Source organism: Duganella sp. 1411 (assembly GCF_017833525.1).
Lineage (GTDB): Bacteria > Pseudomonadota > Gammaproteobacteria > Burkholderiales > Burkholderiaceae_D > Rugamonas.
Map to the genome: position 1 here is coordinate 1,093,970 of NZ_JAFICD010000001.1, position 57,671 is coordinate 1,151,640.

The window sequence follows — 57,671 nt, forward strand, 5'->3', positions numbered from 1 at the left end:
GGTGGCCGCGCCGCAGCCGTCCGGGCCGCCTGGGACGATCCAGACGCGCGCGCAGGCGCTGGCGCAGTTGCGGGCGGTGGCGGCGTTCTTCCGGCGCACCGAGCCGCATAGCCCGGTATCGTATTTCGCCGACAAGGCCGCCGACGCCGGCGAGCAGTCGTTGCACGATTGGTTGCGTTCGGTGGTCAAGGACCCGAATTCGATGGCGCACATCGAGGAGTTGCTGGGCGTGAAGCCGGCGGAGTAAGCCACAACGCCAACCCGCAAGGCCAAGCGGGGTCGGACCCATCGGGTCCGACCCCATTTCGCCGCCGTGCGGGTTGAACGACACCCGCACGCTTCACATTACTTGATGGTGTACTTGAACTGTCCCTTCTTGTCGGCGCTGACCTTGATCTTGGAGATCGTGCTGCCCTCCGCCATCTTCGCCAACACCGATTCTGCGATCTCCGGCAACAGACTGCCGTTCAAGATATTGTCGACATTGCGCGCGCCCGAATCGACCTCGGTGCAACGCGCCAGCACCGCCTCCACCAGCGCCTCGTCATACGTCAACTCCGCCTTGTGGTTCTCGGCGATCCTCCGCGCGATCTTGTTCATCTTTAGCCCGATGATCTGGACCAGCACATCATCGGCGATCGGATAGTACGGAATCACCTTCAAGCGCCCCAGGAACGCCGGCTTGAACACCTTCATCAAGTGCGGACGGATCGCCTGCTCCAGCTGCTCCGGCGTCGGCATGTCCTTCGGCTCCTTGTTCAAACAAGCCTGCATCATCGCGCTCGACGCCACGTTCGACGTCAAAATGATGATGGTGTTCTTGAAGTCGATCTCGCGCCCTTCGGCGTCGTCCATCACGCCCTTGTCGAACACCTGGAAGAACAACTCCATCACATCCGGATGCGCCTTCTCGACCTCGTCGAGCAGCACCACGCTGTACGGATTGCGCCGCACCGCCTCGGTCAGCACGCCGCCCTCGCCGTAGCCGACATAGCCCGGCGGCGAACCCTTGAGGCCCGAGACGCTGTGCGCCTCCTGGTACTCGCTCATGTTGATCGTGATCAGCTTGCGCTCGCCGCCGTACAGCACATCGGCCAGCGCCAGCGCCGTCTCGGTCTTGCCGATGCCCGAAGGCCCGACAAACAGGAACACGCCCTTAGGCTTGTTCGGATCATCCAGGTTGGCGCGCGACGTGCGCACCCGCTGCGCCACCGCCTCGATCGCGTGCGACTGCCCCAGCACGCGCTCCTCCAGCATGTCCTTGAGCTTGAGCACGGTCTTGATCTCGTCCTTGACCATCTTGCCCAGCGGGATGCCGGTCCAGCCGGCGACGATCTCGGCCACCACATGGCCGTCGACCTGCACCGGCACCATCGGCGCCTCGCCCTGCAGCTCCTTCAATTCCTTGATCAGCGCCTGCACGCCGGCCGCCGCGTTCTTGGCCGGGGCCTTGTCGGCGCCGGCCGTCTCCAGTTCCAGGCGCGCGGCCTTGATTTTCTCGGTCAGGCCCTTTTCCACCTCCCAGCGCGCGGCCAGCGTGCCGTGTTCGTCGCTGGCCTTGGCGCGCTCCGAGCGCAGCTCCGCCAGGCGCGCCGCGTGGCTGCCGCCGCCGCTTTCCTCGCGCGCCAGCGAGGCGATCTCGGCGTCGATGCGGTCCAGCTTTTTGACCAGGTTCTCGATCAGCGCCGGCGTCGCGTTCTGGCCCAGCGCGACTTTCGCGCAGGCGGTGTCGAGCACGCTGATGGCCTTGTCCGGCAGCTGGCGGCCCATGATGTAGCGGTGCGACAGGCGCACCGCCTCGGTGATGGCCTCGTCGTAGACGCGCACGTTGAAGTGCTTTTCCATCAGCGGCGCCATGCCGCGCAACATGGCGCAGGCCAGTTCCTCGCTCGGCTCCTCGATCTTGACGACCTGGAAGCGGCGCGCCAGGGCGGCGTCCTTTTCGAAGTATTTCTTGTACTCGCCCCAGGTGGTGGCGGCGATCGTGCGCAGCTCGCCGCGCGCCAGCGCCGGTTTCAGCAGGTTGGCGGCGTCGTTCTGGCCGGCCGTGCCGCCGGCGCCGATCATCGTGTGCGCCTCGTCGATGAACAGGATGATGGCGTGCGGGCTTTTCTTGACCTCGTCGATGACGTTCTTCAGGCGGTTCTCGAATTCGCCCTTGACGCTGGCGCCGGCCTGCAGCAGGCCCATGTCAAGCGTGTGGATCTCCACGCCCTTCAAGATGTCGGGCACGTCGTCCTGCGCAATGCGCAGCGCCAGGCCCTCGACCACGGCGGTCTTGCCGACGCCGGCCTCGCCGGTCAGGATCGGATTGTTCTGGCGGCGGCGCATCAGGATGTCGATCGCCTGGCGGATTTCCATGTCGCGCCCGATCACCGGGTCGACCTTGCCGTCGCGCGCGCGCTGCGTCAGGTTGGTCGTGAACTGGTCCAGCGCCGGGGTTTTCGACGCGGCCTGGCCCGCCAGCTCGCCGACCGGATCGCCGCCGGCGTCCTGTTCGCCTGCCGGCGCGCCGTCGGCCGCCGCCACGGCTTCCTGCGAGCCCTCGGTCAGCTGGTCGAACTTGTGCTTGATCTCGTCGACGTTGAATTTGTTGAACAGCTTGGAGCCGCGATAGGCCAGCTGGGCCAGTTCGCTGTCGGTCAGCAGCGCCTGCAGCAGGTGGCCGCTGCGGATGCTGCTCTGGCGCCCGGCCTGGATGTCGAGCGAGGCGATCAGCCAGGCGTTCTCGAACAGCTTCGGCAGGCGCGCCGAGAACACCGGCGTGCGCGTGTTGCCGGCCTTCAGGCGCGCCACCTCGGCCTGCAGGTCCGCCTCCAGCATCGGGATGCTGATGCCGCTCTTGCGGGCGATGACGGCGAAGTCGCTCTTCGGCTGCTCGAGCAGCGCCAGGAAGATGTGTTCGAGGTCGACCTCGAATTGGCCGAGGCCGACGCAGATGCTGGCCGCGCGCGTGGCGGCGGTGCGGCTGGTCTCGTTGAGCTTGCCGATCAGCGTCTTCAGGTTAATGCTCATAGCGCGGTTTTCCTTGTTCGATTAGAGTGTTTCAGTTGGTGTTACAGCGTATGGATTTCGTAGCGCACGTCGGCGCGGTCGCGCGGCTCGCCGGCGGTGATCAGGAAACTGTCCCAGCCCAGGCGGCCGCCGGCGCGCTCGTCGCTCAAGGTCACGCCCTCGACGTCGGCGGCGCGCAGCACCAGTTGCACCTCGTATTCCAGCGACAGGCCGGTCAACATGGTCAACATCTTTTCCAGCGCCTTGGCCGCCTTGCCGCCGGGCAGGAAGGCGTCGAAGCTGGCGCGCGGCAGCGGACCGACCGTCAGCAGCATGCGCAGGTCGCGCTGCCAGACCCGCTGGCCGACCAGCGCGCTGGTGCCCAGTTGCGCGTTGGCGCCGCCCAGCGCGCTCTGCTGGTCGGGCGGCACGTCGTACCAGGCGCCGATGAATTGCGTCACCGTCACGCGCTGGCCGAAGTATTCGCTCAGCACGTGGCCGATCGCCACCGACGACGCCGGCCGGTGCCGCATGGCGGCGGCGAAATAGCCGATCGACTCGTCGAGCACGCCCTCGCCGCCGTCGGACAGGCGGTGCTTGAGCGACTCGTTGCCCACGCCGGCCAAGGACAGCAGCAGCGGCAGGAAGCGGTCCTTGCCGTCGATCTGGTACTTCAGCTCCAGCCGGTACTTGCGCCACGATTCGTAGAACAGCGCCAGCGCGCGGTTGGAGAAGGTGTCGAGGAAGGCGCGCGGCCCCTCGTCCTTTTCGTACAGCGCGTGCGCGGCGACGCGCTCGGTGTAGTGCGCCGGCAGCGCGCCGGCCGTGCCGAGAAAGCCCATGAAGGCCGGCGTGATGCGGATGTATTTGAGTTCGCCGTTGCGCAGCGCCTCGCCCAGCGCCGCGCTGTCGCGCCCGATCTCGCGCGGCTCGGGCTGCATCGCCTCGAGCTGGCTGGCCGGGAAGTTGAGCGACAGCGTGTTCTGGAAGCGCAGGAAGCTGGCCACCGCCTGGTCGTGCGGCAGGCCGTTGCGCTTGAGCCAGAGCTCGAGCATGCGCACCGCCTGGAAGAACTGGAAGCGGTACGGCTGCGCGAACAGGCGCTCGATTACACTAGGTTCAAATCGCCGCTTCGTGGTGTGCATCGCAACAGCTCCTCCCCTGATTTCTTCGATACGACCACCAACCGCGTGAAGCTGTTGGCGTGCACGTACAAGCCGAGGAAGCGCTCGACGATGTGGGTGAAGGCGTGGATGCCGCTGCCGACGAAGGCTTCCTCGTCGATGGTGAGGGTGACCTCGGTGCCGCGCACCAGGCAGGCGAACGGATTGCCCGGCAGCCAGTGGTTGGCGGCCTTGCTGGCGATCGCGTGGATGCCACGGATCTGGCGCTGCGAGGTCGGCGAACGCGGCAGGTCGTACAAGGTCAGCATCTCCTGGAAGGCCTCGACGCCGCTGCCGGCCAGCGACAGGTGGTTGAGCGACAGGTGCGAGATCAGGCGCCAGTGGGCGCCACGGCCGCGCTCGAAGCGGTGCGAGTCGGTCGGCCGCCGCAGGAAGGTGATGCTGCGCACGCTCGAGCCGCCCTCGAGGAACAGGTCGCCGCCGCGCATGCCGTAGGTCAGCGAGGCCGGCAGGTCGCGGTTGGTGCAGGTCAGCTCCAGGCTCAGCGTGTCGGTCTCGATCGCGGCCGGGTCGAAGTCGATGTCGACGATCGAGATCTCGGTCTCGTAGCCTGGACTCTTGCGGGCGATCACCTCGTCGCGCCGCATGACCCAGTAGTGGCCGTTCTTTTCCGGCGTCTCCCCGTGGCGCAGCGAATAAAACGGCCGGAACTCGATGACCGACTCGCCCTGCGGCGTCTGCCGCACCAGCTTGACCGAGTCGATCGATTGCACCTCGAAGGCGTAGGCGCGCCGGGCGTCGGCCAGCACCGGATAGCTGGCGGTGGTGTGGGTCACGCGGATCGGCTCGCCACGCTGGCGGAACAGGTTGACCACCGGCGTGCAGCCCAGCAGCAGGTTGTTGGTCGACATCGTGCCCAGCATGCGCGCCGTGTTCGAATCGGTGCGCAGCCCGCTCATGCCCAGGTGCAAGGTGAAGCGCTTGCAGCCGGCCGGCAGCGCCGCGCCGATCGCGGCCAGGTCGATGTCGATGAAGTTGAATTTTTCCGGGAAGCAGAAATACTCGGTCAGCAGCCGGTAGGCCGGGTGCGAGCGGGCCGAGAACGGGATCAGCGACTCGTCTTCGCCGAAGCCGGCCGGCCACACCGGCACCGCCGCCAGCGGCGTCCAGCGGCCGTTCTGTTCCGGCTCGACCCAGGCCTTGACGGTGCGCAGGAACAGCGCGTCGCGCAGCGCAGCGCAGAACGACGGCTCGCCGTCGATGAACACGCGCAGCATCTTGACGCCCAGCTGCGACAGCGTGACCTGGGCGGCGGTGGCCTCGATGGTGATGCTGACGCCGGAGCTGACGTTGGGCGGCAGCATGACCGCCTCGGGCGCGTCGATGATGGCGGCGAACGCTGCGTGCGACAGCGCGATCGGCGCCACCGTGACCGGATAGGTGGTGCGGAAGGTGCAGGCGACGCCCTTGACGGGGCGCGTGTCGAGCTCGGTGCCGCGGGCGATCTCGGTGGCCGTGGTCAGCTGTGCGGCGGCGGCGCTGTAGTCCATGCGCGCGATCGAGCACGAAGGGAACGGCCGCAGGTAGTGCGGGTACAGCACCTCGAACAGCGCCTCGGTGAATTCCGGGTAGTCGTCGTCGAGGCGCTTGGAGACGCGCGAGTTGAGTAGCGCGAACGACTGGATCATGCGCTCGATGTGCGGGTCTTCGCAGACCTCGCCGCCCATCAGCAGGCGGCCGGCGATTTTCGGGTAGCGCTCGGAGAATTCGCGCGAATAGCGGCGCAGAAATCCCAGCTCCCGTTCGTAGTACGGTAACAGTTCTTCCAAGTCAGACTCCCGGCGACGCCAGACGGCGCGCCTTGCTAATGGTGTAATGCAGGCTGGACGGCTGCAGCACGGCGTCGAAGTTGACCGGCTCCTGCGCCGCGTGCACCACCAGCAGCGCGGTGATGGCGAAATTGAGGCGGTTGATCGTGCCCTCCTGGATCTCGAGCGAGGCGCGCACGTTGCGCAGGCGCGGCTCGTGGCGGGCGATGGCCTTTTCCAGGCAGGCGCAGATGTAGGCGCGGTCGTCGGCGCTCGACAGGCTGAGGCCGGCAAAATCGTTCAAGCCGTAGGTCAGGATCGAGCGGCCGCACTCGGGGTATTTTTTCATCAGCTCCTCGCTGATGACGGTGCGCGTGTTGAGCAGCGCTTCGAGGTCGCGGGCGACGGTGTCCTTCAAATCCTCGATCGACATCCTGGACACGGTGGCACTGGTGGCGCCGTGGACGGGCGCGTCCATCAGGCGGTCGAACAGTCCCGGTGAAAAACCCTTCATGTGCATCCTGAATCTCGGTGGTGTGTCGGAAATACGGCAAAAAATGGCGGCCGCCGCCGCGTCGGGCGGCGGCGGTTGCCACAATAATCCAGCGTCGCGCCGGTCCCCTACCCGTTCGCGGCGGCACGGGGCCGCCACAAGGGAACCGGGCGCGATGGCGGCCGGGGCGCGGCGGGCGTCATGGCGCGCGCGCGTCGTCCCGGTCGCCGGCGTCGACTCCGCGGCGCCCCGACGCCGCCACGGAATCCACGGTGTATGGTTAGGCCGTCTTGTTGGCCGACAGATCCCAACCGCCCGAGGTGTTGCCGCCCGAACCGCCGCCGACTTTTTGCTGGGTGTACTTCCACTTCACTTTCGAGTACTTGATCGACACGCTTTCGGACAGGATGTCGCCTGGTTGCACTTGTGGTGCGACGCTGCTGATCAGGACGTTTTCCAGTTCGATTTCGAAGTACTTGATGCGCTCGCCCTGGCCATCGGCGCGCAGGAACTCGAACTTCGCCTTCGGAATGGTTTTGCCCGAGGAGCAGGTCTGCAGCAGCAGCGGGGTCGACAGGTCGGCCAGCTTGCTGATCACGATGTCCTTGTGCTCGGTGCGCTCGGCGGTGTGGCCACCGGCCGACGACGCGGTCGCCGACTTAGGTTGCAACACTTCCCACTGGACCGACTTGCACTCGATCCAATCTTTGTGAACGCTGTCGGCGGACTCGCCTTTGATGCCGTCGATTTGCAGATATACGTCGATTGCCATGGTATTCCTTTCGGTTTTGGATTAAAAAATTTTAAGACTTGGTCGATTGAGGCAGCTCCGCGACCAGACGGAGTGAAACGGACAGCTCGTCGAGCTGGAAATGCGGGCGCAGGAACGACACGGCGCGGTACACGCCGGGGCGTCCCGGCACTTCGGATACCTGCACCGACGCCTCGCGCAGCGGGAACTGGGCCTTCTGTTCCTGACTGGCGTTGTCGTCGAGTAGCACGTATTGGGTCAGCCAACGGTTGAGGAAGTCCTCGACGTTGGAGGCGGCGGCGAAGCTGCCGATCTTGTCGCGCATCATCGCCTTCATGTAGTGGGCGATGCGCGAGACGGCGAAGATGTATTGCAGCTGGGCCGACAGCACGGCGTTGGCGTTGGCCGCCTCGGTGTTGTACTTCTTGGCCTTCTGGGTCGACTGCGCGCCGAAGAAGGCGGCGTAGTCGGTGTTCTTGCAGTGCACCAGCGAGATGAAGCCGAGGTCGCTCAACTCCTTCTCGCGGCGGTCGGTGATGGCGATCTCGGTCGGGCACTTGAGCGCCACTTCGCCCTCGTCGGTCTTGAAGGTGTGGGTCGGCAGGTCCTCGACCAGGCCGCCGCCTTCGACGCCGCGGATGGCGGCGCACCAGCCGTAGTCCTCGAAGGCATTGGTCAGCTTGGTGCCGAAGGCGTAGGCGGCGTTGCACCACAAGTACTTCTGGTGGTCGGTGCCGTCGACGTCCTCGACGAAGTTGAAGCCCTCGACGGTGGTGCCGTCGGCCGGGTTGAACGGCTGGCGGCCCAGGAAGCGCGGCAACGTCAGGCCGACGTAGCGCGAATCCTCGGACTCGCGGAACGATTTCCACTTGGCGTACTCGACGGTGTCGAACACCTTGGACAGGTCGCGCGGCTTGCCCAGGTCGCTATACGTCTCGAGGCCGAACAGCTCCGGCGAGGCGGCCGAGATGAACGGCGCGTGCGAGGCGGCGGCCACGTGCGACATCTGCTCGATGAAGTACATGTCCTCGGGCTGGCGGGTGATCTCGTAGTCGCCGATCAGCGCGCCGAACGGGGCGCCGCCGAACGTGCCGAACTCCTCCTCGTAGACCTTCTTGAACATGGTCGACTGGTCGAACTCGAGCGCGCTCTGGAAATCCTTGACCAATTCCTTCTTGGTCGCGTTGAGCATCTTGATCTTGAGGTTGGTGCCGGTGGAGGAATTCTTCACCAGGTAGTTCAGGCCGGTCCAGCTGGACTCGAGCTTCTGGAACTCGGGCGCGTGCATGATGGCGCTGAGCTGGCGCGAGATCATGCTGTCGAGCTCGGCCACGCGGGCGTCGATGGTGGCGGCCAGGTTGTCCGACACCACGACGGTGCCTTCCATGACTTGGGACACCAGCTCGGAGATGATGTCCTTGGCGCGCGCGTGCTCGACGCTGGACTTGGCGACCTTGCTCTGCTCAACGATCTGATCGAGCAGGGCCAGCTCGGTGGTGGCCGCGCCGGCGGCCTGGGTGGAGGTTTGGACGGACATGGCTCAATCTTTCTTGGCGGTGGTTTGCTGGCCCAATTCGGCCAGCTTCTCGGTGCTGTGCAGGACGTCGTTGAGGATGTCTTCGAGCTTGTCGTTGCCGGCCAGCTTGTTGCGCAGGTCGGCCAGCTTGGTGCGCGCCTCGAGCAGCTTGCGCAGCGGCTCGACCTGCTCGACCACGGATTCGGGACGGAAATCGTCCATCGACTTGAACTTCAGGTCGACGGCGAACTCGCCGCCGCCCTCGCCGAGCTCGTTGGCGACGCGGAAGTTGGCGCGCGGCTCGACACCCTTGAGCACCTCGTCGAAGTTGTCACGGTCGATGCCGACGAACTTGCGCTCCTTCAAGCGCTTCTGTTCGACCTCGGAGTTGCCGCCGAAGTCGCCCACGACGCCCATCACGAACGGAAGCTCTTTATTTTCGATCGCGTCGCCGATTTCGACGTCGTAGGTCATCTGGACCCGTGGCGGGCGCACCTTCTGCAGGCGCTTCTGAACACTCTCTTTTTTCGACATGACATCCCCATTTCAAAATAAACGGCGGCGTCGCGGCGACGCCACCGGGTGGAATTGCTGAATTACTGACCTTGGACCATTACTTGAGCGCGTCGAACGGATCGGCCTTCGGCTCGCGCGCCGGCTGCTTGCCGCCCTTTTTAGTTGCCGTCGTATTGCGCTGCGTCGGCTGCACCACCTTCTCGCGCGCCGGCGGCACCAGCACCTGCTCGCCGAGGCTCTCGCGCAGCAGCTTGGCCAGGTCCTGCGACTCGGTGCGCAGCGAACCGGACAGGTTGTTTTGACGGCTCAGGTCCGACAGCGCGCGGGTCGACAGGCGCAGGCCGCTGATGGCGATGATGCTGTTGGCCAGTTGGTCGTTGGGGTCGCGCACCAGGATTTCCTGGGCGTTGACGATGGCCTCGCCGTACTGGCCGGCCTCGTATTTGGTTTGCGCCATGCGGGTCCACGGATCCTTGTCGGCCGGGTAGGCGGCGGCGGCTTGCTTCCACAGCGCGATCGCCGCTTCCTTCTGGCCGGCGCTGTCGGCGGCGGCGGCCTTGCCCATGACTTCGGCGATGGTCGGCACCGCCTCTGGCACTTTGACCACCGGCGCGGTGGTACAGGCGCTCAGGGCCAGGATGCAGGCGGCACCGCCCAACAGGCGGCGAAGGTGGATGGATGTACTCATGTGTTCCTCAAAAGTCAGATGTATTAATAGCGGGAACAGTTGCCATAAACTGTTGCCAATTTCTCATTTTTCGGCAGAATATCATAAATTTAATAATTTACCTCGTACAATACGAACTCAACCGTGCGGGGTTAGCGAAAAGAAAGATTATAAAGCTTAGCACGTTACGTAGAAGAAACACTCACGGTGCGCCAGAAAATGTTATTGTTCTGGCAGTTGTGATTGGGCACTAATTTTTTCGGTCCGCCGGCAAGGGCGATAAGGCATTCGATGAGCATCACGGGAAAACTTTTATGGGGCGAGGGGCTGTTCCTGCGCCCCCAGCATTTTCAGCAACAGGACCGCTACCACGAGCAGCGGCTGCACGACAGCGTCAAGGCGCTGCACCCCTACGCCTGGGGCGTGGGCCAGTTGCAGCTCGACCGCGACGCGCTGCACAACAACACCTTGCGCCTGCTGGACCTGGCGCTGGTGTTCCAGGACGGCGAAATCTATCACGCACCCGGCGCCGACGAGCTGCCGCCCGAAATCGACCTGAGCAACATCCCGCAGTCGCAGCAGACGCTGACGTACTACGCCGCCCTGCCCGCCTTCAAGCATTTCGGCGGCAACTTCGCCCCCGAGGGCCAGCCCAGCAACGCCGCCCGCTACGCCCAGAACAACCTCGACACGCCCGACCTGTACACCCAGGCCGCGCACGCCCAGCTGACCTACCTGAAGAAAACGCTGCGCCTGGTGTCCGAATCGGAACCGCGCGACTCCTACGTCAGCCTGCCGCTGCTGCGCCTGCGCCGGCTGTCGACCGGCGGCTTCGAGCAGGACCCGGCGTTCATCCCGCCGAGCCTGTCGATCCGCAGCGCGCCGTTGCTGTTCCTGCAACTGCGCCGGCTGCTCGACGCGCTGCAGGCCAAGGTCAACGCGCTGTACGGCCACCACCGCGAGCCGAGCAAGCACGTCATCGAATTCCGCTCCGGCGACATGTCCTCGTTCTGGCTGCTGCACACGGCCAGCTCCGCGTACGCCTCGCTGAGCCACTATTTCCACCATCCGACCTTGCACCCGGAACGGCTCTATGAGGCACTGCTGGGCCTGTCCGGCGCGCTGATGACCTTTTCCAAGGGCGTCTCGCTGAGCGACCTGCCGCAGTACGACCACCTCGACCCCGGTCCCGGCTTCGCCCGCCTGCACGGCATCATCCGCGAGCTGCTCGACACGGTCATCTCGTCGAAATACTTCGCCATCGCGCTCAACGAGGTCAAGCCGTCGTACCACCACGGCATGCTCGACTCGGGCAAGATCGACGCCCAGACCACCTTCTACCTGGGCGTGTCGGCCGACCTGCCGGGCGTCGAACTGGTCGACGTGGTGCCGCTGCGCTTCAAGATCGGCGCGCCCGACGACGTCGAAAAATTCGTCCTCTCGGCCATGCCCGGCGTGCGCCTGGCGCACGCGCCGCAAGTGCCGGCGGCGGTGCCGGTGCGGCCCGACACCTATTATTTCGCCCTCGAAGCCAAAGGTCAGATGTACGAGCGCATGCTGCAGGCGCAATCGATCTCGATCTACGTTCCGTCCGGCATGCGCGACCTGAAACTGGACCTGGTCGCCGTTACCTCCTGAAGACAACCCCATGACACCTAGCGCCCCTTCCCTGATTCCCGGCGGCCAGCCGGCCTTTTCGCCCAACATCGCCGCCGGCCCCGGCACCGAGCACACGCTGATGGACTTGATGTACGACGGCTTTTACGCGCTGTTCATGCTCAAGAACGGCAACGGCCCGCAAGCCAACGCCGACTTCATCAACAAGATGACGCAGTTCCTCGACGACTTCAGCCGCGGCGCCAAGAAGCAAGGCGCCTCGGCCGACGACATCGACAACGCCAAGTACGCGTTCTGCGCGGCGGTCGACGAGATCATCCTGCGCTCGCCGTACGGCATCCGCGACGCCTGGGAGCGGCGCCCGCTGCAACTGGTATTGTTCGGCGACCAGCTGGCCGGCGAGAACTTCTTCAACCGCCTCGAGAACCTGCGGGCGCGCGGCAGCGCCCACCTGCAGGCGCTCGAGGTGTTCCACATGTGCCTGCTGCTGGGCTTCCAGGGCCGCTACATCATCGAAGGCTCGGAAAAGCTGGCCTACCTGACGGCGCGCCTGGGCGACGAGATCGCCCACATGAAGGGCAAGAAATCGGGCTTCGCGCCGCACGCCGAGCGCCCCGACCAGATCATCCACAAGCTGCGCAACGACGTCCCGCTGTGGGTGCTGTGCTCGGTGTTCGCGCTGATCGCCGGGCTCGGCTACATCGGCCTGCGCAGCATGCTCGGCCACAGCACCGAGACCAGCATGAGCGCCTACAACGACGTGGTCAAGCTCGCGCCCAAGCAAGCCAACCTGACCATCACGCTGCCGTGATGGCGCTGTCCGACCTGCCGGGCTCGTCCTTGCTGGACGGGCTGTTCGGAACCGGCCTGAGCCAACACGCGCGGCTGGTCACGCTGGCCAGCGCGCAGGACTCGACCTTGCCCGAGGCGCTGCTGCCGGAGCGCTTCACGGGCCGCGAAGCCGTCAACGAACTGTTCCGCTTCGACATCGACGCCCTCAGCACCTCGACCGACCTCGAGCTGGTCAGCTTCATCGGCGAGGAGATCACGCTCAAGCTGCTGCAGGCCGACGGCACGCGCCGCGCCTGGCACGGCATCTGCACCGACGCCGCCTGGCTGGGCGCCGACGGCGGCATGGCGCGCTACCGGCTGCGGCTCGAACCGGGCCTGGCCCTGCTCGGCCTGCGCCGCGACAGCTACATCTTTCAGGACAAGAACGCCCAAGAGCTGATCACCGAACTGCTGGCCGACTATAAACAGGTGCGGTTCGAATTCGACATCACGCAGGAACTGGCGGCGCGGCCGATCTGGACCCAATACCGCGAAAGCGACCTCGAATTCCTGCAGCGCGTGCTGGCCGCCGAAGGCCTGAGCTGGCGCTTCGAGCACGACCAGGACGAGCAGGAAGGCAGCGCCGCGCCCGAAGGCGGCCAAAAGCAGGCCAGGCACAAGGTGGTGTTCTTCGACAGCAAGGCCGTCGCCCCGAACACGGAGGGCGGCGCCGCGCTGCGCTTCCACGGCGTGCGCGCCACCGACAGCGACGACGCCATCGACGAATTCAACGCGCTGCGCCGCGTGCAAGCGAACGCGGTGACCATCAGCAGCTGGGACCCGGCGCAACTGGTGGCCCCGGCCGCCGAGCAGACGACCAGCCTCGACATCGGCGAACTGCCGGCGCTGTCGATCTACGACGGCAGCGCCGAGCGGCGCCACGCCGACAGCGCCGCCGCCGACCCGCACAGCCGGCTGATGCTGCAGGCGCTCGAGCTCGACAACAAACTGTTCGAAGGCCAGGGCTCGGTGCGGCGCCTGGCCGCCGGCCACGGCTTCGAGCTGACGCAGCACGAGCACTACGCCGACGGCGCCAACAAGTTCACCGCGCTGTGGGTCGAGCATGAGGCGCGCAACAACATCGAACCGGCGCTGGGCGGCCTCTCCAAGCTGGTCGGGGCGGCCAAGGCCGGGCTCGCCACATTGGCCAAGTTCGCCGGCTCGCAGCTGGAGGCGGGCACCTACCGCAACCGCTTCGCCTGCGTGCGCGACACGGTCGCCATCGTCCCGCGCGCGGCCGCCGAGCGCTTCAGCGGCGCCGCGCTGGGCCCGCAGACGGCATTGGTGGTCGGCCTGCCGGACGCCATCAACACCACCACCCGCGAGCACCAGGTGCGCATCCAGTTCGCCTGGCAACGCGGCGCCGGCGCCAACCCGGGCGGCCTCCAGCACAACACCGATGAAAAGGGCAACGCCCCCGGCAACGACGGCTCGGGCACCTGGGTGCGCGTGGCCGAGGCGCTGGCCGGCCCCAACTGGGGCTCGCAGTTCACGCCGCGCATCGGCACCGAGGTGCTGGTCGACTTCATCGAAGGCGACATGGACCGGCCGCTGGTGGTCGCGCAGCTGTACACCGGCGCCGACACGCCGCCCTACGCGGCCGGCGTCGACAGCGACGTCAACCACGCCGGCGTCATCTCCGGCATGCACAGCAACAACTTCGACGGTGGCGGCTACAACCAGTGGGTGGTCGACGACACGCCCGGCCAGCTGCGCACGCGCCTGGCCACGTCGAGCGCCGCCACGCAACTGAACCTGGGCTACCTGGTGCAGCAAACGCCGGGCTCGGCGCAACGCGGCAACTACCGCGGCCAGGGCTTCGAACTGCGCACCGACGCCTGGGGCGTGCTGCGCTCGGGTGAAGGCATGCTGATCTCGGCCACGGCCCGCGCGCAACAAGGCGCCGGCGTGACGTCTACACAGCTCGACAGCGCCGAAGCCACCGGGCTGTTGCGCGCCGCCTCGGAGCTGAGCAAGAACCTGGCGGACGCCGCCACGCAGCAAAACGCGCTCGTCAGCAAGGACGCCAACCAGGCGCAGCTCGACTTCATCACGCAGATCGACCCGGAGCAAAAGGGTAAATTTGAAGGCGCGGTCGGCGGCCACGATCCGTTGAAGGCCACGGCCGGCGCGCGCGACCTCGACAGCGGCGCGCCGGTGGAGAAATTCGGCGAGCCGGTGGTGCTGATGGAAGCGCCGGCCAGCATCAACTGGGCCACGCCGGCCTCCACCGTGCTGTTCGCCGGCGGGCAGCTGCAGTGGACCACGCAGTCCGACATGCACATGGCGGCCGCGTTCACGGTGGCGTCGGTCTCGGCCAACGCGACGGGCTTGTTCACGCACGCCGGCGGGATTCAGGCGATCGCCGCCAACGGGCCGGTGTCGCTGCAGGCGCATACGGATCAGCTGGAAATTCTGGCGGACAAGGCGATCACCATCGTGTCGGTCAACGATGTCATTGAAGTCAAGGCGAATCAGAAGATCGTGCTGCAGGCGGGGCAATCGTCGGTGACCTTGGAGGGTGGGAATATTACTTTCGCCTGCCCGGGCAATTTCACCGTCAAGGGTGGACAGCATGTCTTCCAGGGTGGTGGCAAAGGATCGGCGACACTTCCGTCCCTGCCGACGGGCAGCGCCATTTGCATCGAATGCTTGAAGAACGCGGCGGCCAAGGCCAGCAGCTTCTTAGTACGCTAACAGAATCAGTACATGGAAACGCAAACTTACACCTATGCCTTGCTGGATTGCTCAGCGCACGACCACGCCCTGCGCGATCTGAAAACGCGTTTCGCGGACATCCGCTGGCAATCGCTTTTTGACGGCACTCCCGAAGAGCATCTGGAGGCCGCAGCGCCGTTGCTCATCGCCACACCACGTGACAACAAAGAGCTGCTCGCATGGCTCGAGCAATTGGAGCAGGCGGCCCCAAGCGTTAGCTGGATCGGCAGCCCGTATGCACTTCCCGTTCTCGCCCAGATGCTTACCCGACGCATGGAGTGCGAGATCAACGATGGCCAACAAGTGGTCCTGCGATTTTACGATCCACGAATTTTGCTTGGGTTGCCGTCGGCTCTGACCGCGCAACAAAAACGTTATTTTTTCGCACCGGTGACCAGCTGGATCGCATGGGAACCACGTCGTCAGGAACGATACGCTATCACTGTAGAGCCGGCCACGCCAGCAGACATCTCGCGCTTCGCCTTCACCCCGATCAGCCTCACGCTGGCGCAACGCGATCAGCTCATGTACTTCGACAAGGAAAATCTCTACGACAGCATTGTTCAGCAATGGCGCGACACCTGTCCCGATGACATCGCCGGAATCAAGCCCAACATGCTACGCGAAATCGCCATCACGGCCGTCGCGCGCGCCAACAGCTACGGCATCACCGACGCAACAGCGCAGCATCTGTTCGCCGGACTGATGATGACCGTATCACCCTCATTCGACGACAACGCCATTGTGAAATCCTACCTCAAGGCCGAAGATGTGCCGCCGGGCGACCGGCTCAGCAATATGATAAACAGCCTGCCAAGCGAAGCTTGGGAGCAGATCGCCGCGAGCAAGCGCATGGACGCACTGTTTGAACTTCCTGCTGATTCACAAAGCGGGCGCGCATAATGGATCTTACAAACATCACCAAAAAGCTGACCGACGCCACCACGGCGCTGGCCAAAGCGGATAAAGACTTAAAATTAGAAATGGCAGGTGCCGCGGCCGATGCGGCCGGGCTGGTCGATCCGACGCCCACCTCCGACCTCATTGGAGCGGGCATCTCGATTGCAAGGGGTGACTACTGGGGCGCGGCGCTGAGCACGGTGAGCATGGTGCCTTATCTCGGCGACGCGGTGGCGAAGCCAGTGAAGGCGGTTCGCGCGACCAAAGCCATCGCTGGCCTGGAAAAGAAAGTAGCCGAGCTAACCAAAACCGTCAACGATCTCAAGAAAGCGAAAAAAGAGGCCGAGGCGGCGGAAGCTGCGGCCAAAGAGGCTAAGCTTGCGAAAGAAGCTGACGCCGCCAAGGATGCAGCTGCTCAACAGGAGAAAGCTGCCGTAAAAAAAGATAAGGACTGTGAGGATTGCGAAGCGTCTGCAAAAAAAGACAAGACGAGCAATGGAGCCAAAACCGAGATCAGAAATGGGTACAAGTACACTCTCGATAGCAAAGAACGCGTAACACGCGTTGAAGGCACGCTTGTCAGCAACCCTGCCCAAAAAAGAAATACCAAGGCACAGCTTGGCGCGGGGGGCAAAGATAGACTATCTACGGACGAGGGTGGACATTTCGTCGGACGGCGATTTGACGGGCCACTTGATGATTTCAATCACTTTGCTCAAAATATGAACCTAAACCGGGGTGAATATAAGGTACTTGAAAACCGTTGGCAAAAAGCTTTAGAAAATGGAAAGGAAGTGCTAATCGACATTAAGCCTTCCTATCTTGGCGATTCGATTAGACCAGAAAAGCTAGATATAATTTACAAAATAGACGGCATTCCATTCTCAAAATCCTTTAAAAACATACCCGGCGGAAAATAAAAAGGAAGTTTATGAAAACCATTAAAACCATAGAAAATTTATATCAAGAGATTGCTGCGGAGGCAGTCCAAAGTGCTCCCGACTTAACTGGAAAGCTGCTGTTCGCCGCAGATATTAAAGAGGGGGTGGTATCTTCCGCTCTTGTTTATGAAAAAGGAAAAGAAAAGACTGCGACTTTCAAATTTAGCACTTCATCACTGATCGATTTGGCATATGAACTTTGGGAAAAATGGAAAGAGGATCCAAAAAATTCTGAATGGATAGGAATGGAGCTTACCGTCTCAAACGGAAAATTCGAGATTAATTTCACTTATCCCGATCAAATAGATTCCGATGAAGATTTCGATGATCGTCGACAAGAAATATTTGACCGCCACTTTATTGATAAAAAAATAGATTACTCCAATGTTTAATTAACAAAACATTGGACTGCCTTAGAAAATGCAAGAGCAAAGCCTAGCCGTCGGCGTAAGATAGGCGATTATGTGGGCCAAGAGCGCAGCAGCAATGCCGATTCACTGGACGGGGCACAGCTAGTCGATCCGATATTATCGCAAGTGTGATTCGAGACAAGGGGAAAGGCCCCGCCGCATCAAGACCGCGAAGTGAGGTGCGTGTTAGCTGTCAAATGAGAGGCGCGCGTTGGCATAGAACATTTATTCTTGAATATGTTCACGGCTGCGTGCCAACCTCAACCATTATTCGACCAGCCGCGTGCATACGGATAACCCCTAGCCCAGGTAAGGGCGGTAATGCATTCGATGAGCATGCGCAAACTTTATGGGAGCGTGGGACTGCTCTTGCGACCCAAGCATTGTCAGCAACAGGACCGCTGCTATAAGCAGCGGCTGCACGTCAGCGCCAAGGATTGCAGAAGGCGCGGTTCCCAGGCGTCGAGCTGCAACTGGCCCACTCGCCAAGCGTAGGCGTGCAACTGGGTATTGTTCGGCGAACATATGCCGAAATACTTACGAGACAAAAAAAATGAATCCAAACCTCACAACTACATTTGAACAACTTACGCTTGCGGTGAAGTCCAACAGCGATCAGTCCGTTAAGGGAATTGACAGTGCATTGCAGATTATCGCACAGGAAGCAGATCCGATATCTGTTGCGGTACTATTACTGTCTTTGGACGATCAGTTTCAGTTTGACGAAGGAATGTTTTCGATAATCCGCACTGCCGAAATGTTCGATGACAAAAGTTACGTCTCAGGTTTTTTAACCGCAATACCGCATTTAACAAAAGCAGCACCGAAATGGGCATCAATTGTTCTCATGCGTATACTAAACAGCGACGAGACCAAGAAAGAACTGATTAGGGCTCTAATTAGCTCCAATCAGGACGCAAAGAAAGCTGTCGAGAATCTTTGCAACATGATTAACGAGCAGAGCACGGATTTCCTAAGCAAAACTGTAGCAGTACACGTAGCTACTAGATAGCCATTCACTCTGCCCGGACGCACCGCAAAGGCAAAACCAGAACGCCAATTTTCAACACTGTCAGAAGCTATCGCTGTTAATCAACCCATTTCAAACTGCTTAGAAATTTCCCCAGATGCGAAATGTTTAATCATCGCTAGAACAGCATTCGGACAATTATTCCTGTGGCTATTGCAGGAGTTGCGGCCGACGCATCTGGGCTGGTTAAGCGATGCCATGGCTTCCCAGCTTACATATTGAGATTCCATCACTTCAGCGACGATGGAGCGGGCCAAAGCTATCTCAGAAAGGCTGGAACATGAAAAACCGCCAAACAGACCTGATTACCGAGCTAACCAAACGTTTTATTGATGAGATCCAAAAGCTAGAGCCTGCATTTGTGCAAGCGTTTTTTAGATTTTATTCAGAAGAACGGATGTACGAATCTTGTTCATCTTACACGACGGTGTCTGACGTGCACATCATCAGCGCTCTTATGCAAGATGAGTTCTTCGACGAGATGAACAATATTTGCGTCGAATTGCTTACTGGAATGGATAAAAATCCTGCTCTCTTGCTTCTAACTATAGACAAAGATTTGGACTACGAAATTAAGTTTGAATACGAAGATATGGAAAAGTGGCGGATTAGCCTTGCTGATGGCGGTACTGGTACACCAACAGAATGATTTCCAGCGTTGCTAAAGGATTTGATCATGGATGAATGTTACGAAATTTTCCTTTCGGAACTTGGACCACAGTTCAGCAAAGTGCAGCCGTCGGATATAGAAATCGCCAAGTTCGAGGGACACTTGCCTCAAAAGCTGCTTGAATACTGGAGGCTTTATGGTTGGGGTGGATACTACGATGGTCTTTTTTGGCTAGTAAACCCAGAAGACTATGCCTCAGTCGTCCAGGCTTGGCTAAAGGACACTGCCATTGAAAATAAAGAGGACTGCTTGGCGATTGCTAGGACAGCTTTTGGCCGAACATTTCTATGGAATAAAAAAACTGGCCAGAATGTCACGATTGTGCCGTTGGACTCACAGATCATTACTTCTCCACCAAACAAAACCGTCTTGGCTGGTGATGACACTATCCCATTACAATCATTTCTTATCGAAAAAAAAAGCGGATCGTCTTGATATAGAAGACGTGAAGGAAAAAAATTTATTCAAACGTGCCTTGAAAAAGTTAGGCCCGGTTGCCGCAGATGAAATGTATGGTTTCGAACCTGCACTTTGCATTGGCGGTATGACCGTATGGAAAATCTTAGAAAAGTCAAAATAATTGAACACTTGACTCTTTTGGAGCAACTGGGAGAAATAGAAATAATGCATTTAGACGTAAGCCGACATTTGTAAATTATGAGGTGACGAGCCAAGTGTAGTGGGCCGCTTCACTCTCGAAAATGTGAGCAGTTTCAAGGTAACATAGTCGGCAACTAGAAAAATAGCCGTGAACTGACGATTACTATGAATAATTATGGATGAATACTTCGAAATTTTCCTTTCTGATTGGGGCCCGCAGATTAGCAAAACCCAGCCCAACAAGGCAGAAATAGAAGAATTTAGAGGAAAATTACCAGATAAATTAATTGAATACTGGCAAGCGAACGGTTGGGGCGGCTACTACAACGGGTTATTTTGGTTCACCAATCCCAATGAATACATACCAGTAGTTGATGCTTGGCTAGATGGAACCGATATTTCGGACAAAAGTGCCTATTTTGCTATTGCAAGAACGGCCTTCGGCCGCGTTTTCCTATGGAACAAGAAAACTGGCCAAAATGCAACAATCGATGCTTTATCTTCACGACTTATCATCACCCCTCCTGATAAAAAAGTTATTGATGGAGATGATACAAAAGCTTTTCAATATTTCATCAGTGGTGAAGAACCAGACGATCTTGACTTTAAGGATGTGAAGGAAAAGCCCCTTTTTAAAAAGGCTCTAAAAAAGCTGGGGCCAGTCGCATTCGACGAAATGTATGGCTTTGAGCCACCCCTATGCATTGGCGGTATGCCCCACCTTGAGAATCTTAATAAGGTAAAGGCGGTGGAACATTTGGTTCTTCTCGAGCAACTGGGAGACGTAGAAGTGATGCGAATCGATGTGAGCAGTCATCTCTAAGCCTAGCGGACGGTGGAGGCGCCCCCGCCACCTTAGCGAATTGGACGGGGGACGATTTTAGTGGCCTGCATAGCGAACCAAGAAAATCGCTCCCGAAGTTCAAGCCAACGCTAAAATCAATGTTAAACTTCCAGCATGCTAATGGTTAAGTTATGAATCCATACTTTGAAGAGTTTCTAGAAGAGTTCTCACCACAATTAGATCCCGTTAAGATCAAAGCTGCACTTTTGGAAAAATACAAAAATGTGCTTCCTCAGGCGATGTTAGATTTTTGGTCAGAAGTTGGTTGGTCGGGGTATGCAAACGGAATCATGTGGAGCACCGATCCTGAGGAATTCGAACCTGCCCTAGCCGCTTGGCTCGACGGTAGCAATTTATTAAGCCGAGACAAATATACCGTGATAGCACGTAGTGCCTTCGGAAAGCTTTTTGTTTGGGGAAAAGCGACGGGCTTAACTATAATTATCAATCCGTTGATTTCTTCCATCACCACGGTGGAACCCACTTTAGAGGCTAAAAAATCGGATTCAGCAATTTCTGCCTTTTTCCTCTCAAAAGATAAAGAAGACTTTGATTTCGACGACCAGAAAGATAAGCCGATGTTCGCTCGTGCGTTTAAAAAGCTCGGCCCCTTAAAATCAGATGAGATGTATGCATTTGAACCTGCCTTAAGTATTGGCGGCACAGCGAAGATTGAAAATCTTGTAAAGGTAAAAATGATTGAACACCTAGTTCTTCTTTCGCAATTTGGTCCTGCCGAATTTACACACATTGATGTCAGTCGGCACATATAGAACGCAATTTCAGGAACATGCTGCGCTCCGGCGGAGGCATGCTGATCTCGACCACGGCGGTTGCGATCTGCGACGGCTTGTAGCCCAACCAGTGAGGTACCATCACTTCCGCGACAAGCCATCGACGAATTCAACGCGCTACGCCCAACGCGCTGCGCCGCGTGCAAGCGAACGCGGTGACCATGAGCAGCTGGGACCCGGCGCAACTCGTGGCCCCGGCGGCCGAGCAGACGACCAGCCTCGACATCGGCGAACTGGAAGATTTCGCTCAAGCTGATACAGGCCGACGACGGGTGCGGACACTGGCCCCTCAAGCAGGGAGAGCTCCTATCGATCTCTAGACAGGTGCGTGGAAGGCGCGGCTTCTCGCGGCTAGGCAAGTTTTAGACTTTCGGGAAGTGCAACTTGAAGGTGCTGTGGACAAAAAAAGAAAGGCGACGGCGAACACTTTTACGACCTCTGTAAAATCCGAAAATGCACAACCACAGCTCATCCTAAGAACGCCCAAATGAATCCGATTAGATCTTTTCTTACCGTGGGTCTTGCGCTCACCGTCCATGTTGTCTCGGCAGCTACGCAAGCCCCCGTATTGTTATTCCGACTTGAAAATAGTGAAGCCATTTGCATAGAAACGGGTAAAAACACCAGTAGTCGAGACTGTGATCATTTCGTTAATTCCAATTCGCTCGACAAGGGCGCCAAGCAAATATTGCGGCAAAGCGAAGCGCTTTTACCCGTATTTTCCCAGCCTAGCGAAAGAGGAATCTATTTGGTGGTTATCGCCAGAACGCCATCAAGAATTCCTCAAGGCAACGCTTATTGTGGGGCTGGTTACGAAGATCATGCCGTCTTATTTGAGTACACAAACAAAAAGACATCTCTTCGAGATGATTTTCTTTTACAAAGCTGCTTAAATTCTATTTCATTGGATCCCGGGGGTGACGACGATATCTTAAAATCACTCTTTGTTGACCAACATAACCATTCAATAAGATTTAGATGGCTCACCGATGCAGAGGATCAGAACCATACATTGACAATTGCGAACGGAAAATTTCTGTTGAAGTAACAGTCAGTAGGAATTTCTAGCCCAGATGACCCACTTATCTCTTCAAACCATTTCCAGCCGAACTTGCCCGAAGACTAGTATGAGTGTGGAAGATGCACCAAAACAGAGTCCCCCTGAAGGCAAAGGGATCAAACGCATTAATCGCCTGTATTCATCAAAGCACTACCAATCTCGATGCGAGTCGACCAAGTGGCATTATTAGAACGATCCGTACCTCCGATTAACATCACCGCCCGCCGTTGCGTGCCTTACGTCAGTTGAACAGCCCCACACGTGTTTCGCCCACAATTAACATTCCTGCTTCTCTTCTCGACGGGCTGCTGCTCAGCCCAAACTTTATGCATGCCTGCAGAAAAAACCTTCTTCTCCTGTCCTGCCGCGAAGAAGATCGTATCTTTTTGTACCACTGCCGATACGAGGACCTATCGCTTCGGCAAGCCGAAGAAAATCGAGATGGCTTACACGGGCGGCGTGGTGGACCAGAAATTCAGTCGCACATCGGTGCTCGGCGCGAGCAACGCGGCCAACATTATTTCATTCACCAACAAAAATGTGGAATATCAGCTGATTTCTCCAATGCGCGGTGGTCCCTTCCTTGAAGTCAGGAAAGGCGACAAAATGCTCGCAGACATTGCTTGTGAGAACGGTTGGGCAAAGACAGTCGGTGATCCTGACCAGTCATCGCCGTTCATCAAAGAGCCGGCAATGGACGAAAGCAAGGAGCAGGAAAAAAAAATGAGCGCTCTAGACGCGGGCTATTTGGCATCCCAGCACATCGCGGTGCAGGGCGACCTGGTCAGCGCCCGGCACGTGGCGGATACAACTGGCGAACACGTCCTCGTCCTCAGCCGCAAGCATGATCGCGACGCGATCCAGCTCAACGCCGCCTATTTCACCAATCGAGCTGGCGGCAGGAATGGATCATCCGCGACGGCGTCGATTGCCCCGGCCTGGACGCGGACGCCAGCTTCTTCCCCGCCGCCCTCACCTTCACCGATCTGAACCACGATGGACGGATGAAAGTGACCGTCAGCTACCGCACCTTTTGCAGCGGCGGCGTCGATCCCTACACGGTCAAAGTCATCCTCAGGGACGGCGCCACCAAGCTGGCGATCCGGGGCGAGTCGCTAGTGCGCTTCCCCGGCCAGCCGCCGTTTGGCGGCACACACCAGCACGACAAGGCCCTGCTTTCCCCCGCCTACGCGGCATATAAGCAGCATCTCGACCAGATCTGGAAAGTAGTCTCCGCCGACAACCGTAAATAGCCGCCGGCGCCAGCGCGTCCAGCCCCCTGCGGCCGACTTTCTCTTTGTATAATGACTTCGCTCGGCCAGTCACCGCAGTGAAGGGCTCGCCCTGCCATCGACAACAACAACGAGGCGTACCAATATGCACAACAACGAAAACGACGCGGCAAAGCCGGCCCGGGCCGCATCGGGCCAGGGCATCTCCAAAAGCCCCCAAGAAACCGCCGCGCCCGATCGCCCACTCACGCGCCAGGACTACAAAACCCTGTCGCTGGCCGCCCTCGGCGGCGCGCTGGAATTCTACGACTTCATCATCTTCGTCTTTTTCGCCACCTCGATCGGCGCCCTGTTCTTCCCGCCGACGATGCCGGACTGGTTGCGCCTGTTCCAGACCTTCGGCATCTTCGCCGCCGGCTACGTGGTGCGCCCGCTCGGCGGAATGGTGATGGCGCACTTCGGCGACCTGGCGGGGCGCAAGAAGATGTTCAACCTGTCGATCCTGCTGATGGCGGTGCCGACCCTGCTGATCGGCCTGCTGCCGACCTACGCCAATATCGGCCTGGCCGCGCCGCTGCTGTTGTTGCTGTTGCGCGTGTGCCAGGGCGCGGCCGTCGGCGGCGAGGTGCCCGGCGCGTGGGTGTTCGTATCCGAGCATGTGCCGGCGCGCCGCATCGGCTACGCCTGCGGCACGCTGACCGCCGGCTTGACCTTCGGCATCCTGCTCGGCTCGCTGGTCGCGACCGGCATCAACAGCGTCTACACGCCGCAACAGGTGCTGGACCACGGCTGGCGCCTGCCATTCCTGCTGGGCGGGGTGTTCGGCCTGGGCGCGATGTACCTGCGGCGCTGGCTGCACGAGACGCCGGTCTTCCTCGAGCTGCAGCAGCGCAAGGCGCTGGCCGCCGAGATGCCGCTCAAGGCCGTGCTGCGCCAGCACCGCGGCGCGGTCGGGCTGTCGATGCTGCTGACGTGGATGCTGTCGGCCGCCATCGTCGTGGTGATCCTGATGACGCCGGCGCTGCTGCAAAAGGTCTACGGCTTCGACGCCCGCACCGCCCTGCCCGCCAACACGGCTGCGACCTTGTGCCTGGCAGTCGGTTGCGTGATCTACGGCGTGCTGGCCGACCGCTTCGGCGCGCGCCGCATGCTGATCGCCGGCGCCGTGCTGCTGGCCGTGTGCACCTGGGTGTTCTACACCACGCTCAAGGTGCGTCCCGACCTGCTGCTGCCGCTGTACGCGCTGTTGGGGCTGAGCGTGGGCGTGGTCGGCGTTGTGCCCAGCGCGATGGTGCGCGCGTTCCCGGCGCCGGTGCGCTTTTCGGGCCTGTCGTTCTCCTACAATGTGGCCTACGCCATCTTCGGCGGATTGACGCCGATCATGGTGACATTGATGCTGAAAACCCAGCCGCTGGCGCCGGCCTACTACGTGATGGCGCTGTGCGGCATCGGCGCGGTGACGGCGCTGTTCATCAAGGAGCGTCCGCTGACCGCCTGAGGCCGGACGTCGGGGGCGGCAATCGGTGAGAAACACCAACCGCCGCCGCGCGCACCGCACGTCAAAAAAGCCGTGTTGGGCGGGAGGAAATGCTATCGTTCGGCTCTCGGGCCCGGTTCGACCGACCCACCACCCGCCACCGCCACCGGAAAAGTTCGCCCATGCCGCATCGCCCGTCCCCGCCCCACCCCGCCCACGACATCGCCTTCGCCGCCGGCGGCGGGCGGATGGGGGAGTTGCTGCGGACGCTGGACTGGGCGGCCACGCCGCTGGGCCCGCTAGCGGACTGGCCGCCGGCGCTGCGCACCACGGTCAGCATCATGCTCGGCTCGAGCCATCCGATGTACATCGCCTGGGGACCGGGCCTGCACCTGCTGTTCAACGACGCCTACCGGCCGATCCTGGGCGCGCTCGCCGATCCGCCCGAGAACGCGCTGGGCAAGCCGTTCCACGAGGTCTGGAGCGACGTCTGGCACCAGGTCGGCCCGATGCTCAACGGCGCCATGGCCGGCGTCTGCACCCACGCCGAGGACCAGCCGTTCATCCTGCACCGCCACGGCTATGCGGAACAGATGTACGCGACGTTCTCGGTCGGCCCGGTCCGTGACGAGACCGGCGCGGTGGCCGGGGTGTTTTGCGTGTGCACCGAGACCACCCGGCAAAAGCGGGTCGAGGAGCGCCTGCGCCTGCTCGACACCATCGGCAAGGCCACCAGCATCGCCGCCGACGCCAAGACCATCATGGCCGAGGCCACGCGCCTGCTGGGCCGGCACCTGGACGTCACGCGCGTGGCCTACGCCGACCTGGAGCCGGACAACGACCGCTTCACGATCCGCCACGACTGGACCGTCGAGGGCGCCTTCAGCACGGTGGGCGTGTATTCGCTCGACCTGTTCGGCAGCCGCGCCACCGGCAACCTGCGGGCTGGAAAGACGCTGCAAATCAATAACGTCGACACCGAACTGGCGTCCGGCGACGGCTACGAGATGTTCAACCAGATCGGCATCAAGGCCATCATCTGCTGTCCGCTGGTCAAGGCCGGCAAGCTGGTGGCGATGATGGCGGTGCACCAGCGCCATCCGCGCGCCTGGTCGGCCGACGAGGTGGCGCTGGTGGAGGACGTGGTGGAACGCTGCTGGGCGCACATCGAGCGGGTGCGCTCGACCGAGGCGCTGCGCGAGGCCGACCGCCACAAGTCCGAATTCCTGGCCACCCTGGCCCACGAGCTGCGCAATCCGCTGGCGCCGGTGCGCAACGGCCTGGAAATCATGAAACTGGCCGGCGGCGATCCGGTATCGATGGCCAACGTGCGCGCGATGATGGAACGCCAGGTGTCGCACATGGTGCACCTGATTAACGACCTGCTCGATATCGCGCGCGTCTCCAGCGGCAAGCTGGTGCTCAAAAAGGAGCGCGCCGAGCTCAAGACGCTGGTGGCGCTGGCGGTCGAGACCAGCCAGCCGCTGCTCGACGCGGCCGGCCACACGCTGACGGTGCGCCTGCCCGAGGCCGCCGCCGTGGTCGACGTCGACGTGGTCCGCCTCAGCCAGGTGCTCAGCAACCTGTTGTCGAACGCCGCCAAGTACACGCCGGCCGGCGGCCACATCGCCATCTCGGCCGCGGTGGCCGACGGGCAATTGCTGATCGAGGTAGCCGACGACGGCATGGGCATCCCGGCCGAATCGATCACCAGCGTGTTCGACATGTTCACCCAGGTCGGGCGCAGCATCGCCAATTCAAAAGGCGGGCTGGGCATCGGCCTGTCGCTGGTGCGCCGGCTGCTGGAGCTGCACGGCGGCAGCGTCACGGCGGCCAGTCCCGGCGTCGGTCTGGGCAGCAAGTTCACGATCCGGCTGCCGCTGGCCGACGGCGGCGACGCCGCGCGGCAGGCGCCGGCCCATACCTTGCAAGCGGCGGCGCCGGCCGCGCGGCTGCGCGTGCTCATCACCGACGACAACCACGACGCCGCCGACACGCTGCGCGAGCTGCTGCAAAACGACGGCCACGAGACGCGCGTCGCCTACGACGGCGCCAGCGCGCTGGCCGTCGCCGAAACGTTCCGGCCACACGTGGCGCTGCTCGACATCGGCATGCCCGGCATGGACGGCTACCAGACGGCGCGCGCCATGCGCGCCCTGCCCGGCCTGGAGCACGTCACGCTGGCCGCGCTGACCGGCTGGGGCGCCGCCGAGGACCGCGCCCGCTCGCGCGCGGCCGGCTTCGACCATCACTTGCTCAAGCCGGTGGTGCTGGCCGAGCTGCAAGCGATGCTGCGCCAGGCCGCGGCCGCCGACGGCGATCCGGCTACCACGGCACGGTGAGCACCAGCGACCCGTAGAACTTGCGCTTGGCCGTCGACGTGACCAGCGGACTGGCGCTCTGCAACGAAAACGACACCGACGCCCGCGGCAAACCATACGCGACGCCGGCCACGGCGACGCTCTGCTTGCGGCGCAACTCGGCCGTGCCGCTGTCGGCGTAGCGGTTCTCGCCGATCCCTGCGTGCGAGAACACCCGGTCCCCGTGCAGCCCGGCATAGACGAACCACCCGCTGCCCAGCAGCACCGGATCGGCGCTGCGCAGTTCCTGCCGCAACGACGCCGGGTAGCTGCGTTTGAGTCCGGTGCCATAGCGCAGCACGATGCTGGCCCCGGCCGACGACTGCAAATTGCCCAGCGTGCCGCCGGCCACGACGATCGCGTCGGCGCCCGGCCCGGCCGCCCCGTCCGCGCCCCAGCGCCAGCCGCGATAGCGCTCCACGCCCAGCAACAGGCGGTTCGGTCCCTGGCTGTCCCAGCCTTGCGGGCGTTCCGAGCCGATCAGGCGGTGGATCAGCGTCTGCGACCGGCGCGCGCCCGACGCCGGGCCCATGACGCCAATGCGCAAGCCGACGATGTCGGCCACCTCGTCGCGCACCGCCACCTGGCCGGCGCCGAGCCACAGCGCGCCGACATAGGGCGCGTCGGCCGGGTCGGGCTGCTTGCGGCTCAGGTCGCGCGGCGTCACCATGATCTGGCTCAGCGAGAATCGGGTCGACACCGCCGGGCCGACGCCCAGCCACGGGGCCAGCGCGCCCACCACCGGCAGCGGCGCGATCGAGGTTTGCCCGGGCGACACGCTGCGCAAGTGGGCCAGCGTGATGCCGCTGGTGTAGCCGCCGCCGTCGCTGGCGGCGAAGGCGTCGTTCTGCACCATCAGCGACAGGCGGCTTTCCCCGGCCTGCGCTGGCGCCGGGGACAAAAGTAAGCAGAAAAGAACACGGGATAAACGACGGGGAGTCAGCGATATCTTCATTGTGGACGGAACACATTCAACCAAACCCATGATAGTCGAAAACGCAAAACGCCGGATCGCGCGCCATTCGTGCGCGCCGCCTCCGTTTGAGCGCCGTCAGCGCCGCCGCCGCGCAGACGCCTACAGTTGGGGCAGCCCGGGGGCGGGCCGCCGCCCACGCCGGCGCCAGTGCAAGCGCCTGCTTGCGCTCACTTTCCGCAAGGAGACCTTATCATGCAACATCTTTGGATCGACAACGGCGGGTTGCGCCGGCACGCCATCGCCGCCGCCCTGGCGGTTTTGCTGGCGCCGGCCGCGGCCGTGGCAGCGGCCACCGACGCCGCCGACACCGGCGCGGCCGTTGCCCCCGCGCGGACCGCGCCCGTCTACAGCGTCATCAACCTGTCGCCGGACGCGTCCACCGCCCTGCTGAACGAACGCGGCCAGGCCGCCTTCGGCTCCGCCGGGGCCGGCGGCGCGAACGGTTTCTTCGACGGCGACCGCGTCCACGACATCGGCTCGCTGGGCGGCGGCTATACCTGGATCAACGGTCTCAACGACAACGGCGTGGTGGTCGGCCAGTCGCTCGACCGCGACTGGCACGGCAACGTCCTGGGCTTCGCCTGGACCTTGCGCGACGGCATGCGCGCGCTGCCCGGCGACTCGGTCAGCACCGCGCGCGACATCAACGACCGCAACGTCATCGTCGGCGACACGCCGGCGCCCGGCGTGAGCGCGCGCGCCGTGCGCTGGAATCCGGACGGCACGATCACGCCGCTGGGGCCGCTTCCACTGTCGCTGTCGGAGGCGTTCGCCGTCAACGAGCTCAACGTCTCGACCGGTTTCGCCGACGTCGCCAGCGGCGACATCCACGCCACGCTGTGGGACAAGGACGGCGCGCTGACCGACCTCGGCACGCTGGGCGGCGGGCGCGCGTTCGGCCTGCACATCAACGAGCGCAACGAGGTGGCCGGCGAATCGGACAACGCCACCGACGAGCGCGTCCTCGGCTTCTTCTGGAGCCGGCGCAGCGGCATGGTGCCGATCGACGTCGAGGGCGGCGGCACCGCGCTGGTGGCCGGCCTGAACGACCGCGGCGAGGTGATCGGCAACGCCGACCGCGGCGACCGCGACACGGCCTACCTGTGGACGCTGGCGCGCGGCTTGACGCCGCTGCCGCCGGGCACGGCGACGCACACCGGCGTGCGCGACATCAATAACAAGAGCGAGATGGTCGGTTGGACCATCCGCTCCGGGCGGGACTGGCACGATTCGCGCGCGGCGCTGTGGCAATCGGCGGGCGCGCTGCCGGTCGACCTGAACACGCGCCTGCACCGTCCGCCGGCCGGGCTGGTGCTGCGGGCCGGCGCGGCCATCAACGAGGCCGGCACCATCCTGGCGTACTCCAACGCCGGCCTGGTCATGCTGCGTCCGGGCAAGACCGGCACCGACGCGCCGGTGCTCGGCCCGCTGCTGGGGCTTGCACCCACGCTCGAGGTCGGGCAGGACGTGGTGGTGACGGCCGGCTTCGTCGACAACGCGCGCACGCAGACCCACACCGGCAGCGCCACGTGGACCGACGGCTGCCCGGCGCCGGCGCCCGTGGTCCACGAGGCGAACGGCGTCGGCGAGCTGCGGCTGCGACATCGCCTGTGCGCCGCCGGCTACCACCTGCTGACGGCGCGCGTCACCGACACGGACGGCCTCTACGCCGAAGCGCGACAGGAGATCGTCGTCGCCAGCGCCACCATCGCGGCGCTGGCCGGCAAAGGGTCGCTGCCCGGCGGCGCGTCGCTGGGGCGCGGCCACCGCGACCTGCCGCTGGCGTTCGCGCTCTGGGCGCCGCTCGGCAGCGGCGCCGCCGCCGGCGAGCCCGTCGTCAGTCTGTCCGGTCCGTTCCAGTTCCGCAGCGACCAGATGACGACCACCGCCAGCGGCCACCGGGCCCGCGTGGAAGGCACCGGACGGCTCAACGGCCGCGACGGCTATCGCTTCGTGGTCGAGGCCTCCGGCGGCGAAGGCGCCGGCGCAACCGGCGCGGGACCGGACCGGCTGCGGGTGCGGGTGACGCATGTGGACGCCGTCACCGGCGCCGAGGCGCTCGATTACGACAACGGCGCGCGGGCCGGCGGGAACGCCGTCGCCGCGCCGGACCGCACCGCCGTGGCGGCGGGCGGGCTGACGCTGCGCCACTGACGCGGCCGGGCGCGGCGCCGCGGCGCGGCCGGGCGCGCTACGGCGCCGCCGTCGCCGGGCGCCCGGTCAGGATGCCGACATATTGCGTCAGCGGCTCGCCGATGACGATGCCGTCGGCGGTGATGTCGAAGAAGCGGATATCCTTGCTGTGGTCGCTAGAGCGCACCTTGACCACCGACATCACGCGCTTGAACTGCCCCTCGAGCTCGACGTAGCGCTGCATGACGATGGCGTCGGCCAGGAAGGCGTTGCCGTAGGAGCTGAAGCGCAGCATCTCGTAGCGGTCCTCGAGCTCGGCCGTCATCAGCACGGTCACCCCCATCGCCGTCAGCACCGCCACCATGCGGTACAGCGACTCGCGGAAGTCGTCGCGGAACGACGACGCCAGCGCCAGCTCGAAGCCCGACAGCGAGTCGATCACCACCCGCTTGGCCCCCATGCGCTTGATCATGCCGACCAGGTCGTGCAGGATCTCGTCGATCGACAGGTCCAGCGTGCGGGTGTTGATGACGCCGACCCGGCCGCTGGCGATCAGTTCGTTGAGCTGATGGCTCAGCAGCTGGTTCGGGCTTTTCTCGAAGGCGGCGATGACGCCGGCCTCGCCGACGCGCACGCCCTCGGCCAGGAACTGCGTGGCCAGCACCGACTTGCCCGAGCCGGACGGCCCCACCAGCAGCAGCGAATAGCCGGCCGGCACGCCGCCGCCCATCATCGCGTCGAGCTCGGCCACGCCGGTCGACAGGCGCTGCTCGCCGTCGATGCTGACCTCGCGCGCGCTGGCGCCGAGCATGGCGCGCGGGAAGATGTCGACGCCGTTGTCGCTGATGCGGAAGGTGTGCACGCCCAGGCTCTGCGCCTGGCCGCGCATCTTGACCACCTGGATCTTGCGCACCAGCGCGTCGCGCTGGACCAGCTGCGACATCCAGATGATGCCGTCGGCCACCGTGAACACCGGGCTCGACTCGGCCTCCGGCGCCAGGTACTCGCCGATCAGGAAGGTGGTGGCCAGCCAGCTGGTCATCTGCATGCCCAGCTGCTGGACGAAGTGCTGCAGGCCGGCCGCGCCGCGGTCCATGCCCTGGGCCGACTGCACCACCGAGCGGAAGGAGTCGACGAAGACCAGGCTCGGCGAGAAGTTGCGCACCTCGTCGGCGATACGCGCCAGCACCCGGTCGAAGTCGCCCTCGAGCAGGTCGGCCGCCAGGTTGACGAACTTGATCGACTCGTTGACCTTGTCGATGTCGAAAAACGGAAACTGCTGCTGGTAGCGCAGCATTTTGAGCGGCGGCTCGCCGAGTACGGTGAAGAACAGCGCGCGCCGCTGCGGGTTGGCCAGCGAAAACATGATCTGGTGCGCCATCGTGGTCTTGCCGCTGCCGGGCGTGCCCGCCAGCAGGTTGAAGGAGAACTCGGGAATGCCGCCCCCCAGCAGCTCGTCCAACCCGGGCACACCCGTCGCCAGGCGCTGAATCTCGACTTTATTGCTCATTGTTGAATTCCCTTTGCGGCAGTGTCCGCGGTGTCCCGGCCCCAGGCCGATCGGAGTATGGCGGTGGTCAACGGCGCGCCGATCAATTGGATCAGCGTGTCGGTGAAAATAATGAGCAGCGCGATGCTGGCCTCGCCGACGGCGGCCGGCTCCTGGGCCTCGAGGCCGGCCCCGAGCTTGTCGAAACCGGGGTCGGCGCCCTCGTCGAGCCATGGATGGCGCGCGCGCGCCACGTGCACGCTGCGTGCGTACAGCGTGTCGAAACCGCCTTGTCCGATGATCCCGCTCAATTCGACGGCGAGCCGCTCCCACAGCACGATGACGTCAGCCCGGATGGTTCCGGGGCTGCGCATCACGTTGCGCTCGATCATCTGGTGCCGCTCGTCGTTAGTCGCCATAATTAAGTGTGAATACCGTGTAGCGATGGTGTGGTTGCCGCTTGCGCCGCCGAAGGCCGTCAGTGTACATGTAACTCTATCAACGCGAGTAACATATCGATGGCCACCGGCTTGACCAGGTAGTGGTCGAAGCCGCAACGGATGGCGCGGGCGCGGTCCTGCGGCTGGTTGTAGCCGGACGTGGCGATGAAAAACGGCATCTTGCCCGTCACGCCGGCGCGGATGCGCTCGGCGACGGAGAAGCCGTCGAGCCCCGGCAGGCCGATGTCGCACAGCACCAGGTCGTATTGGCCGGCCAGGCCGCGCCGCACGCCGTCGGCGCCGTCGTGGCACTGTTCCACCGTGTGGCCGCCCAGCTCGAGCAGCAAGGCCAGCGTGGCGGCCGCGTCGAGGTTGTCCTCGACCAGCAGGATGCGGCGCCGTGTCGGCGTCGGCAGCGGCGGCAGCGGCAACGCCGCCGGCGCGGACGCGGCCGCGCCCAACGGCAGCAGCACGGTGAAGGTGCTACCCTGGCCGATGCCGTCGCTGTGCGCGCGCACCGTGCCGCCGTGCATTTCGACCAGCGAGCGCACCAGCGTCAGCCCGATGCCCAGGCCGCCTTGGGCGCGGTCGAGCGACTGCAGGCCCTGCGTGAACAGGTCGAAGATGAACGGCTGCAACTCCGGCGCCATGCCCATGCCGTGGTCGCGCACCGCGATCCGCACCATGTTGCCCACCACGTGCGCCTCGAGCGCGATCGCCTCGTATTCGGGCGAGAACTTGGAGGCGTTGTTGAGCAGATTGGCGAACACCTGCGCCAGCCGCACGCGGTCGCCGTACAGCGGCACCTCGCCGGCCGGCTGCGTGATCGTCAGCCGCTGCTGGCGCGCTTCCAGCCGCGGCTGGCTACCCTCGGCCGCCAGCGCCACGATGTCGGCCAGCAGCAAGGTCGATTTGTCCAGGCCGATCTTGCCGCTGCTGATGCGCGAGGCGTCGAGCAGATCGTCGATCAGGCGCGTCATGTGCCCCGTCTGGCGCTCGATGATGGCGTGCAGGCGCGGCAGTTCCGGATCGCCGCCGGCCAACTTCGCCAGCAAGGTGCTGGCGAAGGCGATCGGCTGCAGCGGATTGCGCAGCTCGTGCGCCAGCATCGACAGGAACTCGGTCTGGCGCCGCATCGACGCCTCCGCGCTGGCTTGCTTGTCCTGGGCGTTGAAGGTGGCCAGCACCAGGTGGGCGTTGGCCTCGCGCAGCTGCATGACGTGGCGCTCGGTCGTCTGCGCGCTGGCGTTGCGCTGCTGCAGCGCCTCGAGCTGCAGCAGCAACTGCGCGATCAGGGCGCGCAGGTCGCCCAGCTCCTTGTCGTGCAGGGCTTGCAGGTACTGGCCGTCGCGGCCGGCCGGCGCTGGCGCCACGCCGGTGGCCTCGGGTTCCGCGTTGTCGTTCATGATAGTGGGGCGAGCCTTGATAAGTCGTTTGAAAAAAATGCGTCGAGGCGGATCGCGGGGCACACGTTCACACCATACGCCAGTTTGCCCGGCGGCAGGGAAATACCGTCGCGCGTCAGGGTCCTGCGCGGCGCGCCAGCAGCGCCGCGAAGGCGTCCGCCGCCAGCGGCAGGCTGAACAGATAGCCCTGGCCCTCGTCGCAGTGGCGCTCGCGCAGGAAGTCGAGCTGCGACTGCCGTTCGACACCCTCGGCCACCACCTTGTGGCCCAGGCTGCCGCCCATGGCGATGACGGCGCCGACGATGACGCCGTCGCCCGGCGCCGCGCTGATGCCGTGCACGAACGACTGGTCGATCTTGAGCACGTCGATGGGGAAACGGTTCAGGTAGCTGAGGCTGGAATAACCGGTGCCGAAGTCGTCGATGGCCAACAGCACGCCGATCTCCTTGAGCTCGGCCAGGATGGCGGCGCTGGCGCCGGCGTCGTCCATCAGCACCCCTTCGGTGATCTCCAGTTCCAGGCACTGCGGCGACAGGCCGCTGTCGGCCAGGGCCGCGCGCAGGCGGCCGGTGAAGCCGTCGTCGCGGAACTCCAGCGCCGAGATGTTGACCGCGATCACGCCGGGATCGAGCCCGTCCGCCTTCCAGCGCGCCACTTGCATGCACGCCTCGCGCAGCACCCAGTGGCCGATCGGCACGATCAGGCCGCACTCCTCGGCCACCGGGATGAAGCGCGACGGCGCCACCGCGCCGTGCTCGGGATGGGTCCAGCGCAGCAGCGCCTCGGCGCCGGCGATGGCGCCGCTGGCCAGGTTCACGCGCGGCTGGTAATACAGCTCGAAGTCGCCGCGCGCGAGCGCGCGGTGCAGGTCGGCCTCGACGCGCTGGCGCTCGAGCGCGCGCAGGTTCATCTCGGGCCGGAAGAAATAACAGCGGTTGCGCCCGCTGTGTTTGCCATGGTACATCGCCACGTCGGCGTTGCGTATCAGCGCCTCGGCCTGCTCGCCGTCGTCCGGATACATGCTGATGCCGATGGTGCCGCCGATGTGCGCGGTCTGGCCGTCGAGGTCGAACGGCTCGGCCAGCGCGCGGCACAGCTTGTCGGCCAGCTCGGACGCCGAGCGCTCGTTGGCCACCTCGGCCAGCAACACGACGAACTCGTCGCCGCCCAGGCGGCTGGCCGTGTCGCTGGCGCGGATCGCCGCCACCAGGCGCTGTCCCACCGCCTGCAGCAGCAGGTCGCCGACCGCGTGGCCGAGCGAGTCGTTGATGATCTTGAAGCGGTCCAGATCGATGAACAGCACCGCCATCCTGCTGTGCTGGCGCTGCGCCATGCCGATCGCCTGGGCCATGCGCTCCATCAGCAGCGGACGGTTGGGCAGGCCGGTGAGGAAGTCGTGGTGGGCCAGGTGGCCCAGCGCGTCCTTGGCGCGTTGCACCTCCTCCGTCACGACCTGGGCCTTGAGCGCGGCGATGACCAACTGGGCGTTGGCCTCGCGCAACTTGTCGATATGGCGTTGCAGCGCGCTTCTCATCCGCTCCGCCTCGTCCCCGTCGGCGCCGGCGTTCTTGGGAGCGCGCCGGTCGCACCGCCCCACGCGGCGCTCCGGATCGACGCCGCCGCTCATGGCGCCGCTCCCGGCGCTGCCGGGGTGGCCGGGCGCATCCCCGGCCGGTCGCGCCAGGCGGCATCGAACACGCCGTCGGTCAGCGACGCGCCGATCAACAGCCGCAGCAGCCCATGGAAGCGGGCCAACAGCGCGCCGCTGACGGCCAGCGCCTCGGACGCGCCGCGCTGGGCCATCTGCGCGCCCAGCGTGTCGAAGCACAGCGCCGCCGCGCTGCCGGCGGGGGCCGGTTTGAGCCACGGATGGCCGTCGCCGCACAGATCGATGCAGCGGTTGTACAACGCGATGAAGCCGGCGGCGCCGACGATCGGCGACAGTTCCTCGTGGATCGCGTTCCACAACTGGACCGAACGATGGCACAACAGCGGCGAGTCGTTTGTTTCAAGCCACGTCAGGATTGCTTGCGGATAAGTTGTTTCGGCTGTCATGAGGTTCCCATCCGGCACACTCTACAGTAAAAGCCACGCCCGGGAACGGGTTTCTTGGGCCGCGCCGACATGCCGGTCAACCATGACCAATCCTGACGGCAGGCAACGAACGCCGCTGTGCGATGGCGCGCAAAATTATCCGCGATGCGTGGCGGCGCCGGCACGGTTATGTGCGCAAACACACAGACCGGGGCCGGTCGGCGTGCCAGCCTGCACAGGATAATTGTTTTTTAACTAAGGGTTTTATCCCGATGCGTAATGCCTATCCTAAACAGAATTCCCTGCTGGCGCTGCTATCGGCCGCCGAATTCGACAGACTGGCCCCGCAGCTCGAACTGGTGGCAATGGCGCAGGGCGACGTGCTGTACCAGAGCGGCAGCCAGCTGACGTATGTGTATTTCCCCACCACCGCGGTGATCTCCATCCAATACGAGCTGGAGGATGGCGGCGCGTCCGAGATCGCCAGCGTCGGCAACGAGGGCTTGCTGGGGGTGACGCTGTTCATGGGCGGCGCGGCCGCGCCGAACCGCGCGATCGTGCACAGCGCCGGCCACGCCTACCGCCTGCGCGCGAGCGTGCTGCTGACCGAATTCCACCGCAAGGGGCCGCTGTTCGACCTGCTGCTGCGCTATACCCAGGTGCTGATGGCGCAACTGGCGCAATCGGCCGTGTGCAACGGCCACCACTCGACCGTGCAACGGTTGTGCCGCTGGCTGCTGCAGGCGCTGGACCCCGCGAGGACGCCGAGGTCGCGGACCAGGCCCAACTGAGCCTGCTTTTCCCGTGACGGCATCGGCAGCCCGTACTCGCCCTTCGGCACGATCAGCTCGTAGCTGCCGGCCTCGTGCAGCAGCGCGTGGTGGACGATGTCGTCCACGCCGTCACGGCGGGTGTAGGCGGCCACCACGACGGGCTCGTAAAAGAGTGTCTTTATACCCAACTATCGGGCGGCCCGTGCAAATCATTCGCGATATGTCGGGTTGGGCACAGGGTTCGGTGCTTAACGGTGGCTTTTCCCTACAAGTGACAATGTGACGTGGCGACCGCCCGTATCGTCCCACCGTGAAGGATGAAGCCATGCCCCCAAAAAACGCATTACTCCGCTTGATGCCCGCCTGCGCCGCGTTGTTGCTGGGCGCCTGCGGACAAAAAACCGAATCCGCCCTCCCGACGCCCGGCACGCCGGCCACCGCCAAGACCAAGGCGCTGGAGGCGGGCGCCGCCCTCCTCCAGAACAAACCGCCAATCGAGGCCCTCAACGCCTACCTGGACGGCTTCCACTTCTACAGCGGCAAGCCCAACCTCCAGATGGAAGCGCACCACTACTGCGCCATATTGAACGAGGACGTCACCCAGTGCGTGATCTACGACGGCAACGTCAAGGACGCCAAGCTCATGGGGGTTGAATACATCGTCAGCGAAAAACTGTTCCGCACGCTGCCGGCGACGGAAAAGGCGCTCTGGCACAGCCACGTGCACGAGGTCAAGTCGGGCCAGCTGATCGCGCCGGGGATACCGGCGGCGGCGGAGAAGGAATTGATGAAGAAACTTGTAGGCACGTACGGCAAGACCTGGCACACATGGCATACCGACCTGCACAAGCAATTGCCGTTGGGCGTGCCGCAGCTGATGATGGGCTTCACCGCCGACGGACAGGCCGATCCGGCCATGGTGGCCGCGCGCGACCAGCGCTTCGGCGTCGACAGCGCGAAGAAGAAGGCCGAACGCGCCGACATCCCCGCGCCGCGCATCGACCCGCAAGCCAATGGCGGGCAACAGGAACGGCCGTTCCAGATCGCCGACCCAACCGGATCGCAACACGCGCACGAGGCGGGCGCCGTCCAGCTGGCCCCGGCACCGGCCGAGGTCAACGCCAGGTCCGGCGGACGCTGAGGCGGCGCCCGCGCGCCTACTTCGCCGGAACGGGCGGCGTCAACGCCTGGATCGCCGCCGAGACGTAGACCAGCGGCGCGTTCCAGTTGATGGCGATCTCGTTGCTGGCGTAGGAGCAGGCGTCGTCCAGCCACGACTTGGCCGGCAGCGGCGACGGGTAGGACGCGCGGCAGTCGCCCTTGTCCTGCTGGCCCGGCTGCGGGCCGCCGACCAGGAATCCGGGCACCGGTGCGGCGACGCCGTCCGCCACCGACGGCCGGTGGTGCGGGTGCTGCGCCGACTTGACGCCGTAGCCGGTGACGAAGGACGTGTCGACGGCATTGCGGCCGAGCACATAGTCAAGGCCCGACTGGGCCGCGCGCAGATACTCGGGTTTGCCGTTCAGGCGGTAGCCCTGCACCAGCATCATGGCCTGGTTCAGCGCCACCGCGCTGCTGCCCCAGACGTAGTCGGCCGTTTGCATGGTGACGCCGTACGCCGATTGCTTCCACACCTTGGCCAGCTCGCCGGCCAGGCCGTCTATCCTGGCGGCGATCAGCGCCTGGTCGGCCGCCGGGCTCAGTTGCTTGCGGTGGCGCGCCAGCGACATCCACGCCAGGCCGCGCACGTCGCTCCAGGACGGTACCGTCGCCGGCACCGAGGGCGCCTTCATCGCCTTGTAAAAGGCGTCATCGCCGGTGCTGATATACAACTCGGCCGCCGCCCATGCGAACTCGTCGCTCACGTCGGCGTCGCCGTACTCGCCGGTGCGGATGTCCTGGGGCTGGCGATAATAGACGGCCGGATGGCTCCGCGCCCATTGCCACGCCGCCTTCGACGCCGCCAGCATCTTGGCCGACATCCCGTGCAGCTGGCCGTCATACGGCTTGAGCACGCGGCTCGCGGTCGCCATGACGGCGGCGAAGTCGAGCGCCGCCGCCGTGGTCTTTTGCACCACGTAGCGCTGCTGCACCGCCTGGTCCGGCATGACCATGCCGTCGAAGGACTTGTCGGTCAGCTTGTGATAGACGCCGCCGTCGGCCGGGTCCTGCATGGTGAGCATCCATTCCAGGTTCCACAGCGCTTCGTTGAGGATGTCGGGAACGCCGTTGCCGCTTTCGGGAATGTTGAGGTTCTGCGCCTGGTGGAAGGCGGCGAAATCCTCGAACGAGGCCAGCAGGGTGTAGGTCGTGATGCCCGAGTTGACGATGTATTTATTGTAGTCGCCGGCGTCGTACCAGCCCTTGGGACTGGACAGGACGGTGCCGGCCGGACGCGCGGGCGACGCCGCCGATTCGTGGACCAGCACGTGCGTGTCCGGATGCCCGGCCTTGCGGGCGTAGACTCCCGCGTATTTTTCCGGCAAGGCGATGCCGGCGCGGTTTAAATAGTAGGCCTTGATCGCGGCGGCGTTGAGCGCCTGGTAGGCGTCGGCGCCGACCGTGAACGGCGCCGAATCGGGCAAGCCCGGCACGCGCAGCTGGTAGCGCCCGGGCGCCACCAGTTCGCTGAAGCCGGCCAGCCTGACCGTTTCTGCCGACGGCGCGTAGACGGCGGGCGCGCCCAGCGTGCCGCGCAGCACCACCGTATCGCTGCCGGCCTTGACGATGGCAAAGCCGGCGCCGTCGACGTTCGGGGCCACGGCGACCTTGTCCGATCCGGGCAGGAAGCCGATCTGGTCGAGCTTGATCCGGCCGTCGCCGGACGCGGCGCCCGCAGCCGCCGCCGCGCCGCCCAGCAACGCCAGCGCGACGAATCTCCGGGCCGCGCCCGGGATGAAATGGGTAGCTCTCAACTGTCATCCTCCATTGTTTTGAAAACGTTTTCACCAGATGGTCGCCCGGATCCGGCGAAAAGTCAAACCAGCGGCGGCGGCATCGGCGGCCCATTAGCGGCCTGAACATTACATTCGTGAAATTTGACATGGATCAAATACAAGGCGCTGGCCGCGCCCTTACACTGCCTTCGCCGGTATCGTAACGGCCCCTATTCGTCCACCACCAGGAGCCGCGCCATGTCCCCGTCCACGCCCCTCGCGCCCCTCGCGCTCGCGTGCGCGCTGCTGGCCGGCTGCGCGCCGCTGGCGCCGCCCCACGCGCGCCCGCCGCTGCCGGTCGCCGACCACTACCCGATGCCGGCCGCGCCGCCCAACGCCGCCGCGCCGCCCGCATGGCGCGCCTACTTCGCCGCGCCCGCGCTGCAGGCGCTGATCGCCCAGGCGCTGGACAACAACCGCGACCTGCGCATCGCCGCGCTGCGCGTCGAGCAGGCCCGCGCCGCCTACGGCATCGAGCGCGCCGCCGCCCTGCCCACGCTGGCGGCGCAGGCCGGCGCGCAGCGCCAGCGCGTGCCCGCCGACCTCAGTCCGACGCGCCGCGCCACCGTCGCCAGCCAGTACCAGGCCGGCGTCGGCGTCGGCGCCTGGGAGCTCGACTTCTGGGGCCGCCTGGCGAGCCTGCGCGAGGCCGCGCGCGAGGACTACCTGGCCAGCGAGGCCGCGCAACGCGCCGTCACGATGGCGCTCATCGCCCAGGTCGCCGAGGCCTATTTCGAGGTGCGCGAGATGGACCAGCGCATCGCCCTGGCCCAGCGCACGCTGGCCACGCGCCGCGAAAGCTACCGCATCTTCGACCGCCGCGCCGCCGTCGGCGCCACCTCGCGCCTGAACGTGACCCAGGTCGAAACCCTGCTGCTGCAGGCGCAGGCGCTGACCGCCCAGCTGCAGCAGGAGCGCGACGCCAAGCGCCACGCGCTGCAATTGCTGGTGGGCGCGCCGGCCGCGCCAACCACCATCGCCGACGCCGACCAGCCCGCCGACAGCCTGCCGGCGCTGGCCGCCGGCCTGCCGGCCGCGCTGCTGGAGCGGCGCGCCGACATCATCGCCGCCGAACACCAGCTCAAGGCCGCCGGCGCCAACATCGGCGCGGCGCGCGCCGCCTTCTTCCCGCAGGTGAGCCTGACCGGCTCGCTGGGCACGGCCAGCGCCGAACTCGACAAGCTGTTCGGCGCCGGCGCCGGGGCCTGGAGCTTCGCCCCGTCCATCACGCTGCCGCTGTTCGACGGCGGGCGCCGGCGCGCCAACCTGGACCTGGCCGAGGCGCGCCGCGACAGCGCCGTGGCCAGCTACGAAAAAACCATCCAGCAAGCCTTCCGCGAGGTCGCCGACGCCCTGTCGGCGCGCGCCTGGCTGGCCGACCAGATCGCCGTCGGCGAGCGCGCGGTGCGGGTGCAGCGCGAACGCGCGCGCCTGTCGCAGCTGCGCTACGACAACGGCGCGGCCCCCTTCCTCGACGTGCTCGACGCCCAGCGCGACCTGCTCGGCGCCGAACAGCAACTGGTGCAACTGCGCCGCGCGCTGCTGGGCGCCGGCGTGGCGCTGTACACCGCGCTCGGCGGCGATCCCGTGATCGCCACCGGCAACCCTACTCCCCCAAGCCCATGACCGCCACCCTGTCCCAGAAAATCGCCGCCGCAGCGGCCGCCACCGTCCTGCTCGCCGGCGCCGCCTACGCCTGGCGCCACTTCCACGCCGACGGCCCCGGGCCGCAATTTGCCAGCGGCAACGGCCGGGTCGAGGCCACCGAGATCGACGTCGCCGCCAAGCTGCCCGGCCGGCTGCAGGACATCGCCGTCAACGAGGGCGACTTCGTGGCCGCCGGCCAGGTGCTGGGCCACATGCAGGTGTCGTCGCTGCAGGCCCAGCACGACGAGGCCGAGGCCATGCGCCAGCAGGCGCTGGCCGGCGTGGCCAGCGCCGACGCCATGGTGGCGGTGCGCGAGAGCGACCGCCAGGCCGCGCTGGCGCTGGTGGCGCAGCGCGAGAGCGAACAGGACGCGGCGCAGCGGCGCCTGCGCCGCTCCGAGACGCTGGTGCTCGAGGGCGCCTCGTCCGAGCAGGAGCTCGACGACGACCGCAGCCGGGTGCGCGTGACCCGCGCCGCCATCACCGCCGCGCGCGCGCAGGCCGCCGCAGCCGGCAGCGCCATCGACGCCGCCCGCACCCAGGCCGCCGGCGCGCGCGCGGCGGCGGCGGCGGCGCGCGCCACCGTCGAGCGCATCGGCGTCGACCTGGCCGACAGCGCGCTGACGGCCCCGCGCGCCGGCCGCGTGCAGTACCGCATCGCCCAGCCGGGCGAGGTGCTGCCCGGCGGCGGCAAGGTGCTCAACCTGGTCGACCTGGGCGACGTCTACATGACCTTCTTCGTGCCCGAGCAGGCCGCCGGCAGGCTGGCGCTGGGCGCGCCGGTGCGGGTGGTGCTCGACGCCGCGCCGCAATACGTGATCCCGGCGCGCATCTCGTTCGTCGCCAGCGCCGCCCAGTTCACGCCCAAGACGGTGGAGACGGCCAGCGAACGCCAAAAGCTGATGTTCCGCGTCAAGGCGCAGATCGATCCGGCGCTGCTGCGCAAGCACCTGACCCTGGTCAAGACCGGCCTGCCCGGCGTGGCCTGGGTGCGCCTGGACGGCCAGACCCCGTGGCCGCCGGAGCTGGAAGTGAAGGTGCCCCGGTGAGCGAGGCCGGCGCGGAGGCGGCGGCCGGCGAACCCGCCGTGGCCGAGCTGCGCGGCGTCGAGCTACGTTACGGCAAGACGGTCGCGCTGGCCGGCGTCGACCTGGCGCTGCCGGCCGGGCGCATGGTCGGCCTGATCGGCCCGGACGGCGTCGGCAAATCGAGCCTGCTGTCGCTGCTGGCCGGCGCCCGCGCGCTGCAGCAGGGCGAAATCAGCGTGCTCGGTGGCGACATGCGCGCGCGCCGCTACCGCGACGCCGTCTGCCCGCGCATCGCCTACATGCCGCAGGGGCTGGGGCGCAACCTGTACCCGACCCTGTCGGTCGAGGAGAACCTGCAATTCTTCGGGCGCCTGTTCGGCCACGACGCGCCCGCGCGCCGGCGCCGCATCGACCAGCTCACCGCCGGCACCGGCCTGGCGCCGTTCCTGGCGCGCCCGGCCGGCAAGCTGTCGGGCGGCATGAAGCAAAAACTCGGCCTGTGCTGCGCGCTGATCCACGATCCCGACCTGCTGATCCTCGACGAGCCCACCACCGGCGTCGACCCGCTCTCGCGCGCGCAGTTCTGGGATTTGATCGACGCCATCCGCGCCCAGCGCCCCGGCATGAGCGTGGTGGTCGCCACCGCCTACATGGACGAGGCCGAGCGCTTCGACTGGCTGGTGGCGATGGACGCCGGCCAGGTGCTGGCCACCGGCACACCGGCCGCGCTGCGCGAACGCAGCGGCGCGCCCACCCTGGAGGCGGCCTTCATCGCGCTGCTGCCGGCGGCGCGCCGCGCCGGCCACCAGGCGGTGACGGTGCCGCCGTTCGAGGGCGCCGGCGGCGACATCGCCATCGAGGCGCGCGGCCTGACGATGCGCTTTGGCGATTTCGTCGCCGTCGACCACGTCGACTTCCGCATCGGCCGCGGCGAGATCTTCGGCTTCCTCGGCTCCAACGGCTGCGGCAAGTCGACCACGATGAAGATGCTCACCGGGCTGCTGCCGGCCAGCGAGGGCGAGGCCATGCTGTTCGGCGCCCGGGTCGACGCCGGCGACATGGCGACCCGGCGCCGGGTCGGCTACATGTCGCAGGCGTTCTCGCTGTACGGCGAGTTGAGCGTGGCGCAGAACCTGGTGCTGCACGCCCGCCTGTTCAGCGTGCCCGAGGCCGAGATCGGCGCGCGCGTGGCCGACATGGCGGCGCGCTTCGGCCTGACCGACGTGCTCGACACGCTGCCCGAGCAACTGCCGCTGGGCGTGCGCCAGCGCCTGTCGCTGGCGGTGGCCATGGTGCACCGGCCCGAGCTGCTGATCCTCGACGAGCCCACCTCCGGCGTCGACCCCGTCGCGCGCGACCTGTTCTGGCGCCTGATGATCGACCTGGCGCGGCGCGACCGCGTGACGATCTTCATCTCGACCCACTTCATGAACGAGGCCGAGCGCTGCGACCGCATCTCGCTGATGCACGCCGGGCGCGTGCTGGTCAGCGCCGCCCCGGCCGCGCTGGTGGCCGCGCGCGGCGCCGCCACGCTCGAGCAGGCCTTCATCGCCTACCTGCGCGAGGCCGGCGGCGCCGACGCGGCGGCGCCGGCCTCTCAGGCCCCGGCCGCCACGGACGCCGCCCCGGCCCCGGCCTCCACCGCCAGCCCGGCGGCGCCGCGCTGGCGCCGCGCCGCCGGCCGGGCGCTGAGCTACACGCTGCGCGAGACGCTCGAGCTGCGGCGCGACCCGGTGCGCGCCACGCTCGCGCTGCTGGGCACGGCGATCCTGATGTTCATCATCGGCTACGGCATCAACATGGACGTCGACAACCTGTCGTACGCGGTGCTGGACCGCGACCAGAGCGGCCTGAGCCAGAATTACGCGCTCAACCTGTCCGGCTCGCGCTACTTCGTCCAGCACGCGCCGCTGGCCGACCACGCCGAGCTCGACCGGCGCATGCGCAGCGGCGAGTTGGCGTTGGCCATCGAACTGCCGCCCGGCTTCGGGCGCGACCTCGAGCGCGGCGCGCCGGTGGCCGTCGGCGCCTGGGTCGACGGCGCCATGCCGATGCGCGCCGAGACCACCCGCGGCTACGTGCAGGCGATGCACCAGCTGTGGCTGGCCGACATGGCGCTGCACCGGCTCGGCGCCACCCTGGCCGGCGCCGGCACGCTTGAGACGCGCTACCGCTACAACCCGGACGTGCGCAGCCTGCCGGCGATGATCCCGGCGGTGATCCCGATGCTGCTGATGATGATACCGGCCATGCTCAGCGCGCTGTCGGTGGTGCGCGAAAAGGAGCTCGGCTCCATCCTCAACCTGTACGTGACGCCGGTCACGCGCATCGAGTTCCTGCTCGGCAAGCAGCTGCCCTACATCGGCCTGGGCATGCTCAACTTCGCGCTGCTGACGGCGCTGGCGGCGACCGTGTTCGGCGTGCCCGTCAAGGGCAGCCTGGCCACGCTCACCTTGGCCGCGCTGGTGTACGTGGTGTGCGCCACCGGCCTCGGGCTGCTGGTGTCGACCTTCACGCGCAGCCAGATCGCCGCGCTGTTCGTGACGATGATCGGCACCATCATCCCCTGCGTGCAGTTCGCCGGCCTGCTCAACCCCGTCTCCGGGCTGACCGGGGCCGGCGCGCTGATCGGGCGGATCTACCCGGCCACCCACTTCCTGACCATCAGCCGGGGCGTGTTCAACAAGGCGCTCGGCCTGGCCGACCTGGGCGGCTCGTTGTGGCCGCTGCTGGTGGCCGCGCCGCTGATCCTGGCCGCCTCGGTGGCGCTGCTGCGCAAGCAGGAGGGCTGATGCGCGCCGCCCTGCCCACTCGTCTGGCACACATCTACCGGCTCGGCGTCAAGGAGTTGTGGAGCCTGCTGCGCGACCCGGCCATGCTGGTGCTGATCGCCTACACCTTCTCGCTGTCGATCTACGTGGCGGCCACGGCCATGCCAGAGAGCCTGCACAGCGCCGCCATCGCCATCGTCGACCTGGACGGCTCGCCGCTGTCGGCGCGCATCGCCGCCGGCTTCTATCCGCCCCACTTCAAGACGCCGTCGCTGGTGGACGCGGCCCGTGGCGACGCCGGCCTCGACAACGGAGACTACACCTTCGTGCTGGCCATCCCGCCCGGCTACCAGCGCGACACGCTGGCCGGACGGGCGCCGGCGATCCAGCTCAACGTCGACGCCACGCGCATGAGCCAGGCCTTCACCGGCAACGGCTACATCCAGCAGATCGTCGCCGACGAGGTGGGCGACTTCGTGCGGCGCCGGCAGCCGGCCGCCGCGCCGCCGGTGGCGCTGGCGCTGCGCATGCGCTTCAACCCCAACCTCGAGCAGGCCTGGTTCGGTTCGCTGATGGAGATCATCAACAACGTCACCATGCTGTCGATCATCCTGACCGGCGCGGCGCTGATCCGCGAACGCGAGCACGGCACCATCGAGCACCTGCTGGTGATGCCGGTCACGCCCGGCGAGATCATGTTGGCCAAGATCTGGTCGATGGGCCTGGTGGTGGTGCTGGCCGCGCTGGCGGCGCTGGTGTTCATCGTGCAGGGCGCGCTGCAGGTGCCGGTGCGCGGCTCGGTCGCGCTGTTCGTGCTGGTGGCGGCGCTGCACCTGTTCGCCACGACGTCGATGGGGATCTTCCTCGCCACGCTGGCGCGCAGCATGCCGCAGTTCGGCATGCTGATGGTGCTGGTGCTGCTGCCGCTGCAGATGCTGTCGGGCGGCACCACGCCGCGCGAGAGCATGCCGGCGTTGGTGCAAGACCTGATGCTGACGGCGCCGACCACGCACTTCGTCGCCGCCGGCCAGGCTATCCTGTACCGCGGCGCCGGCATCGACGTGGTGTGGCCGCAGATGCTGGCCATCGCCGCCATCGGCGCGGCGCTGTTCGCCGGCGCGCTGCGGCGCTTCCGCCGCACCATCGCGCAGATGGCGTGAGGCCGGCGCCGCCTAGTTGCCGGCCTTGGCGTAGACCGACGCCTCGTAGATGCCGGCCGACCAGCTGGCGCCCTGGTTGTGCACCATGTCCCAGACTTGGCTGACGTCGATCCGCACGTAGCGGTAGGTGCCGCTCAGCGGATGGCTCTGGAAGCCGACCCGGCTGTTGGCCGAATTGTCGAACAGCTGGGTCCAGGACGCGCCGTCGTGGCTGCCGGACACCTTGTAGCGGTGCGCCGCGTCCGATCCGCCCACCGAGCGGAACGACAGGTCGATGCGCGCCAGGTCGACCTCCCGCTGCAGGTCGACCTGCCAGAAGAACGGCGCGCCGATCGGCTGGTAGAAGTGGGCGCCCTGGTCGATGACGCCGTCGTTGGCCTGGTCCGGCGTGCGCCTGGCGCTGGCGCTCGAGGCGACGTTGGCGGTGGCGGCCACCGGCCTGCCAAGCGACACCAGCTGGTCCAGCGCGCCGCTGGCCTTGCCGGTGGCGTCGTCGATCTTGAGCCACGGGGTCCAGGCGAAGCGCATGGCGCCGTCGGCCGCCAGCGTCAGCGGCAGCCACACGTAGGTCGAGCTGCCCAGCAGCGCCGGGTTCCAGCGGTCGCCCAGATAGACGTACTGCGGCGTGCCGGTCTTGCTGGTGTCGATGATCTGCGTCGGCTGGCTATGGAAGCCGGTGTTGTCGCCGATGGTGCGCTGCGCCTCCCAGCCGGATGGATTGGCGATGTCCTGCGTGCGGGTGTACAGCAGCTGGTTCGGGTACCAGCCGGACTGCTTCGACGTCAACATATAGATATAGCCGCCATGCCGCACCAGCGCCGGCGCCTCGCGCGCCTGGTTGATGAACATCGCGTATTGCGTCGACGGCACCACGTCGGTGAAGTCGTCGCTCAGCTGCCACACGCGCAGGTAGACATGGTCCTGCGCCGTGACCAGATACGCCTTGCCGGTGGCCGGATCGAGGAACACCGTGAAGTCGCGCGAGCCGAAGCCCATGTTCCCGCCTTTGACGGGCGGGTCCGGATCCTTGCCGTCGGCCGTGAAGTAGGTCGTGGTGCCGCTGCTGGTGGCGTAGATCTTGACCGCGGCGATGGCGTCGGCGTAGTTGCCGCCCGGGACGGAGATCACCGGCGGATAGATGGGCGCGGTGAATCCGGCGGCGGCCAGCGCATACGTCACGCTCGCCACCGGGCTTTGCGCGGCGGCGCGCACGGCGATCGCCTTGATGGTCTTGTTGGCGTCGAGCGGGATCGCGCTGCCGTCCACGTACAGCGTGGTGCCGGCCGCGCCGGGCACCGGCGTACTGCCGTCGACCGTGTAGTAGACGCTCGCGCCCTGGGTCGGGCTGGTGATGTAGGCCTTGTCGAGCTTGTTGGCGTTGACGGTGACCTGGGCGCCGGCGGCGGTGAACGGCGCGATAACGGGCGCCACCAAGGTGGCCGACGGCGCCGCGCCGATGTTGTAGCTGACCGTGTTGACGGCCGAACGCGTGTTGGTGGCGTAGCCTTCCGCGTCCGCCACCACCGCCACCGCCTTGAGCGTGGTGTCGTAGCCGAAGTTGAGCAGCTCGTTGGAGGCGGCGCCGCTGGCCACCACCGGCGGATAGGCGGGCTTCGGAATGAAAGTCGGGTAATTGCCGGACGAGTCGGGCGTGGCGCCATAATCCGGGGTCGGGATGCCGACGTGGTAGCCGACACCCTCGGTATTGCCCTCGCCGGGCCGGAAGTGGCCCTTGGCCGTGACCGTGTACGGCCCCTCGATGTTGTCGGCCGTGGCGACCACCACTTGCGAGGGCCCGTAGCCGTCGTAGGTTTCCCAATGTCCCCACAGGACGAACTTGCCGGTCGCCTGGTTGAACAGGATCTTGGGCCGCTCGATCTTGCAGTGCGCCAGCACGCGGTTGCCGTGGACGTCCAGCGTTTCCGGCGTCAGGATGGCACCGACCAGCTGCCAGTTCTTCAGGTCGGCCGACTTGTACATGGCCACGCCGCGGAAGGACGCGCGGTTGTGCGCCTTGTCCTCGCCCACCCAGTAATACATGCCGTCGTGCTTGACCGTGAAGCCGCCGTGCGCCTGGATGGCGACGCCGGCGCTGTCGAAATAGGTCTCGCCGTTGGGGATCGAGGTGTAGCCCTGCGCGGACGCGGGCGCGGATGCTGCCATGCCCAACGCGATGCCGAGCGCGGTGCCTAGCAAAAGCGCCAGCCGCGCCGTGTGAGGATAGATTTTTTTCATGTCCCACTTTCTTATCGATAGCCGCCGATTAGAAAACCAGGCAGCAATTCTGCCTTGGATTGGGTGGGACTTTCCCTCCCCGGCAACAATAATCACCGGGTTGAACAGATGGCCGGGGACTAGCGCGGCGCCGGCTTTTCCGCCAGTTGCAGCGCCAGCGCCAGCGCCGTGTCGGCGGTGGCCAGGTGCAGGTCGAACCACGGCAGGATCAGGCTGGCGGCATGGCGGGCGGCGGCGATGTCGCCCGGCGCCAGGCGGTGCAGCGCGCCCAGCACCCGCGCGTGCTGTTCGCGGTGCGAACAAATCGCCGGATAGTCGATCGCCTCCATCAACGACTCCTCCAGGCGGAAGTCGTCCTCGAGGGCCTCGGTCAGCCGCGCCATGGCGGCCTCGACCTCCTCGTCGGGACCGGCCAGCAAGTGGTTGATTTGTTCCGCCATGGCTTCGTGCGCCTCGTCGAACAGCGGAATGCCCAGCGCCATGTCGGCGCGCCAGCCTATTGTTTCCATATCGCCTCCATCGTGCGTCCGGGCCACGGCCGACGCTGCATTGATTATGGTTCACGCGGGCGGGGGAACGATATGATCCAGATCAAGTACTTGCGCGAAAGGCGGGAATCGAGGCCGTCAACCGCTCACAGCGCCAGTTCATGCTTGTGTATGACCCACTGCAACGCGGCATGCGCGCCGTCGAAGTCCAGCCGGTCCAGGCTGCGCTGTATCGCCTCGCCGTCCCACTCGCCGAAGTCGGTCTTGAACGCCGACGCGCAGTCGGCGAACAAGGCGACCGCCGCCGGGTCGCCGTCGCGCGTCAATTCGGCCAGCCGCCGCAAGTCGTCGAGCCAGCCGCCGGCCGCACGCGCGGGGCCGGCGGCCACGCTCGCCTGCGCCGGCAAACACGCCTCCAGCTCGGCGCACAGCGGCGCCAGCGCCGCGTCCAGCGCGTCGAGCGCGGCGGCGATGGCCGGCGCCTCCGCCCCCCCCGCCACTCCGCTCGCCGCCCGCTCCAGCTCCCTGGCCAGGCGCGCCACCCGCGCCGCGCCGATGCCCTCGGCCACCGCGCGCAGCGAGTGCGCATGGCGCACGGCGGCGCCATGGTCGCCCTCGGCGAGCGCTGCCCGTATCCTGGCCACGCGGTCGTGCTCGTCGCGCTGGAACAGCCGCAACACCTTGAGCAGCAGCGCCTGGTCGCCGTTGACGGCGCGCAGCGCGCTGGCCAGGTCCAGGCCCGGCACGCCGGCCGGCAGCGCGCCGCCCGCCAGGCCCGCGCCGTGTTCGCCCGGCAAGTCCTTCATCAGCGGCGCCAGATACTGTTGCAGCAAGCGGTGCAGTTCGGCCGGTATCAGCGGCTTGCTGATATGGTCGTTGAAGCCCTCCTCCGCGCAGCGCCGGCGTTCCTCCGGCATGGCGTTGGCCGTCATGGCGATGATGGGCAGGGCGTCGAAGCGGGCGTCCCGGCGCAGGCGCGCGGTGGCGGCGTGCCCGTCGAGCTCGGGCATGTGCAAGTCCATGAACACCAGCTGGTAACGGCCGCCGGCGGCAGCCAGCAGCCGCTCGACGGCGGCGCGGCCGTTGGGCGCGACATCGACCTCGATGCCGCAGGCGTTGAGCAGGCCGACGGCGATCTCCTGGTTGATGTCGTTGTCCTCGACCAGCAGCACGCGGGCGCCGCCGAAGCGGGGCGCGTGCGACCACTGGCCGGGCGCGCCGTGCGGCGGCGGCGCCAGCGCGCGCTCCAGCCACAGCGCGACGATGAAGCGGCTGCCGACGCCGGGCCGGCTCTCGACGCGGATGGTGCCGCCCATCAGGCGCACCAGGTTGTCGCAGATGCTGAGGCCGAGGCCGGTGCCGCCGAACTGGCGCGTGGCCGAGCCGTCGGCCTGGGTGAAGGCCTGGAACAAGCAGCCGATCTGCTCCTCCGACATGCCGATGCCGGTGTCGCGCACGCTGAACTCCAGCCGCACCCGCCCGGCCTGCTCGTCGAGCAGGCGCACCGCCAGCCCGACCTCGCCGCGCGCGGTGAACTTGAGCGCGTTGTTGAGCAGGTTGATCAGCACCTGCCCCAGGCGCAGCGCGTCGCCGCGCAGCGCGCGCGGGACGTCGGCGTCGACCTCGAACTTGCATTCGAGCGCCGCCTTGTCGCCGAAACCCACGCCGACGCCGCCGGCGCTGACGAAGGCGACGTGGGCCAGCGTGTCGTCGAGGTCGAAGTCGGCGTGGCCGATGTCGAGCTTGCCGGCCTCGATCTTGGAAAAATCCAGGATGTCGTTGATGATGCCCAGCAGCGAGTTGCCGGCCTTGTGGATTTTCTGCACGTAGTCGCGCTGCTTGGCCGGCAACTCGGCGCCCAGCATCAGGTGCGACAGGCCGATCACCGCGTTCATCGGCGTGCGGATCTCATGGCTCATATTGGCCAGGAACATCGACTTGGCCTGGGTCGCCTCCTCCGCCCTGGCGCGCGCCGATTGCGCCTCGCCGCGCTGCTGGTCGGCCAGCGTTTTTTGCCGCAGCACCTCGGCCGTGCGCTCGGCCACCTCGCGCTCGAGCGCCTTGCGCTGCGCCGCCAGTTGCCAGATCCGCAGCCGATAGGCGTAAAACAGCGCGCCGACGATCAGCAGCGCGGCGCCGGCGTAGGCCCAGCGGGTGCGCCACCACGGCGGGCTGATGCTCAGCGGCAGCTCCAGCATGGCCGAGCTGGTCTGCAGGTCGCCGTGGTCGGCCACCGCTTGCAGGCGGTACTCGCCCGGCGCCAGCGCCGCGTAGCGCAGCTCGCCGGTCTTGCTGGTGGTCCATTGCTCCTCCTGGCCCAGCAAGCGGTAGCGGTAGCTGATCGATTCGTGGTTCTGGTAGAACGGCGCGATCAGTTGCACGTCCAGCGCGGCGCCGCTCCACGGCGCGGCCGCCGCCGGTGCCAGCGCCGTGGCGCCATAGCGCGCCGACGCCAGGCGCAGCGGTATCGTGTGTGGCGCGAACAGCTCCCCGGGCCGCAGCAGGTGGGACAGGCCCTTGCTGGTGCCGATCCAGATCGAGCCGTCGACGTCCTCCATGATCGCGTTCTGGTTGCTATCGTTCCAGACCATGCCGCTTTGCTGGTTGAACAGGCGCCAGCGCCGGCCGTTCCAGGCCATCAGTCCGGCGTCGGTGGCCACCCACAGCCAGTGGCGCCGGTCCACCAGCAACGACTGCGGCATGCGCCCTTCCAGCACCCCGCCCTCGAACGGGCGCGGCTGCAAACGTCGCGCCGAACTGTCGGCCCGCCACAGATGGGTATCGCCACCGAGCCACAGCGTGTCGCCGTCGCAGGCCAGTATCCGGAAAACATCGTCGCCGCCCGTCGACAACGGCCGCGACCAGCCGCCGTCCGGGTCCAGCCGCAGCAATCCCTTGCTGCTGGCGAACCACAGGCGGCCGCCGGCGTCGCGGCAGGCGCTCTGGAAGCTGGCGGCGGCGTCGACCAGCGCGTCGATGGCGTCGACCCGGCGCGGCACCGGCTTGCCGTAGGGGTCGTCGATGACGTACAGGCCGCGCAGGGTGCAGATCCACAAGCGGCCGGCCTGGTCGAACAGCAACTGGTAGATATGGCCGACCGGCAGCCGCGCCACCACCCGGTCGCCGCCGCGCCGGTCGCGGCGCACCAGCCAGCCCTGGCCGCCGGCCCAGACGTCGCCATGTTTATCCTCGGCCAACGCGCCCCAGCGCGCGCCGCTGGCGACCCCGCCGGCCGCCACGGCGAAGCGGCCGTCGCCTTGCGTCGCCAGGCCGCCGCCGGTGGCCACGTGCAGCGCGCCGTCGCGCGTGCGCAGCAGCGACCAGATGTCGTCGTGCGGCAAGCCTTGCTCGGTGGTCCAGTTCTCCCAGCGGCGGTAGCCCTGCCATTGCACCAGGCCTTGTCCGGCCACGCCCAGCCACAGGTCGCCCTGGCTGTCCAGCAGCAGCGAATGCAGGTCGGTGCCCAGGCGCAGCCCGTGCGCCACGCCGTAGCGCTCCCAGCCCTTGGCGCCGAGGCGGAACAAGCCGTTGTCGGTGATGCTGAGCATCCGGCCTTCGCCGTCGAGCAACAGCGGCGTCGGCCAGCCGCTCTTGGGCATGGCGAAGTGTTCCGGGGTGCGTACGCTGAAGCGCCGCTCGTCCGCCGACAGCGTCATCAGCCGGTTCGAATCGCCCAGCCACAGCAGGCCGGCGGCGTCGCGCCGCAAACCGTACCAGCGCTGTTGCGGCAACCCCTGGCCGGCGCCGAACACCGTCAGCGCGCCGCCGCGATACCGGCACAGCCCGCTCCCGCAGCCCAGCCACAGCGTGCCGTCGGGGTCGCGCAGGACGCCGGAGCTGTCGTCCAGCGCGGGCGTCGCGGCCAGTTGCGCGGCGCTGAAGAACGGCGCCGCCTGCCAGCCGCCCTTGCCGTCGCGCCGCACCTGCCGCAACTTGCCGCCGCTGAGCACCAGCAAGCGGCCGGCGTCGACCGAGGCGAATTGCTGCCCGGTCGGTATGCTCAGCGTGGCGCCGTCCGTCTGCGGCACCGGCAACAGCCGCTGGCCGTCGAGCAGGAACAGCCCGCGCTGCGTGCCCACCCACAGCCGCCCCGCCGGATCCACATGCAGCGCGCTGACGAAGTTGCCGCCGAGCGTACGGTCGACGCGCTGGAAACGGCTGCCGTCGAAGCGGTACAGGCCGTTCTCGGTGCCCACCCACAGCTGGCCGGCGGCATCCTGGGCCAGCGACATGACCACCAGATTGCCCAGGCCGTCGAGCTGGCCATGGTGGCGCAGCGACAGCTGCTGGCCGCCGGCCGGGGCGCCCGCCAGCGCCATCAGGGCGGCCGCCAGCCACGCGGCGGCGGCGCGCCACGGCGCGCGGCCGGGCCTCGATCGATGGCGAGCTTGAAACATCATGTCCGGCTTACTTTCCGCATTTCGGCGGGCTATCGATGACGCCAGCTTGCCGCAACGACTGTTGTTTTCACTCACGCAATCTTAATTGCGATGGTCGATCTCCACAAGGGACGATCGGACGGTCACCGTCAAAAACCGGCGCCGGGCAACGCCGCCAGCGCGGGCGCCGCCGACGGCGCGCCGGCCCAGCCGCCGCCGAGCGCCTTGAACGCGGCCACCGCCGCGCGCGCCGACTCGGTTTGCGCGCGCGCCCGGGCGTCGGCGGCGCGCAACAGGTTCTCGTCGGCCTGCAGCACTTCGATCAGGCTGACCACCCCTTTCTGGTACGCCGCGAACGAGGCGCCGCGCGCGCGGCCGAGCGCGTCCACGCCCGCGCCCAGCACGCCGGCCTGGTCCTCGCTGTTGACCAGCGCCGAGAACGCGTTTTCCACCTCCTCGGCCGCGCGCAGCACCGCCAGCCGGTAGGCCGCCAGCGCCTCCGCTTGCCGCCCTTGCGCCAGCGCGATCTGGGCGTCGATGCGGCCGAAGTCGAACAGCCGCCAGCGCAGGCCCAGCACGGCGCTGGCCTGGCTGGCGCCGCCGGTGAACAGGTTGCCGGCCGACACCGATGTGGCGCTGCCGAGCATGCCGCTGAACGAGAACTTGGGGTAGTACTCGGCGATGGCCTCGCCGATGCGCGCGTTTGACGCCGCCAGCCGCCGTTCGGCCACGATCAGGTCGGGCCGGCGCCGCAGCAGGTCGCCGGGCGATCCGGCCGCGGCGATGCGCGGCGCGGCCGGAATCGCCGCGGCCGCGCCGGCGCCGGCGAGCTCGTCGCGGTGCGTCCCCGGCGGCGTGCCCAACATCACGTCCAGCGCGTTCATGGCCACGTCCAGCCCCGTCTCGAGCGCCGGCACCGACGCGCGCGCCAGCGCCAGCGCGCCCTCGACCTGGCGCACCTGCAGTTCGGCCGCCAGCCCCTTGCCGTACAGCAGGTTCAACGTCGCCAGCAAGTCCTGTTGCGTGCGCACCTGACGGCGCGCCACGTCGAGGCGGGTTTGCAGACCACGGATGCCGATATAGATGTCGGCCGTCTGCGCCGCCACCGCCAGCCGGGTCGCCACGGCGCCGGCCGCCGACGCCTGGTAGTCGGCCAGCGCCGCCTCGCGCCCCCGGCGCAGCCCGCCGAACAGGTCGAGCTCCCAGCCGACGCCCAGGTTGGCCTCGTAGGCGTTGCCATAGCGATCGAAGTCCGGCCTGGAATTCAGAATCTGCCCCAGCGGCGTCTCCACCGACTGGCGGGCGCGCGCGCCCCGGGCGTCGATGGTGCCCGACGGCAGCAGCGCGGCGTTGGCCGCGCCGAGGCCAGCCCGCGCCTGGACCACGCGCGCCGACGCCTGCGCCAGGTCGAGGTTTTGCGCCAGGGCCAGCGTGACGAAGCGGGTCAGCTGCGCGTCGCCAAATCCGCCCCACCACGCGGCCAGGTCGGCGTCGGCGGCGGCCGGCCTGCGCTCGACCGCCGTCAGTCCCAGGTAGCGGTCAGGCAACGGGGTGGCGGGCCGGCTGTAATCGGGTCCGACGGCACAACCGGCCGCCAGGCCGGCGGCGGCGAACATCATGAGAGAACGTTTGAGTAGCATGGCGGTTTTCCACGGATGAGTGTATATTTAGTGACTATATCACTAAATGGTCACTCGTTGTGAAATCCAAAGACAAAAGGTAAGCTGTCGGACATGACTACAACCACCACCCCGCCGGGTCCCGCCCGGGGCCCGGTCGACCACGAAGTGCGCGATCAAATCGTCGCGGCGGCCACCGATCATTTCCGTTTGTATGGCTACGAAAAGACCGCCGTGTCCGACCTGGCCAAGGCCATCGGCTTTTCCAAGGCCTACATTTACAAGTTCTTCGAGTCCAAGCAGGCCATCGGCGAACTGATCTGCGCCAATTGCCTGCGCGAGATCGAAGCGGACATCCGGGCCGCCATCGACGGCGCCGAGCGTCCGCCGGAGAAGCTGCGGCGCCTGTTCAAGACGGCCGTCGAGTCCAGCTTGCGGCTGTTTTTCGAGGACCGCAAGCTGTACGACATCGCCGCGTCGGCCGCCACCGGACGCTGGGCGTCGGTGCGCGCCTACGAGGAACGCATCCAGGCCATGCTCAGCGAGGTGCTGCGCCAGGGGCGCGAGGCGGAGGACTTCGAGCGCAAGACGCCGCTCGACGAGACGGCGGCGGCCATCTACCTGGTCATGCGCCCCTACCTCAATCCGCTGCTGCTGCAGCACGCCCTCGAATATACGGACGAGGCGCCGGCCCGCTTGTCGAGCCTGGTACTGCGCAGTTTGTCGCCGTGAGCGCCGGCCGCTGATGGCGGTGACCATTGACGATTCAAGACACTAGTTTCGCCATGCCCATCACGGGCACGGCGCCTGTCCGGGCGGCGCGCCCAGCGTCTCGGCCGGGGCGACCGCCGCCGCCTTCGGCAGATTGAGCGGAATCGCCATGAAGGAAAACAAGGGCTGGTAGACGACTTTCTGGCATTCGCCGGTCACCGCCGGATCGCAGATGCGCGCCCGCACCAGCCGGATGCAGCTGGCCGCGTAAGGGTCCTGCATGCAGGTGATGCGGTTGTTGGCCGGACACGAAGGCAGCAAGGCGGCCGGTATCTCGGTGGCCGTGCCGCCGGCGCTCGACAGCGACAGATAGTCGATGCGGACGTAATCGTCCGTCACCGGCGCGCCGATGGCCAGGGTGCCGGCCGAACTGCGGAAGATGGCCCGCCGGCGCACGGTGCTCATCGCCGCCGCGTTGCTGTAGTCGGCGCCGGCGGCCGCGGCGGCGGCCCGTTCCGTCACCACCTGCAGCGTATTGAACATATACAGAATGCGCGACAACTCGATCACGGCGCAGACCACCGCCAGAAACAGCATCAGCACGATCGCGAACTCCGCCGTCAAGGCGCCGGCGCAATCACGGGCTTTTTTTGGTCGCGTGGACATGGCTATCTTCCTGTATTGATACCCGGGCTCGTCATGCCGGCGGCGCTCGCGCCGCGCGGGTCCGAAATGATTGTAGCGGGGCAATTACAGGCAATAGTTGATAGGCGACAAGAAACCGGCGCGCACGCCGGTGTTGATGCGGCGCCGGCGCGGCCGGCCGGACGCTATTCCCAGGCCCGCGCCTGCGAGCGGTGCAAGGTCCACGTGAAGCCGGCGCCGACCGACAGGCCGCTATTGCGCAGGAACAGCGGACTGTCGTGGTTGGCCGCGTGGCTATAGTTGTCGTAGCGGGTGAAGCCGAACACGCGCCAGTCCGGCGAGATCCGGCGCGACAGGCTCAGGCCCAGCCGGGTCATCATCAGGCCGCCCGTGGCCTGGTAGGCCGGACGCGCGGCGGTCGCGTAGCGGGGCGCGACGTCATAGAAGTAGCCGTTCAGGCGGGCGTTGCCGAACACGGCGCCGAGGTTGGCGTCGGCCTGCCAGCGGCCGGAGGCGTCGGCGGCCTCCAACACCACGCGCGGCTCGAACACCAGGCCTTGCCGTTCAAAGCCGTTTCTCAGTTCGACCGGCACCCGCAGCGGCAGCTCCAGCCGCACGCGGCTGGCCGGCGTCGGCTCGGCCAGCAGCACCTTCAGGCGCGGGCCGAACTCCAGCAGCGAGTTCAGGTCGGGCATGCCGGCGCGGGCCGCCACGTCGCCCGACCGGGCCGGCAGCGACAACGCGAAACCGACGTCGAGCTCGACCCGCTCGCTGTAGAACAGGCGCGCGCCGATGCCGGAGCGGTCCGCGCGCAGCACCTTGCCGCGATAGATCAGCATCGGCAACACCAGCGCGCGGGTGGAACGGTCCTCGGACCCGGGATAGGCCGGCGTCGAGGCGGCGCCGCCGAACAGGCCGGCCTCCCACAATGGCAAATCGGGCGCCGGCGCCGGCTCCTGCCGCTCGGCGGCGGCCGGCGCCAAGCACGCCATCATCGCCAGCGTCAGCGCGCCCCTGGCCAACGCGCTCGGCGTCACGCTTGTACTCCCTGGTGGTATCGGTGCATGGGACCTTTCTTCGACAGATGCGATGGTTTATATGTCAACACGATACCATGCCGCCCCCCGCCACCGCCACGCCCGCTCATCCGGTAAGATGGCCGGTCTTCACAATGGGCTGATTTTAATGAGCGTCACATCACCAGAAAACGTCTCCATCATGCAGTGGCCCGTCGACCACGCGACCACCCTTGCCGTGGCGCGCATCGGTTTCACGCCGGCGCCGATCGACCTCGACGGTTTCCGCCGGGCCGGCATCGACTGTCCCGACAGCATCGCCGCCTCCGTCCCCAAACGGCGGGCGGAGTTCTTCCACGGCCGACTGTGCGCGCGCGCCGCGATCGGCCTGCTGGGGCGCGACGCGCCGCAAATCGGCATCGGCCCCATGCG

The 57,671-nt window shown here is 66.0% G+C and carries 48 protein-coding genes (2 of these 48 running past the window's edge); 27 read left to right on the forward strand and 21 right to left on the reverse strand.

Annotated elements, in window-relative coordinates; all coding sequences use genetic code 11:
- On the forward strand, window positions 1-247 hold the 3' portion of the coding sequence (gene tssA / locus JOD97_RS04280) for a type VI secretion system protein TssA (RefSeq protein ID WP_209713612.1). The gene continues 818 nt to the left of window position 1, outside the view; only the last 247 of its 1,065 coding nucleotides appear in the window; the start codon falls outside the window, past its left edge; it ends in the stop codon at window positions 245-247.
- Window positions 248-345: 98 nt separating this feature from the next.
- Here tssA and tssH read toward each other — a convergent pair whose 3' ends face one another.
- From tssH to JOD97_RS04320, 8 genes are all read right to left on the reverse strand, one after another.
- Window positions 346-3,015, reverse strand: coding sequence for a type VI secretion system ATPase TssH (gene tssH / locus JOD97_RS04285; protein WP_209713614.1), 2,670 nt, complete (start codon window positions 3,013-3,015; stop codon window positions 346-348).
- Window positions 3,016-3,056: 41 nt separating this feature from the next.
- Complete coding sequence (gene tssG, locus JOD97_RS04290; protein ID WP_209713616.1) at window positions 3,057-4,139, reverse strand: type VI secretion system baseplate subunit TssG; 1,083 nt, start codon at window positions 4,137-4,139, stop codon at window positions 3,057-3,059.
- Window positions 4,103-5,947 carry a type VI secretion system baseplate subunit TssF gene (gene tssF / locus JOD97_RS04295; protein WP_209713618.1) on the reverse strand — a complete coding sequence of 615 codons (1,845 nt, stop codon included), beginning with the start codon at window positions 5,945-5,947 and terminating at the stop codon, window positions 4,103-4,105. The genes tssG and tssF overlap by 37 nt, the downstream gene beginning before the upstream one ends.
- Window position 5,948: 1 nt before the next feature.
- Window positions 5,949-6,440, reverse strand: a complete 492-nt coding sequence (gene tssE, locus JOD97_RS04300; RefSeq protein ID WP_209713620.1) for a type VI secretion system baseplate subunit TssE — start codon at window positions 6,438-6,440, stop codon at window positions 5,949-5,951.
- A gap of 259 nt (window positions 6,441-6,699) precedes the next feature.
- Window positions 6,700-7,191 carry a type VI secretion system tube protein Hcp gene (locus tag JOD97_RS04305; RefSeq protein WP_209713623.1) on the reverse strand — a complete coding sequence of 164 codons (492 nt, stop codon included), beginning with the start codon at window positions 7,189-7,191 and terminating at the stop codon, window positions 6,700-6,702.
- A 31-nt stretch (window positions 7,192-7,222) separates the two neighbouring features.
- Window positions 7,223-8,707 (reverse strand): type VI secretion system contractile sheath large subunit, encoded by a 1,485-nt coding sequence (gene tssC, locus JOD97_RS04310; RefSeq protein WP_209713625.1) that lies wholly within the window; start codon window positions 8,705-8,707, stop codon window positions 7,223-7,225.
- A 3-nt stretch (window positions 8,708-8,710) separates the two neighbouring features.
- A complete protein-coding gene (gene tssB / locus JOD97_RS04315; protein WP_209713626.1) occupies window positions 8,711-9,220 on the reverse strand; it encodes a type VI secretion system contractile sheath small subunit in 510 nt (169 codons plus the stop codon).
- 79 nt (window positions 9,221-9,299) lie between these two features.
- A complete protein-coding gene (locus tag JOD97_RS04320; protein WP_209713629.1) occupies window positions 9,300-9,890 on the reverse strand; it encodes a M48 family metallopeptidase in 591 nt (196 codons plus the stop codon).
- A gap of 270 nt (window positions 9,891-10,160) precedes the next feature.
- On the opposite strand from JOD97_RS04320, the gene tssK reads away from it, so the two are divergent.
- The 17 genes from tssK to JOD97_RS04405 all read left to right on the forward strand — a co-directional run bounded on the left by tssK (window position 10,161) and on the right by JOD97_RS04405 (window position 27,335).
- Window positions 10,161-11,507 carry a type VI secretion system baseplate subunit TssK gene (gene tssK, locus JOD97_RS04325; RefSeq protein WP_209713631.1) on the forward strand — a complete coding sequence of 449 codons (1,347 nt, stop codon included), beginning with the start codon at window positions 10,161-10,163 and terminating at the stop codon, window positions 11,505-11,507.
- A gap of 10 nt (window positions 11,508-11,517) precedes the next feature.
- Window positions 11,518-12,297 (forward strand): type IVB secretion system protein IcmH/DotU, encoded by a 780-nt coding sequence (icmH, locus tag JOD97_RS04330; protein WP_209713633.1) that lies wholly within the window; start codon window positions 11,518-11,520, stop codon window positions 12,295-12,297.
- Window positions 12,297-15,014, forward strand: a complete 2,718-nt coding sequence (locus JOD97_RS04335) for a type VI secretion system Vgr family protein (protein WP_209713634.1) — start codon at window positions 12,297-12,299, stop codon at window positions 15,012-15,014. The genes icmH and JOD97_RS04335 overlap by 1 nt, the downstream gene beginning before the upstream one ends.
- A gap of 12 nt (window positions 15,015-15,026) precedes the next feature.
- On the forward strand, window positions 15,027-15,938 hold the full coding sequence (locus JOD97_RS04340; RefSeq protein ID WP_209713636.1) for a DUF4123 domain-containing protein: 912 nt from the start codon (window positions 15,027-15,029) through the stop codon (window positions 15,936-15,938).
- On the forward strand, window positions 15,938-16,855 hold the full coding sequence (locus tag JOD97_RS04345; RefSeq protein WP_209713638.1) for a DNA/RNA non-specific endonuclease: 918 nt from the start codon (window positions 15,938-15,940) through the stop codon (window positions 16,853-16,855). Before JOD97_RS04340 ends, JOD97_RS04345 begins: the two co-directional genes overlap by 1 nt.
- A gap of 11 nt (window positions 16,856-16,866) precedes the next feature.
- Window positions 16,867-17,268: an immunity protein YezG family protein gene (locus JOD97_RS04350; RefSeq protein ID WP_209713640.1), complete on the forward strand. Its 402-nt coding sequence runs from the start codon at window positions 16,867-16,869 to the stop codon at window positions 17,266-17,268.
- Between the two features lie 571 nt (window positions 17,269-17,839).
- A complete protein-coding gene (locus JOD97_RS04355) occupies window positions 17,840-18,298 on the forward strand; it encodes an Imm30 family immunity protein (protein ID WP_209713642.1) in 459 nt (152 codons plus the stop codon).
- A 298-nt stretch (window positions 18,299-18,596) separates the two neighbouring features.
- On the forward strand, window positions 18,597-18,965 hold the full coding sequence (locus JOD97_RS04360; RefSeq protein WP_209713644.1) for a hypothetical protein: 369 nt from the start codon (window positions 18,597-18,599) through the stop codon (window positions 18,963-18,965).
- A 27-nt stretch (window positions 18,966-18,992) separates the two neighbouring features.
- On the forward strand, window positions 18,993-19,421 hold the full coding sequence (locus JOD97_RS04365) for a GAD-like domain-containing protein (protein WP_209713646.1): 429 nt from the start codon (window positions 18,993-18,995) through the stop codon (window positions 19,419-19,421).
- Entirely contained in the window at window positions 19,366-19,566 is a 201-nt protein-coding gene (locus JOD97_RS33230; RefSeq protein WP_209713648.1) for a T6SS immunity protein Tdi1 domain-containing protein, read from the forward strand. The genes JOD97_RS04365 and JOD97_RS33230 overlap by 56 nt, the downstream gene beginning before the upstream one ends.
- Window positions 19,567-19,761: 195 nt before the next feature.
- Window positions 19,762-20,409, forward strand: a complete 648-nt coding sequence (locus tag JOD97_RS04375; RefSeq protein WP_209713650.1) for a GAD-like domain-containing protein — start codon at window positions 19,762-19,764, stop codon at window positions 20,407-20,409.
- Window positions 20,410-20,561: 152 nt separating this feature from the next.
- Window positions 20,562-21,203, forward strand: coding sequence for a GAD-like domain-containing protein (locus tag JOD97_RS04380; protein WP_209713652.1), 642 nt, complete (start codon window positions 20,562-20,564; stop codon window positions 21,201-21,203).
- Window positions 21,204-21,711: 508 nt separating this feature from the next.
- Window positions 21,712-22,272, forward strand: a complete 561-nt coding sequence (locus tag JOD97_RS04385; RefSeq protein ID WP_209713653.1) for a hypothetical protein — start codon at window positions 21,712-21,714, stop codon at window positions 22,270-22,272.
- 342 nt (window positions 22,273-22,614) lie between these two features.
- A complete protein-coding gene (locus tag JOD97_RS04390) occupies window positions 22,615-23,274 on the forward strand; it encodes a hypothetical protein (protein ID WP_209713655.1) in 660 nt (219 codons plus the stop codon).
- On the forward strand, window positions 23,223-23,537 hold the full coding sequence (locus tag JOD97_RS04395) for a M949_RS01915 family surface polysaccharide biosynthesis protein (RefSeq protein WP_373999828.1): 315 nt from the start codon (window positions 23,223-23,225) through the stop codon (window positions 23,535-23,537). The genes JOD97_RS04390 and JOD97_RS04395 overlap by 52 nt, the downstream gene beginning before the upstream one ends.
- 124 nt (window positions 23,538-23,661) lie before the next feature.
- Window positions 23,662-25,014 (forward strand): MFS transporter, encoded by a 1,353-nt coding sequence (locus JOD97_RS04400; RefSeq protein WP_209713659.1) that lies wholly within the window; start codon window positions 23,662-23,664, stop codon window positions 25,012-25,014.
- A gap of 161 nt (window positions 25,015-25,175) precedes the next feature.
- Entirely contained in the window at window positions 25,176-27,335 is a 2,160-nt protein-coding gene (locus JOD97_RS04405) for an ATP-binding protein (protein WP_209713661.1), read from the forward strand.
- Here JOD97_RS04405 and JOD97_RS04410 read toward each other — a convergent pair.
- Window positions 27,319-28,254: a lipid A deacylase LpxR family protein gene (locus JOD97_RS04410; RefSeq protein ID WP_209713662.1), complete on the reverse strand. Its 936-nt coding sequence runs from the start codon at window positions 28,252-28,254 to the stop codon at window positions 27,319-27,321. The two genes, JOD97_RS04405 and JOD97_RS04410, sit on opposite strands and share 17 nt — an antisense overlap.
- 267 nt (window positions 28,255-28,521) lie before the next feature.
- Between JOD97_RS04410 and JOD97_RS04415 the strand changes: the two genes are divergently transcribed.
- Window positions 28,522-30,483 (forward strand): hypothetical protein, encoded by a 1,962-nt coding sequence (locus JOD97_RS04415; RefSeq protein WP_209713664.1) that lies wholly within the window; start codon window positions 28,522-28,524, stop codon window positions 30,481-30,483.
- Between the two features lie 37 nt (window positions 30,484-30,520).
- Here the strand turns inward: JOD97_RS04415 and JOD97_RS04420 are convergent, their stop codons facing one another.
- The 5 genes from JOD97_RS04420 to JOD97_RS04440 form a co-directional block, all read right to left on the reverse strand.
- Window positions 30,521-31,972, reverse strand: a complete 1,452-nt coding sequence (locus tag JOD97_RS04420) for an ATPase domain-containing protein (RefSeq protein ID WP_209713666.1) — start codon at window positions 31,970-31,972, stop codon at window positions 30,521-30,523.
- A complete protein-coding gene (locus JOD97_RS04425) occupies window positions 31,969-32,343 on the reverse strand; it encodes a hypothetical protein (RefSeq protein ID WP_209713668.1) in 375 nt (124 codons plus the stop codon). Before JOD97_RS04425 ends, JOD97_RS04420 begins: the two co-directional genes overlap by 4 nt.
- An 86-nt stretch (window positions 32,344-32,429) precedes the next feature.
- Entirely contained in the window at window positions 32,430-33,797 is a 1,368-nt protein-coding gene (locus tag JOD97_RS04430; RefSeq protein WP_209713670.1) for a hybrid sensor histidine kinase/response regulator, read from the reverse strand.
- Between the two features lie 115 nt (window positions 33,798-33,912).
- The gene (locus tag JOD97_RS04435) at window positions 33,913-35,424 is read right to left on the reverse strand and encodes a bifunctional diguanylate cyclase/phosphodiesterase (RefSeq protein ID WP_209713672.1); all 1,512 of its coding nucleotides are present in this window, start codon (window positions 35,422-35,424) and stop codon (window positions 33,913-33,915) included.
- Entirely contained in the window at window positions 35,421-35,852 is a 432-nt protein-coding gene (locus JOD97_RS04440; RefSeq protein WP_209713674.1) for a hypothetical protein, read from the reverse strand. Before JOD97_RS04440 ends, JOD97_RS04435 begins: the two co-directional genes overlap by 4 nt.
- Before the next feature lie 251 nt (window positions 35,853-36,103).
- Here JOD97_RS04440 and JOD97_RS04445 point away from each other — a divergent pair, with 251 nt between their 5' ends.
- Window positions 36,104-36,622 (forward strand): Crp/Fnr family transcriptional regulator, encoded by a 519-nt coding sequence (locus tag JOD97_RS04445; protein ID WP_209713676.1) that lies wholly within the window; start codon window positions 36,104-36,106, stop codon window positions 36,620-36,622.
- Window positions 36,623-36,929: 307 nt separating this feature from the next.
- Window positions 36,930-37,745 carry an OBAP family protein gene (locus JOD97_RS04450; protein ID WP_229264177.1) on the forward strand — a complete coding sequence of 272 codons (816 nt, stop codon included), beginning with the start codon at window positions 36,930-36,932 and terminating at the stop codon, window positions 37,743-37,745.
- Between the two features lie 16 nt (window positions 37,746-37,761).
- Here JOD97_RS04450 and JOD97_RS04455 read toward each other — a convergent pair whose 3' ends face one another.
- Window positions 37,762-39,519 (reverse strand): glycoside hydrolase family 9 protein, encoded by a 1,758-nt coding sequence (locus JOD97_RS04455; protein WP_229264178.1) that lies wholly within the window; start codon window positions 39,517-39,519, stop codon window positions 37,762-37,764.
- A 219-nt stretch (window positions 39,520-39,738) separates the two neighbouring features.
- On the opposite strand from JOD97_RS04455, the gene JOD97_RS04460 reads away from it, so the two are divergent.
- The 4 genes from JOD97_RS04460 to JOD97_RS04475 are packed head-to-tail and all read left to right on the forward strand — an operon-like array spanning window position 39,739 to window position 46,146.
- The gene (locus JOD97_RS04460; RefSeq protein WP_209713678.1) at window positions 39,739-41,166 is read left to right on the forward strand and encodes an efflux transporter outer membrane subunit; all 1,428 of its coding nucleotides are present in this window, start codon (window positions 39,739-39,741) and stop codon (window positions 41,164-41,166) included.
- Window positions 41,163-42,236, forward strand: a complete 1,074-nt coding sequence (locus JOD97_RS04465; RefSeq protein WP_209713680.1) for an HlyD family secretion protein — start codon at window positions 41,163-41,165, stop codon at window positions 42,234-42,236. The genes JOD97_RS04460 and JOD97_RS04465 overlap by 4 nt, the downstream gene beginning before the upstream one ends.
- A complete protein-coding gene (rbbA, locus tag JOD97_RS04470; RefSeq protein ID WP_209713682.1) occupies window positions 42,233-45,007 on the forward strand; it encodes a ribosome-associated ATPase/putative transporter RbbA in 2,775 nt (924 codons plus the stop codon). Before JOD97_RS04465 ends, rbbA begins: the two co-directional genes overlap by 4 nt.
- Window positions 45,007-46,146, forward strand: coding sequence for an ABC transporter permease (locus tag JOD97_RS04475; RefSeq protein ID WP_209713684.1), 1,140 nt, complete (start codon window positions 45,007-45,009; stop codon window positions 46,144-46,146). Before rbbA ends, JOD97_RS04475 begins: the two co-directional genes overlap by 1 nt.
- 12 nt (window positions 46,147-46,158) lie before the next feature.
- On the opposite strand, the gene JOD97_RS04480 is transcribed toward JOD97_RS04475, so the two are convergent.
- From JOD97_RS04480 to JOD97_RS04495, 4 genes are all read right to left on the reverse strand, one after another.
- Complete coding sequence (locus JOD97_RS04480; protein WP_209713686.1) at window positions 46,159-48,381, reverse strand: family 43 glycosylhydrolase; 2,223 nt, start codon at window positions 48,379-48,381, stop codon at window positions 46,159-46,161.
- 119 nt (window positions 48,382-48,500) lie between these two features.
- Window positions 48,501-48,890 (reverse strand): bacteriohemerythrin, encoded by a 390-nt coding sequence (locus JOD97_RS04485; RefSeq protein ID WP_209713688.1) that lies wholly within the window; start codon window positions 48,888-48,890, stop codon window positions 48,501-48,503.
- 125 nt (window positions 48,891-49,015) lie between these two features.
- Window positions 49,016-53,269 (reverse strand): hybrid sensor histidine kinase/response regulator, encoded by a 4,254-nt coding sequence (locus JOD97_RS04490; RefSeq protein ID WP_209713690.1) that lies wholly within the window; start codon window positions 53,267-53,269, stop codon window positions 49,016-49,018.
- A 128-nt stretch (window positions 53,270-53,397) separates the two neighbouring features.
- On the reverse strand, window positions 53,398-54,888 hold the full coding sequence (locus tag JOD97_RS04495) for an efflux transporter outer membrane subunit (protein WP_209713692.1): 1,491 nt from the start codon (window positions 54,886-54,888) through the stop codon (window positions 53,398-53,400).
- 93 nt (window positions 54,889-54,981) lie between these two features.
- On the opposite strand from JOD97_RS04495, the gene JOD97_RS04500 reads away from it, so the two are divergent.
- Window positions 54,982-55,599 (forward strand): TetR/AcrR family transcriptional regulator, encoded by a 618-nt coding sequence (locus JOD97_RS04500; RefSeq protein ID WP_209713694.1) that lies wholly within the window; start codon window positions 54,982-54,984, stop codon window positions 55,597-55,599.
- Between the two features lie 60 nt (window positions 55,600-55,659).
- Here the strand turns inward: JOD97_RS04500 and JOD97_RS04505 are convergent, their stop codons facing one another.
- Window positions 55,660-56,244, reverse strand: a complete 585-nt coding sequence (locus tag JOD97_RS04505; protein WP_209713697.1) for a TadE family protein — start codon at window positions 56,242-56,244, stop codon at window positions 55,660-55,662.
- A gap of 164 nt (window positions 56,245-56,408) precedes the next feature.
- Complete coding sequence (locus JOD97_RS04510; RefSeq protein ID WP_373999780.1) at window positions 56,409-57,260, reverse strand: MipA/OmpV family protein; 852 nt, start codon at window positions 57,258-57,260, stop codon at window positions 56,409-56,411.
- Window positions 57,261-57,408: 148 nt separating this feature from the next.
- Between JOD97_RS04510 and JOD97_RS04515 the strand changes: the two genes are divergently transcribed.
- A protein-coding gene (locus JOD97_RS04515; protein WP_209713699.1) for a 4'-phosphopantetheinyl transferase crosses the window boundary here: on the forward strand, window positions 57,409-57,671 show its beginning. It continues 475 nt past the right edge of the window; only the first 263 of its 738 coding nucleotides appear in the window; its start codon is at window positions 57,409-57,411; the stop codon falls past the right edge of the window.

Coding starts and splice junctions, on each gene's coding strand:
- tssH (WP_209713614.1), bottom strand. CDS start 3,015: ATGAGCATTAACCTGAAGACGCTGATCGGCAAGCTCAACGAGACCAGC.
- tssG (WP_209713616.1), bottom strand. CDS start 4,139: ATGCACACCACGAAGCGGCGATTTGAACCTAGTGTAATCGAGCGCCTG.
- tssE (WP_209713620.1), bottom strand. CDS start 6,440: ATGAAGGGTTTTTCACCGGGACTGTTCGACCGCCTGATGGACGCGCCC.
- JOD97_RS04305 (WP_209713623.1), bottom strand. CDS start 7,191: ATGGCAATCGACGTATATCTGCAAATCGACGGCATCAAAGGCGAGTCC.
- tssC (WP_209713625.1), bottom strand. CDS start 8,707: ATGTCCGTCCAAACCTCCACCCAGGCCGCCGGCGCGGCCACCACCGAG.
- tssB (WP_209713626.1), bottom strand. CDS start 9,220: ATGTCGAAAAAAGAGAGTGTTCAGAAGCGCCTGCAGAAGGTGCGCCCG.
- JOD97_RS04320 (WP_209713629.1), bottom strand. CDS start 9,890: ATGAGTACATCCATCCACCTTCGCCGCCTGTTGGGCGGTGCCGCCTGC.
- tssK (WP_209713631.1), top strand. CDS start 10,161: ATGAGCATCACGGGAAAACTTTTATGGGGCGAGGGGCTGTTCCTGCGC.
- icmH (WP_209713633.1), top strand. CDS start 11,518: ATGACACCTAGCGCCCCTTCCCTGATTCCCGGCGGCCAGCCGGCCTTT.
- JOD97_RS04335 (WP_209713634.1), top strand. CDS start 12,297: ATGGCGCTGTCCGACCTGCCGGGCTCGTCCTTGCTGGACGGGCTGTTC.
- JOD97_RS04340 (WP_209713636.1), top strand. CDS start 15,027: ATGGAAACGCAAACTTACACCTATGCCTTGCTGGATTGCTCAGCGCAC.
- JOD97_RS04345 (WP_209713638.1), top strand. CDS start 15,938: ATGGATCTTACAAACATCACCAAAAAGCTGACCGACGCCACCACGGCG.
- JOD97_RS04350 (WP_209713640.1), top strand. CDS start 16,867: ATGAAAACCATTAAAACCATAGAAAATTTATATCAAGAGATTGCTGCG.
- JOD97_RS04355 (WP_209713642.1), top strand. CDS start 17,840: ATGAATCCAAACCTCACAACTACATTTGAACAACTTACGCTTGCGGTG.
- JOD97_RS04360 (WP_209713644.1), top strand. CDS start 18,597: ATGAAAAACCGCCAAACAGACCTGATTACCGAGCTAACCAAACGTTTT.
- JOD97_RS04365 (WP_209713646.1), top strand. CDS start 18,993: ATGGATGAATGTTACGAAATTTTCCTTTCGGAACTTGGACCACAGTTC.
- JOD97_RS33230 (WP_209713648.1), top strand. CDS start 19,366: ATGACACTATCCCATTACAATCATTTCTTATCGAAAAAAAAAGCGGAT.
- JOD97_RS04375 (WP_209713650.1), top strand. CDS start 19,762: ATGGATGAATACTTCGAAATTTTCCTTTCTGATTGGGGCCCGCAGATT.
- JOD97_RS04380 (WP_209713652.1), top strand. CDS start 20,562: ATGAATCCATACTTTGAAGAGTTTCTAGAAGAGTTCTCACCACAATTA.
- JOD97_RS04385 (WP_209713653.1), top strand. CDS start 21,712: ATGAATCCGATTAGATCTTTTCTTACCGTGGGTCTTGCGCTCACCGTC.
- JOD97_RS04390 (WP_209713655.1), top strand. CDS start 22,615: ATGCCTGCAGAAAAAACCTTCTTCTCCTGTCCTGCCGCGAAGAAGATC.
- JOD97_RS04400 (WP_209713659.1), top strand. CDS start 23,662: ATGCACAACAACGAAAACGACGCGGCAAAGCCGGCCCGGGCCGCATCG.
- JOD97_RS04405 (WP_209713661.1), top strand. CDS start 25,176: ATGCCGCATCGCCCGTCCCCGCCCCACCCCGCCCACGACATCGCCTTC.
- JOD97_RS04415 (WP_209713664.1), top strand. CDS start 28,522: ATGCAACATCTTTGGATCGACAACGGCGGGTTGCGCCGGCACGCCATC.
- JOD97_RS04420 (WP_209713666.1), bottom strand. CDS start 31,972: ATGAGCAATAAAGTCGAGATTCAGCGCCTGGCGACGGGTGTGCCCGGG.
- JOD97_RS04425 (WP_209713668.1), bottom strand. CDS start 32,343: ATGATCGAGCGCAACGTGATGCGCAGCCCCGGAACCATCCGGGCTGAC.
- JOD97_RS04430 (WP_209713670.1), bottom strand. CDS start 33,797: ATGAACGACAACGCGGAACCCGAGGCCACCGGCGTGGCGCCAGCGCCG.
- JOD97_RS04435 (WP_209713672.1), bottom strand. CDS start 35,424: ATGAGCGGCGGCGTCGATCCGGAGCGCCGCGTGGGGCGGTGCGACCGG.
- JOD97_RS04440 (WP_209713674.1), bottom strand. CDS start 35,852: ATGACAGCCGAAACAACTTATCCGCAAGCAATCCTGACGTGGCTTGAA.
- JOD97_RS04445 (WP_209713676.1), top strand. CDS start 36,104: ATGCGTAATGCCTATCCTAAACAGAATTCCCTGCTGGCGCTGCTATCG.
- JOD97_RS04450 (WP_229264177.1), top strand. CDS start 36,930: ATGCCCCCAAAAAACGCATTACTCCGCTTGATGCCCGCCTGCGCCGCG.
- JOD97_RS04460 (WP_209713678.1), top strand. CDS start 39,739: ATGTCCCCGTCCACGCCCCTCGCGCCCCTCGCGCTCGCGTGCGCGCTG.
- JOD97_RS04465 (WP_209713680.1), top strand. CDS start 41,163: ATGACCGCCACCCTGTCCCAGAAAATCGCCGCCGCAGCGGCCGCCACC.
- JOD97_RS04475 (WP_209713684.1), top strand. CDS start 45,007: ATGCGCGCCGCCCTGCCCACTCGTCTGGCACACATCTACCGGCTCGGC.
- JOD97_RS04480 (WP_209713686.1), bottom strand. CDS start 48,381: ATGAAAAAAATCTATCCTCACACGGCGCGGCTGGCGCTTTTGCTAGGC.
- JOD97_RS04485 (WP_209713688.1), bottom strand. CDS start 48,890: ATGGAAACAATAGGCTGGCGCGCCGACATGGCGCTGGGCATTCCGCTG.
- JOD97_RS04490 (WP_209713690.1), bottom strand. CDS start 53,269: ATGATGTTTCAAGCTCGCCATCGATCGAGGCCCGGCCGCGCGCCGTGG.
- JOD97_RS04495 (WP_209713692.1), bottom strand. CDS start 54,888: ATGCTACTCAAACGTTCTCTCATGATGTTCGCCGCCGCCGGCCTGGCG.
- JOD97_RS04500 (WP_209713694.1), top strand. CDS start 54,982: ATGACTACAACCACCACCCCGCCGGGTCCCGCCCGGGGCCCGGTCGAC.
- JOD97_RS04505 (WP_209713697.1), bottom strand. CDS start 56,244: ATGTCCACGCGACCAAAAAAAGCCCGTGATTGCGCCGGCGCCTTGACG.